Source organism: Aquimarina sp. I32.4, from assembly GCF_002924285.1.
Taxonomy (GTDB): domain Bacteria; phylum Bacteroidota; class Bacteroidia; order Flavobacteriales; family Flavobacteriaceae; genus Aquimarina.
This window is the reverse complement of sequence record NZ_PGUB01000040.1, coordinates 1-41,935: the sequence shown is the minus strand read 5'-3', so window position 1 is coordinate 41,935 and position 41,935 is coordinate 1. Positions and strand designations below refer to the sequence as shown.

At 33.1% G+C, this 41,935-nt stretch carries 38 protein-coding genes, 1 tRNA gene and 1 pseudogene; 21 read left to right on the top strand and 19 right to left on the bottom strand.

The genetic code is table 11. From position 1 onward, the window contains the following. Positions 1 to 72: 72 nt before the first annotated feature. Positions 73 to 507, top strand: a pseudogene (locus CVD18_RS10965) (transposase); the annotation flags it as partial. Between the two features lie 748 nt (positions 508 to 1,255). Here the strand turns inward: CVD18_RS10965 and CVD18_RS10960 are convergent. After that, complete coding sequence (locus CVD18_RS10960; protein WP_255409439.1) at positions 1,256 to 1,525, bottom strand: DNA/RNA non-specific endonuclease; 270 nt, start codon at positions 1,523 to 1,525, stop codon at positions 1,256 to 1,258. Between the two features lie 125 nt (positions 1,526 to 1,650). Beyond that, positions 1,651 to 3,150 (bottom strand): helix-turn-helix domain-containing protein, encoded by a 1,500-nt coding sequence (locus CVD18_RS10955; RefSeq protein ID WP_233194526.1) that lies wholly within the window; start codon positions 3,148 to 3,150, stop codon positions 1,651 to 1,653. 102 nt (positions 3,151 to 3,252) lie between these two features. Between CVD18_RS10955 and aceB the strand changes: the two genes are divergently transcribed. Together aceB and aceA are read left to right on the top strand one after the other, a co-directional pair. Next, positions 3,253 to 4,851, top strand: a complete 1,599-nt coding sequence (gene aceB / locus CVD18_RS10950) for a malate synthase A (RefSeq protein WP_103865485.1) — start codon at positions 3,253 to 3,255, stop codon at positions 4,849 to 4,851. A gap of 87 nt (positions 4,852 to 4,938) precedes the next feature. Beyond that, positions 4,939 to 6,216 carry an isocitrate lyase gene (aceA, locus tag CVD18_RS10945; protein ID WP_103865484.1) on the top strand — a complete coding sequence of 426 codons (1,278 nt, stop codon included), beginning with the start codon at positions 4,939 to 4,941 and terminating at the stop codon, positions 6,214 to 6,216. Positions 6,217 to 6,317: 101 nt separating this feature from the next. Here aceA and CVD18_RS10940 read toward each other — a convergent pair whose 3' ends face one another. Beyond that, positions 6,318 to 7,085: a M15 family metallopeptidase gene (locus tag CVD18_RS10940; protein WP_233194525.1), complete on the bottom strand. Its 768-nt coding sequence runs from the start codon at positions 7,083 to 7,085 to the stop codon at positions 6,318 to 6,320. A 113-nt stretch (positions 7,086 to 7,198) separates the two neighbouring features. After that, the gene (locus tag CVD18_RS10935; RefSeq protein WP_103865483.1) at positions 7,199 to 7,747 is read right to left on the bottom strand and encodes a DUF3347 domain-containing protein; all 549 of its coding nucleotides are present in this window, start codon (positions 7,745 to 7,747) and stop codon (positions 7,199 to 7,201) included. A gap of 189 nt (positions 7,748 to 7,936) precedes the next feature. Here CVD18_RS10935 and CVD18_RS10930 point away from each other — a divergent pair, with 189 nt between their 5' ends. Next, positions 7,937 to 8,392 (top strand): GAF domain-containing protein, encoded by a 456-nt coding sequence (locus tag CVD18_RS10930; protein WP_103865482.1) that lies wholly within the window; start codon positions 7,937 to 7,939, stop codon positions 8,390 to 8,392. 42 nt (positions 8,393 to 8,434) lie between these two features. Further along, a complete protein-coding gene (gene galE, locus CVD18_RS10925; RefSeq protein ID WP_103865481.1) occupies positions 8,435 to 9,454 on the top strand; it encodes a UDP-glucose 4-epimerase GalE in 1,020 nt (339 codons plus the stop codon). Between the two features lie 168 nt (positions 9,455 to 9,622). On the opposite strand, the gene CVD18_RS10920 is transcribed toward galE, so the two are convergent. The 8 genes from CVD18_RS10920 to CVD18_RS10885 form a co-directional block, all read right to left on the bottom strand. Next, complete coding sequence (locus tag CVD18_RS10920) at positions 9,623 to 11,743, bottom strand: peptidylprolyl isomerase (protein ID WP_103865480.1); 2,121 nt, start codon at positions 11,741 to 11,743, stop codon at positions 9,623 to 9,625. Between the two features lie 125 nt (positions 11,744 to 11,868). Next, complete coding sequence (locus CVD18_RS10915; protein ID WP_103865479.1) at positions 11,869 to 12,510, bottom strand: lysoplasmalogenase; 642 nt, start codon at positions 12,508 to 12,510, stop codon at positions 11,869 to 11,871. A 59-nt stretch (positions 12,511 to 12,569) separates the two neighbouring features. Then, positions 12,570 to 13,838, bottom strand: a complete 1,269-nt coding sequence (locus CVD18_RS10910; protein WP_103865478.1) for a hemolysin family protein — start codon at positions 13,836 to 13,838, stop codon at positions 12,570 to 12,572. A 3-nt stretch (positions 13,839 to 13,841) separates the two neighbouring features. Continuing rightward, on the bottom strand, positions 13,842 to 14,036 hold the full coding sequence (locus CVD18_RS10905; protein WP_369858595.1) for a hypothetical protein: 195 nt from the start codon (positions 14,034 to 14,036) through the stop codon (positions 13,842 to 13,844). Positions 14,037 to 14,048: 12 nt separating this feature from the next. Continuing rightward, complete coding sequence (gene lptC / locus CVD18_RS10900) at positions 14,049 to 14,606, bottom strand: LPS export ABC transporter periplasmic protein LptC (protein WP_103865476.1); 558 nt, start codon at positions 14,604 to 14,606, stop codon at positions 14,049 to 14,051. Next, a complete protein-coding gene (locus CVD18_RS10895) occupies positions 14,606 to 15,976 on the bottom strand; it encodes a M48 family metallopeptidase (RefSeq protein ID WP_103865475.1) in 1,371 nt (456 codons plus the stop codon). The genes lptC and CVD18_RS10895 overlap by 1 nt, the downstream gene beginning before the upstream one ends. Before the next feature lie 20 nt (positions 15,977 to 15,996). Then, positions 15,997 to 17,238: a hypothetical protein gene (locus CVD18_RS10890; protein WP_103865474.1), complete on the bottom strand. Its 1,242-nt coding sequence runs from the start codon at positions 17,236 to 17,238 to the stop codon at positions 15,997 to 15,999. After that, on the bottom strand, positions 17,235 to 17,966 hold the full coding sequence (locus tag CVD18_RS10885) for a type III pantothenate kinase (RefSeq protein WP_103865473.1): 732 nt from the start codon (positions 17,964 to 17,966) through the stop codon (positions 17,235 to 17,237). Before CVD18_RS10885 ends, CVD18_RS10890 begins: the two co-directional genes overlap by 4 nt. A 99-nt stretch (positions 17,967 to 18,065) precedes the next feature. Here CVD18_RS10885 and CVD18_RS10880 point away from each other — a divergent pair. Together CVD18_RS10880 and CVD18_RS10875 are read left to right on the top strand one after the other, a co-directional pair. Further along, positions 18,066 to 18,138: transfer RNA gene (locus tag CVD18_RS10880), tRNA-Phe, on the top strand. Positions 18,139 to 18,341: 203 nt separating this feature from the next. After that, entirely contained in the window at positions 18,342 to 19,208 is an 867-nt protein-coding gene (locus CVD18_RS10875) for a phosphatase PAP2 family protein (protein ID WP_103865472.1), read from the top strand. A gap of 14 nt (positions 19,209 to 19,222) precedes the next feature. Here the strand turns inward: CVD18_RS10875 and CVD18_RS10870 are convergent, their stop codons facing one another. Beyond that, positions 19,223 to 20,911: a glycerol-3-phosphate dehydrogenase/oxidase gene (locus CVD18_RS10870; protein ID WP_103865471.1), complete on the bottom strand. Its 1,689-nt coding sequence runs from the start codon at positions 20,909 to 20,911 to the stop codon at positions 19,223 to 19,225. Positions 20,912 to 21,064: 153 nt separating this feature from the next. After that, the gene (locus CVD18_RS10865) at positions 21,065 to 22,075 is read right to left on the bottom strand and encodes a LacI family DNA-binding transcriptional regulator (protein WP_103865470.1); all 1,011 of its coding nucleotides are present in this window, start codon (positions 22,073 to 22,075) and stop codon (positions 21,065 to 21,067) included. A 261-nt stretch (positions 22,076 to 22,336) separates the two neighbouring features. On the opposite strand from CVD18_RS10865, the gene CVD18_RS10860 reads away from it, so the two are divergent. From CVD18_RS10860 to CVD18_RS10805, 12 genes are all read left to right on the top strand, one after another. Further along, entirely contained in the window at positions 22,337 to 22,672 is a 336-nt protein-coding gene (locus CVD18_RS10860; RefSeq protein WP_103865469.1) for an arsenosugar biosynthesis-associated peroxidase-like protein, read from the top strand. 91 nt (positions 22,673 to 22,763) lie between these two features. Next, complete coding sequence (gene arsS, locus CVD18_RS10855; RefSeq protein WP_103865468.1) at positions 22,764 to 23,831, top strand: arsenosugar biosynthesis radical SAM (seleno)protein ArsS; 1,068 nt, start codon at positions 22,764 to 22,766, stop codon at positions 23,829 to 23,831. Positions 23,832 to 23,866: 35 nt separating this feature from the next. Further along, positions 23,867 to 24,358, top strand: coding sequence for a rhodanese-like domain-containing protein (locus tag CVD18_RS10850; RefSeq protein WP_103865467.1), 492 nt, complete (start codon positions 23,867 to 23,869; stop codon positions 24,356 to 24,358). Then, the gene (locus tag CVD18_RS10845; RefSeq protein ID WP_369858596.1) at positions 24,352 to 24,966 is read left to right on the top strand and encodes a TIGR04282 family arsenosugar biosynthesis glycosyltransferase; all 615 of its coding nucleotides are present in this window, start codon (positions 24,352 to 24,354) and stop codon (positions 24,964 to 24,966) included. Before CVD18_RS10850 ends, CVD18_RS10845 begins: the two co-directional genes overlap by 7 nt. Before the next feature lie 6 nt (positions 24,967 to 24,972). Further along, positions 24,973 to 25,785 carry a purine-nucleoside phosphorylase gene (locus tag CVD18_RS10840; RefSeq protein WP_103865465.1) on the top strand — a complete coding sequence of 271 codons (813 nt, stop codon included), beginning with the start codon at positions 24,973 to 24,975 and terminating at the stop codon, positions 25,783 to 25,785. A 93-nt stretch (positions 25,786 to 25,878) separates the two neighbouring features. Continuing rightward, on the top strand, positions 25,879 to 26,847 hold the full coding sequence (gene arsM / locus CVD18_RS10835; protein ID WP_103865464.1) for an arsenosugar biosynthesis arsenite methyltransferase ArsM: 969 nt from the start codon (positions 25,879 to 25,881) through the stop codon (positions 26,845 to 26,847). Between the two features lie 202 nt (positions 26,848 to 27,049). Next, positions 27,050 to 28,165 carry an inorganic phosphate transporter gene (locus CVD18_RS10830; protein ID WP_103865463.1) on the top strand — a complete coding sequence of 372 codons (1,116 nt, stop codon included), beginning with the start codon at positions 27,050 to 27,052 and terminating at the stop codon, positions 28,163 to 28,165. Between the two features lie 304 nt (positions 28,166 to 28,469). After that, positions 28,470 to 29,414 (top strand): AraC family transcriptional regulator, encoded by a 945-nt coding sequence (locus CVD18_RS10825; protein ID WP_103865462.1) that lies wholly within the window; start codon positions 28,470 to 28,472, stop codon positions 29,412 to 29,414. Between the two features lie 146 nt (positions 29,415 to 29,560). Beyond that, positions 29,561 to 30,718 carry a serine hydrolase gene (locus tag CVD18_RS10820; protein WP_158250435.1) on the top strand — a complete coding sequence of 386 codons (1,158 nt, stop codon included), beginning with the start codon at positions 29,561 to 29,563 and terminating at the stop codon, positions 30,716 to 30,718. Positions 30,719 to 30,850: 132 nt separating this feature from the next. Next, positions 30,851 to 31,744 (top strand): DUF547 domain-containing protein, encoded by an 894-nt coding sequence (locus tag CVD18_RS10815; RefSeq protein ID WP_103865460.1) that lies wholly within the window; start codon positions 30,851 to 30,853, stop codon positions 31,742 to 31,744. 305 nt (positions 31,745 to 32,049) lie between these two features. Continuing rightward, positions 32,050 to 32,760, top strand: a complete 711-nt coding sequence (locus tag CVD18_RS10810; protein WP_103865459.1) for a DUF547 domain-containing protein — start codon at positions 32,050 to 32,052, stop codon at positions 32,758 to 32,760. Between the two features lie 34 nt (positions 32,761 to 32,794). Next, a complete protein-coding gene (locus CVD18_RS10805; RefSeq protein WP_103865458.1) occupies positions 32,795 to 33,511 on the top strand; it encodes a TIGR04283 family arsenosugar biosynthesis glycosyltransferase in 717 nt (238 codons plus the stop codon). 201 nt (positions 33,512 to 33,712) lie between these two features. On the opposite strand, the gene CVD18_RS10800 is transcribed toward CVD18_RS10805, so the two are convergent. The 4 genes from CVD18_RS10800 to CVD18_RS10785 form a co-directional block, all read right to left on the bottom strand. Further along, positions 33,713 to 34,972, bottom strand: a complete 1,260-nt coding sequence (locus CVD18_RS10800) for an FtsQ-type POTRA domain-containing protein (RefSeq protein WP_103865457.1) — start codon at positions 34,970 to 34,972, stop codon at positions 33,713 to 33,715. Then, positions 34,969 to 35,970 (bottom strand): glycoside hydrolase, encoded by a 1,002-nt coding sequence (locus CVD18_RS10795; RefSeq protein ID WP_103865456.1) that lies wholly within the window; start codon positions 35,968 to 35,970, stop codon positions 34,969 to 34,971. Before CVD18_RS10795 ends, CVD18_RS10800 begins: the two co-directional genes overlap by 4 nt. Before the next feature lie 32 nt (positions 35,971 to 36,002). Continuing rightward, the gene (locus CVD18_RS10790) at positions 36,003 to 36,875 is read right to left on the bottom strand and encodes a transporter (RefSeq protein ID WP_103865455.1); all 873 of its coding nucleotides are present in this window, start codon (positions 36,873 to 36,875) and stop codon (positions 36,003 to 36,005) included. Between the two features lie 102 nt (positions 36,876 to 36,977). Then, positions 36,978 to 37,688 (bottom strand): DUF547 domain-containing protein, encoded by a 711-nt coding sequence (locus tag CVD18_RS10785; protein WP_103865454.1) that lies wholly within the window; start codon positions 37,686 to 37,688, stop codon positions 36,978 to 36,980. Positions 37,689 to 38,011: 323 nt separating this feature from the next. Between CVD18_RS10785 and CVD18_RS10780 the strand changes: the two genes are divergently transcribed. After that, complete coding sequence (locus CVD18_RS10780) at positions 38,012 to 39,313, top strand: NAD(P)/FAD-dependent oxidoreductase (protein WP_103865453.1); 1,302 nt, start codon at positions 38,012 to 38,014, stop codon at positions 39,311 to 39,313. 64 nt (positions 39,314 to 39,377) lie between these two features. Then, entirely contained in the window at positions 39,378 to 40,976 is a 1,599-nt protein-coding gene (locus tag CVD18_RS10775; RefSeq protein WP_103865452.1) for a 4Fe-4S dicluster domain-containing protein, read from the top strand. Between the two features lie 164 nt (positions 40,977 to 41,140). On the opposite strand, the gene CVD18_RS10770 is transcribed toward CVD18_RS10775, so the two are convergent. Further along, complete coding sequence (locus tag CVD18_RS10770) at positions 41,141 to 41,533, bottom strand: hypothetical protein (RefSeq protein WP_103865451.1); 393 nt, start codon at positions 41,531 to 41,533, stop codon at positions 41,141 to 41,143. Positions 41,534 to 41,935 lie beyond the last annotated feature (402 nt).

Below are 41,935 nucleotides of genomic sequence, written 5' to 3'. Positions count from 1 at the left end.
AACATATCTTTTTAAGACCAAAAGCTACAGAGGGGTCAATATGACCAGAATGGGGGTCAGTATCCATAGAATATCCATCTAGCAGATAGAAAAATACTGGCATGGACATTAAGTGAAGATATGACTACAGAAAACACCATCTACAAAACTTGGATAAAAGCTAAAAATAGAAGGCAAATTACTGAAAATCATATATTTCACTCTGATAGAGGTGTGCAATATGCTTCACGTAAAATGAAGCTGATTTTTAATAAAAATAGTACCATCAAACAAAGTATGAGTAGAAAAGCAAACTGTTGGGATAATGCAGTAGCAGAATCGTTGTTTAAAACCATTAAATACGAATGTACCAATAGATATAAATTCAAAAATTATCTTCAGGCATACTCTAAGATAGAAAACTATATCCAGTGGTACAATACACAAAGATTACATTCTTCTTTAGGATATAAAACTCCTCTAGAAGTAGAAATACAATATTGGAAAAATAATAAAAAAGTGGCTTGAGAAAATAGTCCCAAATTTATTAGGTAGTCCATACTGAAAAAAAACAGCATTTTGGACTTTGCAGTGGTGTGCCTACTTATCCGATCTAATAGCCTCAATATGCGATTCGTGTACCTCAGTACCGAGCTTTGTAGTCTCGCTTCCTTCACTGCATATCTCACGATAAACCAGCTTGCGACTTACTAATGGTTCAAGGCGTAACCCCTGCCCATAAGGGACTTGCACCCTCTAGATTAATTATTTATCTTCGATAAATAATAGATGCCCATGCTGGGCACACACAAGGTATAAAAAACATAGGGCATTCTTGCTAAATCGAAAGGTCTGTGAATATTAACAAAGTCCGCCAAATATAAAATTTGGCGTTTAAAGCAAAAAAATAAAAGCAAAATATTTATATTTGGCTAAGTAATAAACCGAAACGAAAGCACATATCACCTGCCCTACGTTTCTTATACTTAACGTTACATTTTAAAAATGATAAAAGATAAAGAAAAATTGGATCATAATTCCTCAGAAAACTTCAGTATCACAGTACATAATTATGAGCCAGAAACTCAAAAATGGTGCATTGAGAATTTTATCACATAAGATTAATAGAAAATACAAGCATATTTCATTAAAAGATTCTTCTAACCTCTGTATATTTAAGAACCAAGTTTTCACTACTAACGTTTTTTTGTATTAAAATGAAAGCTCAAAAAGCACCTTGAACTTAATTAAAATTGAGAACATTATAAACAGTCAGCTAGAAGACTACATTATCAATATTAGATTCCAACACAGCTTCTATGGAATTTGGAATATTTTCAAAAAGGTCATAGCCCGTTAATGATTCTATTGAATTAACTGTTGTTTTGTATTGAGCCCAGTCTCTACCTACACCTTGATCATTTGGCACGTTAATAGCGATTACCCTAGTAGAAGTTGTAACTCTGCTTATATCATTAGAACCATTTGGTAATATAATCGCAACTTTCCAAAATGAATCTGGAACAGTTATATTGTCATTATCAATTGTTGAGCTAAAACCATTACAAATTAACTATTAAGTAGCGTATCAAAGACGTCGAGACGTCGCTATACAGGAATGAATAAAACACTCATATTTATTGCCCTTCTATTCTACTACACAAAGCAGATTTAAGAATACTGTTGTATTATATTTTTCACCAACATCTCTGTTTTTGTATGTTTTTCTTTTACCAATAATTGCTTAGGAGGTGCTACTCGCACCTCACAATTTGCAAGAGAACACGACTCACAGGTAACTCCTACTCTTTCTTTTGGTATTTTTTTATCATTTACAAAACTAATTTTTCTTTCTAAAGCAGGAGATATCAAAAAACCAATACCTATACTACGATAATATGCTTTTTTAAAAGGATCTTTTGTCGCAGAAGTAAACACCAAATACTGTTGATCTGTATCTACATAATGAGAAGTTTGAATATTGAAAGCATACCCCAAATCTTCATGAGAAGTTCGTTGCAGTATTTTTATCGCCATCCACTGCCTACAGTAATGCTCATTGATCTCATTTGCTCGTGGTTGTTGCTGATGCGTAATATGCAACTCTTTTACTAAATTAAATTTTTCTACACCAGGCTTATGAGTAAACCGAAGAAAGAACACATTTTGCATTCCAAAATCTTTTGGTAATATATTCGTAAGTCTCTGATAAAATGATTCGGGAGATGCGTTATACTGTTTCATTATTTTATGAAACGATTTTTCTGAAAATCGTTTCATTGAGAACAACTCTTTTAAACGCTCCTTCAAATGAGTTCTGGGAATAATTAATGCTCCCGCAAAATACGATGCATAAAAATTGTGTAGTACTTCTTCAAAATTATCATACTTTATCCATGAAAACGTATAGGGTCTTTCTTTAATTTCTAGATACTGATACCCTAATTCTTTAGCATAAATAAATGTTTTTTGTGCTTCATCTACTCGATCAGATAACAATAATGTTTTGGTAGAAGGTACAAATACAGATCTTAAGTTATCTAATTCTTCTTGCTTAGGGATTCCTGCTTCATTAACCGTATACCCATATTCTTCTCTCAAAATTTCTTCTAAGTCAGTTGAAGAAATTTTCCCTGTCAAATTCAACTGGTACGAATTTGCACAACGCAAAGCCTTATCTTCAAGCTCTTTAAAAAAATTATTATGTGCTTCTTGATATGACCTAAGAGAAGCTAGATAAAAGCTTTCTCTACTCATATTGTAATGCTGAGCAATCTCTATTATTGTACTTATAAATGCATTCACCTTAGACGGTGCATTAGCAATAATATCAATCAAATCACTTTGCTGTATCCCAAATAACTCTAAAGGAATTTCATCTAATATCCCAGACTGCAAAATCTCACCTATAGGAGCTAGATTTTTATCCAGTTTTAGAGAAACCAAATCATCATAAGCAACATCAAATGTTTCTGCAAGTTTGATAATTTTATCTGTCTTAGGATATTTTTTACCTTTTTCTATTTCATTTAAATACGATTTAGAAAGCCCACACAACTTAGACAACCCAAAAAGAGACAATCCCATTTCAGTACGTATCTGCTTGATTTTCAGTCCAAAAATAAGGCGTATGTATTCTTCTGCTATTCCCATGGATTCAAAAATAATCATTTTTGCGTAAACAGCTAAAAAATAAAAAGTTCACATTTAGCGAACGTTCGCTTGTTTTGTAAAAAACTTTTTTATACTATTGTTAACTCAAACGATATAGTTATGGAAACAAAGACAAATCTTAGTCAGAAAATTAGCTTCAGAAAAGAGGTTAAAAACTACCATCCAGAAATACTAACAGATGGTGCCTTGGCATTTTTAGAAACCCTACAAGATCGTTTTAACAACAAACGATTAGCTCTTTTAAAAAACCGCAAACACCAACAACAACTGTTTGATCTAGGAACACACCCTTCTTTTCCAGAAAACACCAAAGAGATTCGCAATAGCGAATGGGTCGCCGCAGCAATCCCAGAAGATCTACAAGATCGTAGAGTAGAGATCACAGGTCCTGTGGATAGAAAAATGGTCATCAACGCATTAAACTCTGGAGCCAAAACATTCATGGCTGATTTTGAAGATAGCAATGCACCTCTTTGGGAAAACTGTCTTCACGGTCAAAAAAATCTAAAGGACGCTATCGACAAGACTATTTCTTTTCATAACCCAAAAAGAGATAAGACATACACTCTTAACAAAGAAACAGCCACATTAATAGTACGACCAAGAGGATTGCATCTCAATGAAAAACATCTTCTTATTAAAGATCAAGAAATGAGTGCATCTCTTTTTGACTTTGCATTATATCTTTTTCACAATCATAAACAACTAAAAGAAAATGGCACAGGACCATATTACTACATACCCAAATTAGAGCATTACACAGAAGCTGTTTGGTGGAATGATGTAATTGATTTTTCTGAGGAATACTTAGGCATCAACAATGGTACAGTAAAAGTAACGGTATTAATAGAAACTATCACTGCAAGTTTTCAATTGGATGAAATCATTTATGCATTAAAAAATCATATTGTTGGGCTCAATTGTGGAAGATGGGATTATATATTCAGCTACATAAAAAAACTAAGAAACCATAAAGGGTTTGTAGTACCAAATCGAGCACAAGTAACAATGAGTAGTCCGTTTATGGATGCATACAGCAAACTCGTAATTCAACGATGTCATAAACGAAACATTCTTGCAATAGGTGGTATGGCTGCACAAATTCCTATCAAAGGAGATGATAAAAAGAACGCTATTGCTTTTTCAAAAGTACAAGTAGACAAAGAACGAGAAGTAAAAAATGGACATGATGGCACATGGGTGGCACACCCTGGATTGGTACCACTGGCAATGGAAGTGTTTAATACTCACATGCCAACTCCTAATCAATTAGACATCAAGCTCGAGCATCTGCATATTACAGAAAATGATCTTATAGCCATTCCAGAAGGTACTATAACCGAAAAAGGAATACGAGAGAACATCAATGTAGGGATTCATTATATCGCTACTTGGCTTGGAGGTAATGGGGCTGTAGCATTATACAATCTTATGGAGGATGCAGCTACAGCAGAAATAAGCAGAACTCAAATATGGCAATGGCTAAAAAATGAGGTTCAATTAGATGACAGCAGAACATTTAACAACTCTCTTTTTCAGTCTATTTTTAAAGATGAGCTAAATGTTATTCAGAAACAAACAGGGAAAGTTCTTTTTAAAACTACCCACTATCAAAACGCAATTCAGGTTTTTTATGATTTGGTTACTTCTGAAGAATTTGAAGAGTTTCTCACTACCAAAACCTATACCTATCTATAGAAAAATCATATTAGACAAGAATCTATACTGCATAGTACTGTCTGAAAAATAAAAAAATAAATTAATACATAGTAAAATCAATAAGCCATGAACACAGAACGAAGAATAGAAGAACTGATGATTGACTGGAGTACAAATCCAAGATGGAACAATGTAAAACGTCCTTATACTGCTGCCGAAGTAGTAAAACTACAGGGTTCTTACAGTATTGAACATAGCATTGCAAAACAAGGTTCAGAAAAACTATGGATGAAATTAAAAACTCAAGGGTTTGTAGCAGGATTGGGCGCACTAACAGGTAATCAAGCTGTACAAGAGGTTGAGGCAGGATTAGAAGCCATATACCTAAGTGGATGGCAAGTTGCAGCAGATGCTAACCTTGCGGGTCAGATGTACCCTGATCAGTCCCTTTACCCAGTAAACAGCGTTCCTCAGGTTGTAAAGAGAATAAATAATGCTTTATTACGTGCAGATCAAATTCAGGTTGTTAATGGCGAAAAAAACCAAAAAGATTACCTAGTTCCTATTGTGGCTGATGCCGAAGCAGGGTTTGGCGGGAATCTAAATGCATTTGAGCTCATGAAATCTATGATTGAATCGGGAGCTAGCGGGGTTCATTTTGAAGATCAACTAAGTTCTGCTAAAAAATGTGGGCATCTTGGCGGCAAAGTATTAGTACCTACACAAGAGGCAATAAACAAGCTAGTTGCTGCTCGTCTTGCTGCCGATGTAATGGGAACACCGACGCTTATAATAGCAAGAACTGATGCCGATGCTGCAAACTTATTGACAAGTGATATAGACGAGCGTGATAAAAAATTTATCACTGGAGAACGAACAGATGAAGGTTTTTTTCATGTTAAAAATGGAATAGAGCAAGGAATAGATAGAGGTTTATCATACGCTCCTTATGCAGATTTGATATGGATGGAAACAAGTAATCCTGACCTAGCACAAGCTCGTAAATTCGCTGAGGCTATTCACGCTAAATACCCTAACCAGATGTTAGCCTATAACTGTTCTCCATCATTCAATTGGGCAGCAAAACTTTCTGTAAAAGAAATGGAAACTTTTAGAGAAGAACTGGCTGCTATGGGATATAAATTTCAATTTATCACTCTAGCAGGGTTTCATGCCTTAAACACAAGCATGTTTGAGCTATCAAAAGCATATAAAGAACGAGGAATGGCTGGTTATTCTGAATTACAAGAAAGAGAATTTGCTTTACAACAAGATGGATTCCGCGCAGTGAAACATCAAGGTTTTGTAGGCACTACATATTTTGATGCTGTACAAAACACAGTAACCACAGGAAAGTCTTCTACTGTTGCTATGGAAGGTAGCACAGAAGTAGAGCAGTTCTAGAGACAAGCATGATTTTTTTTCCGATTCTTAGTTATCATGCACAAAAACGACATTTACTATAGTAAATGTCGTTTTTTATTATTTTTCAAAAGCCTTGTTTTCTAATCACATTTCCATGTAAAATCAGACACTGTAAACCTTTTATTTCCTATAAAATTATAATGCCACCACTCTGTTCTTATAGTCTTGAAACCATGTTTCTCCATGGTTTTCTTCAATAGCTTACGATGGTCTAATATTTCTTGCGAAAAAGCGCTATATGAATGATGTGCTTTTTTACCAAAAAAATCAAAATCTGTCCCCATATCTACTGATTCTCCATCTAATTTTACCAATGTAATATCTACAGCCGCTCCTCTATTATGAACCGACCCTCCTTTTGGATTGGCTACATATCCAGGGTTCGGGAAAATTTTCCACATTTTTTTCTGTACACTATGCGGTCTATAACAATCAAAAAATTTGATCTTATACCCTTTCTTGATTAGATCTGCATTGGCGCGAATCAATGCTTGAGCAACCACATCTCTCACATAACATTTTGCACAAGAGTATACCTTTTCTTTCAAAAAATTTGAAGTTGTAGCATATCTCATATCTAAAACAAAATCACTTGAGATATCTTCTATATTTACAAATTCACCATCATCTACATTCCCGCTTCCTGCATGTATTTCTATAGAGTCCTTTTTTTTGAGCAGACGTTGCTCTACTTTATCACCACGCATTTTGAGCGTCTTAGATTTCTCTATAAGCGCTAGAGTTTTCTCTGATGGCTCATATACTACCTCTGCCTCATTACAAGAAGAAAATAGTACTGAAAAAATTAACAAGATTAATTTACACTCTACCATATTTTTTGTTTTCATTCCAATTATAATAACCTCATGTATGTACATCATTAGTATTCGTCTTCCCCAAAACGAAACTAAATCCTACACAAGATTCCTTTTTTAAAGATAATAAATAATTATTATCTATTTTACTTAAAAACTTCTTCTATATCACCACAAACCAACATTTTGTTACCAAAATAAGGGTTTCTTATTTCTTTTGAGTCTGATAACCAATACCCACCTTTTCCATCAAAAGCCATAGGGCAAAATTGTTTATATATCTCTCCTGATATAATTTTGGATTTGCCAATTACCCGCTCCATTTCTTCGGTTAGTGCTACAAAAAAATCTCGTTGTTTATTAATATCTTTGGTTAATGAAACTAATTTTAAAGTGGCTTTAAATTGAGCATCATCTTTACTATCTCCAAGAATTCCTTCTAGATTTTTTGCTTCTGCCTGCACTTCTTCACTCTTTGAATTCACCAAGGCAGCTTTAATAGAAAGATATACATTATATATTTTTTGATCGCGTGTATCCTCAAATGTAACTTCTGATCTAGTATCTGTAGCATTAAGATCTTTGCCTGTCAACCCTTGCACATCAACTGATTTTGACTTTTTATCAGTTTTACAAGACACACAAACAAACCCCGCCAGAAGTAGCATTACAATAAATTTTGCAGTTGTTTTCAAAACGTTATAGTGTTGTTATTATGTTAAAAATGGCAAAAATACTTCATCTATAAAACAATTACCAATCTATCAACTTTTTTAAATGTCTTTTTTAATAATACAACACTATTCTAAATAGCATGTCTTTTTCTAAATATTCTAAATATTTTGAATATTTTGAATATTTTTGATGTTAAAAATTGTACCCGAATGTTATTTGAAAATTTAAAACCCAAAGTAACCCAAATACTTACTAAAGAAGATAAACCTTTAACCGATAGACTGCACTCTGTATGTCAACTCCTCAAAGACTCAATAACGTATTATGATTGGGTTGGTTTTTATTTTAAGAATGGAGACAAAGAAGAGCTAAAATTACGCACATATGTTGGTGAAGCAACAGATCACGAGATCATACCTTTTGGAAAAGGTATCTGTGGTCAGGTAGCTATTTCTAATGAAAACTTTGTTGTTCCAGATGTACAAGCTCAAGACAATTATATCGCTTGTAGTTTTACTGTAAAGTCAGAGATCGTAATTCCATTATTTAAAGCAGGTGAGAATATTGGTCAAATTGATATTGATTCAGAAACACCTAATCCTTTTACAGAAAAAGATGAGAGGTTTCTAGAATTTGTAAATCAAGAAGTTGCTAAAATCCTTTAATTATTGTTCCTTCGTTAGCAATAATATTAAATCATTTTATATATGAAAATCTTAGTCACGGGGGGATTGGGGTTCATCGGTTCTCATACTGTTGTTGAGTTACAAAACAAAGGGTATGAGGTTGTAATTATTGATAATTGCTCAAACTCATCTACCGATGTCCTTAATGGAATTTATGAAATTACAGGAAAAAAACCTGTTTTTGAAAAATTTGACCTCAGAGAAAAAAACATTGTTCAAGACTTTTTTGAACGCCACCAAGACATTGAAGGAGTGATTCATTTTGCTGCATCCAAAGCTGTAGGAGAAAGCGTAGAAGAGCCTTTGCTTTACTACGAAAACAATATATCAACTTTGGTCTACCTATTACAACAGCTCACGCAAAAAGCTTCTTCTAGTTTTATTTTTAGCTCTTCTTGTACTGTATATGGGCAAGCTGATACACTACCTATAACAGAAGATGCCCCTGTAAAAGCAGCGGAATCTCCTTACGGAAATACAAAACAAATTGGAGAAGAGATCATACGAGATACTTGCAAAGTAAACCCTGCTCTCAAAGCTATTGCATTGCGATATTTTAATCCAATAGGAGCACACCCAACTGCTGCTATAGGAGAACTTCCTATCGGAGTGCCTCAAAACCTAATTCCGTTTATTACACAAACTGCTATTGGGCTTCGTGAACAATTGTCTGTATTTGGCGATAATTACCCAACAGATGATGGTACTTGCATAAGAGACTACATACATGTTGTAGATCTGGCGAAAGCTCATGTAATAGCCTTAGAAAGGCTTATTAAGAATAATAATACTACTACTAATTACGAAGTATTTAATGTAGGAACTGGAACAGGTAGTTCTGTATTACAGGTTATACAGTCTTTTGAAAAGGTAGCTGATCAAAAACTAAATTATAAAATTGTAGAAAGACGAGAAGGAGATATTACTGCAGCTTATGCAGATACCACTAAGGCAAATAATGAATTAGGATGGAAAGCAAAAAGCACCCTGGATGACTCTCTTAGCTCTGCCTGGAAATGGGAACAAAAAGTTCGAAGCTAAGAAGGAATTTATCTCCCATCTTAAAAAGCTTTACTAATACCAAAAGCTCATCTAAAACACCCCCGTTATAATAGAAACTAAAAGCTTATACCATTTTTTAAGACAAACGTAAACAAAAAAAACCTGAGGTTGTAACTTCAGGTTTTTTTGTCTTATGTTTCTTACTTTCTAATAGAATTTTGATCTTTTATCTTCAATTTCTGCAGCTCCTTTTAGGGCTTCAAAAACTTTTGTATCTACTGCTCCAGCTTGAGCTTTAGACATTCTCAAAGCATAACTCATGTAGTTATCTAATTTACCGGCAGGTGTTTTCTTTGTTACTTCTACTACATAAACTCCATTGTTTCCTACGATAGGGGCAGATACTTTTCCTATTTCTAAAGCAAAAGCAGCTCCCACTACTTTTGGTTCATTTCCTGCTCCGCTAATTGTTGGCGTTTTCATGTTTAAGGCAGAAGAAACTTTTACTGTTTGCCCTTGCCCTTGCGCAATTGCATCCAATGTACTACCAGAAATCTTATTTTTTAATTGCTCTGCTTTCTTTTCTTTAATCAATATAGGTTTTACTGTTGCACTAGCATCTTCAACACTCATCAATCCTTTGTCTGCTTTTGCGGTCAATTGAACCACAGCATACCCTCCAGGAATATCAAAACGTTTAATATCACCTACTTCTGATTTTTCATTAAATGCCCATTGAACTATTGATCTTTGAGCTCCTACACCGGGAATACTCTCGTCTAATTCTTTTATCTTATTTACTGGCCTTGCTGTCAACCCATTCTCTTTAGAGATTTCATCAAATTTCTTGTCTTTAGCAGCGATCTGAAACTTTGTAGTTTTTGTAAAAATTGCATCTATAGTTTTTTCACTAGGCTCAATTTTCTGAGCTACAGTAGCTATTTTCACAGCTGTTTGCTCATTCTTTTGATCTTCTATACTAATAATATGATACCCAAATTGTGTTTCTACAATTCCTTGATCTCCTATTTTATTTTCGAAACAGTAATCATTAAATGCTGGCACCATTCTACCTGGAGTAAAATACCCTAAATCTCCTCCTTTATCCTTATTAGAACTATCTGCAGAGAATTCTGATGCAAGGGCCGTGAATTTAGTTTTATCTGCTCTAGTTAAACCGATAATACTATCAGCAAGAACTTTTGCTTCTTCTTTAGTTCTTTTTGTATCTCCTGCGGTTCCTAATCCTTCCCAAGAAATCAAAATATGATTTGCTTTTACAGAGTCAGGTATTTGTTTTTGAGCAATTATCCTAGATATCTTAAAATGACCTCCATCTTTATAAGGACCATAAACTCCACCAATTCCAAGGTTATAAAGTGTATCTGCTACAGTTGCTGGTAAGTCTTTCTTAAACTTAAACCCTCCATCAAATGGTATTGCTGAGTGCTGAGCCACAAATTCTTCAACATTTTTTGTATTTCTAAATCCGAAAACAGAATCTGTTGCATTGGTTGATTTATTAAACTCTACTCTATCATCTAATAATACAGCTACTTCTTGTCTTATTTGATTTTCATCTTCTTGGCTTGCTTCTTCATTAAACAACACATATTGTATATCTCTTGACTCTTCTGCTTTATATTGATCTGCATGTGCATCTACATATGACTTAATATCTGCATCAGTCACATCAATTTTACTGTCTTCAATACTAGAAAATGGTACTTGTACATATTTTATATCTACATTATCATTTTCCATCTTATATTCTAATTCACCTTCTCTCAATGTAGACCCTACAGCAGCTTTGATCATTGTAAGGTAAATTTTTTCTCTCGCATTTTTACTTACAGAGTTCTCAAAATCTAACCATTGTGCGTATGCTTTTGGTGAGGTAGCTTTTACATTAGCAACATATTCTTGCATTTTTGCTTTATCAAAAGCTCCTGCTTCATTTTGGAAAGTTGGATTATTTGCCAGTGATTCAGCTAATAATTCATTTACTTCATCTTCTCCTACTCTTATATCTAGTTCATCTAATTGCTCTTCAAAGACAGTTTCTCTCAATTGCTGATTCCATACATAATTTACTGCCTGAATACTAGATGCTCCCCCACCAAAATTTTGTGAAGCCAACTCTACCCTTCTAGCAAACTCAGTTCTATCAATATCTTTTCCGTTTATGGTTGCAATTATATTTTCAGCCTTTTGGGAAATAGCTCCCCCATTACGTATTAAATCTGCTAATACAAAAGAGAAAAGTGCTAGCGCTATAATTACGATTAGAAAAACCGAACGTTGTCTGATTTTATTTAAAACTGCCATGGTATCTTATAATTTATTCAAATATAGTGGGCGAAAATACCATTTTATTGTAATAATACCAATTAAAAAATCTGAAAGTCTTATGAAGTTTTTCTTTAATACTACACGATCTGGTTTTAACGTATTTAATTTACTTGTTTTACTTGACCTAAAACTCCTTTTACTATTAAAAATTGGGCAATTGTATATGTAACCATAATCCATATGTCTTGCATAAACAAAGGATTATAAAATTTAGTATATGCCAACACACTATCTGAAAGCATAAAAAACAAGGCTCCGTAAAGAACTTGATTATAACTCACTTGTGAAACTTTGTTTTTTCTGAGATAGGAAGCATTAGACATTAACAAAATCACTATCATATATACTACTACAGGTATTAACAACTCCCCCAAGCCTCTATACAAAAGAAAAAACAAGACTACCCCATATAGCATAGTAAACATAAAAAAGCTTATGTTTTTTCGCTGTTTATTTCGTTTTTTAAGAAATATTAAGGTATACATTATATGGGCAATCAAAAATGCAAAAAGCCCTATCATAAAAAAAAGTTGCGATTTTACGACAAACAACAACAGAATATCCCCTATCAAAGAAAACAACAACCCCAAAAACAATAACCTAACCACTATAGCACTTAGGTTATTTTTGTTTCTCCAAAAAAATAGGATGAGAGAGACTAGGATTAAAGGTTTTGTAAAGTACCTAAGGTGACTCAATAGCTCTATACTACTACAAAGCAAATCACATAATACAACCCCCATATATATGAGAATAAACAGTATGCTCTTTGGCTTTTTTTATACGTCGCCTCACTGTGTAATTAATCTTCTGTCACTACTTGTAGTTCTATGATCTCAATCTTGGTATTTGATGTTTCTATAATCTTCATCTTGAAGATATCTATTTTTACCTCATCTCCTTGTTGCGGAATTTCTTCGGTATGATTAACAATCATCCCTCCAAGTGTTTCATAGTTTTCATCTTCGGGTAAGTTCAACTTATAAACTTCATTTATATGATCTACTTCTACTCTAGCAGAGAATCGATACTGATTTTCTGACAATTGCTCTTCTATAAGAGCAACAGAATCATGCTCATCTTGAATTTCCCCAAAAAGTTCTTCAACAATATCCTCTACTGTAATTATACCACTGGTCCCCCCATATTCATCAATCACCACAGCTATACTTTTTCTTTTTTTGGTCAAGAGATTAAGTACGTCTTTTACAAACATTGTTTCTGGCACAAAAACAACAGGGAGAAGAATTGCCCTTAATGATTTTGGTTTCTTAAACAACTCAAAAGAGTGCACATACCCTATAATATCATCAACTGTATTATTATAAACTATAACTTTTGACAAACCTGTATCTATAAATAGCTTACTTACTTCTTCTATAGATTGTAATTTTTCTACTCCCACAATTTCTGTTCTGGGAATCATAACTTCTCGAGATTTTACATCTGAAAAATCTAATGCATTCTGAAAAATTTGAATTTCACTATCAACTTCATCATGTTCCTCTATAGTCTCCATTTGTTCATTTATATAATCCCCTAACTCTGTCTTACTAAATGCTAACTGAACTTCATCTCCGTCTGTTTTTAAAAATGTTTTTAAAACAAAATCAGAAACCCAAATCACAAATGATGAAATAGGAGAAAATACTATATAAAAAATATATGCAGGAAATGAAAATACTTTGAGCAAGGTATTTGAATATATCTGAAAAAATACTTTGGGCAAGAATTCTGCCGTAATCAATATTACCAAAGTAGAAATAGTTGTTTGTAATAACAGATTAATACTTTCTGCTATATAAGGAAAATATCCCTCTATAACCCTCATCAACAACTCTCCCATATAAAAACCATACACAACCAATGCTATATTATTACCCACTAGCATAGTGGCTATAAATTTGGAAGGTTTTTGAGTTAATCGAGCAAGAATATTAGCAATGAAACCTCCTTGCTTTTTCTCTATTTCTATATGAATTTTATTTGAGGACACATACGCAATCTCCATTCCCGAAAAAAAGGCTGAAAGAATAAGGGAAAGAATAATAACTGTGATATGCAACTCCATGAATTAACCTTTCTTATTGGCTTCAAATCGTTTTCTGAAATTTCTTTTAAAGAAAAACATAAAAATCGCTGCTATCGCAAAAAAAAGATAGAGCATACTTTTTCCTCCTTCACGGCCCCACTCTATATATGCTTCGTAAATAAAAAAACACATTATAGCCAAATAGGCATATTCAAAAAATCTAAATACTTTCATCATAGCACTGATTATTTACTCCTCGATAAACATCACTCCGTCATTAATTCTTGAATTCAAGATAGTAAAATCTTGATTAGCGTCAAAACCATCTGCTTCATTAATTGTTCCGTCAGGTAGATAACTTTTATAGGGTTGATCTGTAAAAACCCAATTAATATTTTGATCCCAATACAGTTGTTCTGCCTGCAAATGGGTACTATCGGCAGTTCGTATATCTACATTACCTCGCATATCAATCAAACCTGTTTCTTTATATGATATTGCATAATCTGAGGTAACAACACTTACTTTCCCTTCTTTATCTATCACATCCAAAATAATTCCTTCTGGAAACTCATAGTATGCAAATGATTTATTGGAAAAGTCCAATATCTTAGGAGTCTTAAGTATTGCAGCCAACCTTCCTGAATCTGTATATTTAAGATTAACTTCATATACTTCTGCTATAGGAGCGTCTTCAGAAGATAAATATTCTTGCCCTTCTTTTTTTACTGATTGGCATGAAAAAAACATTGTCACAGCAAATGCTGTGACAATGTTTTTTATGATATACTGTTTTTTATTTTGCATTATAGTTTTGGCACTCTTACGGTTTCACCAATCCAACAACCAATCTTAACAGATGTTACTCCTGGGTTATTAAAGATATCTGTTTTTGATGGAGCTCTACCGTGATAACTTGCTGCTGTTTTTGTTGAAGTTGATCTTAAACTAGGATCAATTTTCCCTGCTCTTCTTGCATAGTTTTCTGCTAACCAATATACAGCTCTTTTGCTAAACACATCTGCTCCACAATTATTTGCACTACCAGCTATCATACTTGCTATTCTAAGGTAACAAACTCCCATCGAAGGTTTTTGCTTAAGTGCTTTTCTATAGTAAGATCTTGCTTTTCCTTTGCTTCCTTGTCTTTTCATTATTTCACCAATCTTAAAGTATACCTTTGCCTTATCACTAGCTTTAGTCTCTAATTCTGCTGATTGATTAAAATATTTCAATGCGGTTGTAGTTTTCTTATCTTTTAATGCTAAGATCCCTAAATAGTATGCTGATTTTGAAGAAGGTTCTGCTGTATGCAGTGCTTCTACCAATCTAAAGAACAACGGATCATCTGTACATTCTTTTGATGACATTCTTCCTGCTGCACTTTTTAACCAGCTTACATCCGTCTTTTTAGCTTCAAACTGACCATTATATAATGGAATTAAGTTCTTACAATCTGCTAATTCTCCTAGCTTCTGATTTATCCCTGCTTTTACTTTACTAAAAGCTGTAAGGTTAATTCCTGAATTCTTAAGCTTTCTTTTTTCTTTAGAGCTCAATGCAGTTCCCGCTTCTTCTTTTTCTGTAAGCTCTGCAATTATTTTTGCCAATCTACTTTCTTCATTCTCTATCTTTTCTGTAACATCATCATATAAATTAAAGACTCCTTGAAGTTCTTTTTTACCTTCTCCATGAAGATCTACAAAAAGAGAAAAATATGTATATAATTTCTTTGGTCTTTTAAAGCTTGCTTTATCTTCAGTATATGCCTTATCGAATTCTGCAAACTGAGTATCTTTTGCACCCATTTTATTATCATACATCAACTGACCTATATCAGAATGCATATCTCCTACCTTAGTTTTTGCAGGAAAATACTTGAATCTTTCCTTCCATAACTCAATCTGTTCTTTTGCAACAGCTATTTTTGCATCGCCTGTAGCTTTCTTATACTTGGCTTTTAATAATTTTTGACCAAACTGATACGTTGCTACACTATAAGTTGGACATTCTTTTCTTACTTTCCATAGAGGCGCTTCTGCCGCTTCATAATTCTTCACTTTAGCATGCTCATAAGCTATAGAAGCCGTATTTGCACAGTCTGTTGCCTGAGCATTTACACTTGTAGTGCTCAACGCTAATCCTGTTGCTAGTATAAATAAAACTTTAGTATTCATAGCTGTAGTAATTATTGTATTTAATTAAATTTTAATTTCTTAAACCATCTATCATTTAATGATAAACTTAAAGAGACGTTAAAGAATTCTTCTTTAACCAATCCAAAATTCGTTGTTCCTCGCTGACCATACTCAAAACTTAGATTAGTATTCGAGAATAACCTTCCAACTGGTAGTCCTACTCCAAAAGATATGCCAAACTCATCAACTGATCCATTGTTTATATTCAATCCTGTCTCTTCATAACGGAATCCTGCTCGATATGTAACCCTATTAAAATATCCTGTTAAAGAATTATATCTAGGAATATAATATCCTCCTGCCTTAAATTTTGAAGCATTCTCATAGACAACATTACTCTGATTAGACACCAAATTCGTAAACTTACCAGAATCTACATACACATATTCTGCTCCTATAAACCATTTTCTAGGCTCTCCTATACCTCCACCAATCTTATATTCTGCAGGTAAATCCACCTCTTGATCTTCAATCGTTATTTCTCTTCTATCGATTACTCCTTCTTGACCATTATTTCCTATGATCACTGTTGCCAATTCTCTACTTCCATTAGATGTCAAATCAAAAGAAGGCCTTGATACAGCAGAGGCAACAAGTTCTAGCCTATCTGTTATCATTGTCTTATATGTCAATCCAAAAGATAAGCTAAAAGATGATAAATCTGAATTTGTAATTTCTCTTGTATCATATTGAACCCCTGATCTTCTTAAGATTGTTTTGTTTTCAATATTTCCAAAGTTATAATTTAAATCTACACCTACACTTAAGTGTTTATTAAGTTTTACACCAGCAGCTAGGAAAACTTTATTCAATCCTCCTGTTCCAGAATATCTAAGCTCTCTAGTACCGCTTACATTATTAAGCTCATATCCTACTGAGGTAAGCGGCACAATACCAAAACCAAAACCAAATTTACCTGCAGGAATACCAATTGCCAAATAATCTAAAGAAGCATTTTCTCCTGTAGATGACTCCGTAGTATTGCTAATGTCAAATTTACTATATGATGTACCTACCGTATACGTGGTAAGTCCTAGCTCTCCAAAAGAAGCTGGGTTTTGAAGGTTAAGATGTATACTATCTGTATGTATGCTCAATCCCCCCATCGATCTGTTTTCTACTGTTCCTTTGAACTTTGGAATACCAATTCCATAAAAAGAATATGGTGATGAAGTCCCTTCCTGAGCGTGAGATATTATGGCAACATGTACCAATATGACTACTAAAATCTTTTTTATCATTTATTATTATTAAAGGCTAAAATGTAGTTTAATCCTTCCAACAAAAAATTAGAAGTGGCAAATATGCTATTTTTTAATCTTTTAGACAAAAAATGTGCATCCCCACCGGTTAAAATAACTGTTAAATCAGGATAAATGTTGCAATATTCTGTAATTACCCCATTAATTTCATGTAATATTCCGAAAACAACTCCTGAATGAATTGCTTCTTCTGTGCTTTTTCCTATTTGGTTTTTTGGAGATACCAACTCTAATAATGGCAATTTTGCCGTATAATTATGTAAGCTACCATATCGCAATCGTATTCCTGGTGCTATTGCCCCTCCAAGGTATTCTTCTTTTTTATTTTTAAAATCATATGTTATGCAAGTTCCAGCATCTATAATCAATACATTTTTACCAGATAACTGATCAACTGCTGCTGCCACCAAAGCCATTCTATCAATTCCTAATGTAGTAGGTGTATCGTATAAATTCTTGAACGGCATCGATACCAAATGATCTAACACAAGTGTATTATATACATTTTTGATATATTGAATACAATCTTCGTTTATATTAGAAACCGAAGAGATAATGGCATTTTTAATCAAAGAGTAGGTTTCTTTGATGTTCTGCACCTCTTTTTTTAAAGCATTATGTTCAATTATATTTTTATAAATAATTTTTGATGCATCAAAAACACCTATTTTAGTGTATGTATTCCCTACATCAATAACCAGATTCATATTTTGTTTTTATAAGTTGCAAAAGTACGAAACGATTTTTTTACATTTTTCTCTTGTGTATTAAAAAAAGGGTGTTATATTTGCATCCGCTTACAGCAAGGTGCCTTAGCTCAGTTGGTAGAGCAAAGGACTGAAAATCCTTGTGTCCCTGGTTCGATTCCTGGAGGCACCACCTTAAAAGCCCAAACAATTGTTTGGGCTTTTTTTATGCTTAAACATTCATTTACAATTGCGTAAAGATCAAAAATTGTGTTTACACAAATCTGAATAAGAAGAATTCTATACTTCTGACTTATACGCTAAAAGCTTTTATTCTTATAAGGAAATCTATTTTTTAATGATTAAGTTACTATTTTTGTAGCGCAAATTATAATCATGACTTATACAAAGCCCTTATTTCTATCTATAATATTCTCGCTTATTACTCTTGTTATTCATTCGCAAGACATTCAAAAAACTAGTGATTCGCTTGAGACTTCAGAAAAAATGTCTACTTGGCAAATGATGAAATATGATGGATTATCTATATATGGTGGTGTAAAAAATACCTATACACGCCCCCTTAAATGGAAAGGAAAAGATTGGGCTACTTTTGGAGGGATAATGGCTGGGACAGCTATTTTATTAGCGGTTGATGAACCTGCAAATGAATATTTCGCAGAACAATCAGAAGATATTCCTACTGGTGTCAAAGAAGTAGGTTTTCGTTTCGGAAAACCTTTACTCAATTATGGATTAACGACTAGTGTATATGCTTTAGGGCTTATTACTAAAAATGAAAAAATAAGAAAAACGGGGGTTCTTCTTATTGCTTCTGCAACCGCAGGAGGGCTACTACAAACGGTTAGTAAAACACTAGTAGGTAGGGCTAGACCTCTTACAGGAGAGGGCAACCTCAGCTTCAGATTTTACTCTCATGAAGCAGGGTATCATTCTTTTCCTTCAGGACATACTATTCTTTCATTCACCACGGCACATGCAATAGCCAAACAGTTTAAAAGCCCTTATATAAAAGGAGGTATCTATGCAATAGGTCTATTATCTCCTGTATCTCGTTTATGGGAGGGAGCACACTGGCTTACAGATGTTGTACTTGGAATGGCGATTAGTGTTGTTATTGTAGACGGAATAGACAATTATCTCAAAAGAACAGAACGCTATGCGTATAATCACAAGAAAAATAAAATAAAATGGAACCTCAAACTAGGAGCGGGACAAATTGGGATTGTCGGCAGTTTCTAACAAGGTTTTTTTATTTAAAATTCTGTTTCGTAATAGGTAATTGCATCTTCCAGCAAGAGATCTAGATAATTATTTTCTTGAGTGATACGAAGTTTATTCCAGTTTAAATAACCAACTAAGTCATGTAATACTAATAACCTATAGTGATACACACTATCAATATCAAAATAAAGTCTTCCTGTTCTTCTTACAAAAAAATCAGCCAACCCATTGGTCATTTCATAATACACACTATACCATAGCTCAGCACGAATTAAACGCTCTATCATCATCTCATTGGTAAAACTATCTGTCTTATTCAAAATCACATCTGTTTGTTTGCCATAAGTAGAAACCAAATACGAGCTATAGTACAGATCATCTATCTGCATTTTTTTGAGTTCCCGAGCTACTTGGTCGCTATATTCTCCTACCTCTTGGGTATTCTTAAGCGGATCACTTGTTAAAAGAATAGTATCTGTATGTGAGTTAGAGAACTTACTTTTTCTCTCATCACTCATCGTATCAAGCACCTCATCAATAGCTCGTTGTGCCATTTTACGATATCCTGTAAGTTTCCCCCCTGCAATAGATATCAATCCTGTTTTAGATACAAAAACCTCATCTCTTCTAGAAAGTTCTGAAGGATCTTTACCATCTTCATGAATCAATGGTCGTAATCCTGCCCAATTAGACTCAATATCTTTTTGAGTAAGTTCTAAATCAGGAAACATATACTGAACAGCTTTTAATAAATAGGTTGCATCTTGTTGAGTGGCAACTACTCGATTTAAGTTCCCCTTGTAACTTGTATCTGTGGTCCCTACATACGTAACCCGTCCTCTTGGAATTGCAAAAATCATCCTGCCATCAGGTACATCAAAATAAATAGATTGATGAAGAGGAAACCGTTTACGAGAAAAAACAAGATGTACTCCTTTTGTAAGATGTAAATACTTATCATTCATGGATTCATCCTTCTCTCTCAATAAATCTACCCATGGCCCTGTAGCCGAAACAAAATTTTCTGACCGAATAACAATTTCCTGTTGCGTGTTATGATCTATACAGTTTAGACTCATTATTTTACCATTTTCATTATAATTAAAAGAGAGCATCTCACAATAATTAATGCAATTTGCACCAAATGAACTTGCTTTCTTTATCAGTTCTATGGTAAGTCTTGCATCGTCTGTTCTGTATTCTGCATAATATCCCCCACCAATAACTCCTTCTTTATTTAATAAGGGTTCTGTATTCAGTGTTTCTTGTATACTAAGCATTTTTCTCTTATCCTCACCTTCTACATTTGCTAGAAAATCATAAATTTTTAATCCTATAGAGGCCATTAATTTACCATAGGTTCCTCCTTCCACAAGAGGAAGTAGCATTTTTTCAGGAATCACCAGATGTGGAGCTAGTTTATGTACAATAGCTCGCTCACTTCCTGATTCTCTTACCAGACCGATCTCCATCTGTTTGAGATACCTAAGGCCACCATGAATAAGTTTTGTAGATTTATTACTGGTTCCTGATGCAAAGTCGTTTTTTTCTATTAAACAAACTTTTAAACCTCTAGAAACCGCATCCAACGCAATTCCTGCTCCTGTAGCACCTCCCCCTATAACAATAAGATCATACGTTTTATTTTTTGCATTGTCTAATTGAATATCTCTATCCAAAATTGAAAATCTAGAACTATCTTCTTCTTTTATTGCAAACATATCTTAGGGCTCTTGTAGTTTTCATATTTCATAAACATATACTATTATGAAACATCTGTTTTCTTCTGTATAAATAGAAATATATCAGTAAAAACGGCTACAACTATATAAAATTATTATACACTATCGTATCCTATAAATATAGTATATAATCTAGTATGTAGAATCTCTAACAATCAAAGATGTTTTAACAATTTCGGTTTTGTTCTGGTAATTTTCTTCATAATTATCCAATTGATCCACCAAATTTCTGGCAGCTTTTATTCCCAAATCTTCTGCATGTTGAGAAACTGTAGTAAGTTTTGGATAAGAATATTTAGCCAATAAGCCATCTGTAAATCCTATTACAGAAATATCCTCAGGGATTTTATAGCCTAATTTGTGTGACATATTTATAGAGACAGCCGCTGCTGTTTCATCCAAACCAAGAACCGCATCTATTGTATTATCTTTAAGAAATTGCTCTATAAGTGCTTCTGAACTATCTGTGTTTTTAATAGATAACTCTACCAGTGATATCTCGTCATTGGCCTGTATGCCTACTTTTGCTCCTTCTAATCGTAATTTGGCTACACTCAGATCCCCTATTGTTGTAATAACAGCAATCTTTTTACACCCTGTTTCTATAAGGTAGTTTACTGCTGTTTCTGATCCTTTTTTATCATCTACAATTACCTTATCACACTCTATCTCTTCTGTCACCCTATCAAACATCACGATAGGCACATTATCTCTTTTAAGTTCTTTGAAATGCTCTAACTTATTTAGGATTTGAGTTTCTTGACTCAAAGATATAATGAAACCATCAACACTACTGTAATTAAGCATCTCTACATATCCCACTTCTTTATCATAAGATTCATTGGTAATACAGGTAACTATTTTATACCCTCTTTCTGAGGCTTCTTGCTCTATACCGTGTAACGCCTTTGCAAAAAAATGATTCAGAATTTCTGGTAGTATTACTCCAATAGTCTTGGTTTTGTTACTTTTTAAACTTACTGCAAGAGCATTGGGTTTGTAATTATAAAAATCTGCTAATTCATGAACTCTGATAATTGTTTTTTGACTAATCTCAGCATCATTTTTTAATGATTTTGAAACTGTAGAAATAGAAAGATTCAATTCTCTTGCAAGCTGTTTAAGTGTAACTTTTTTCCTCATAAACTTCGTTTTATATTTTCCCTTTATTACTTTTTATTTAGAATTAATCACTTATACAGAACAGTTATTTACATGTTTTGATTCTTAAAATCTTTATCTTTTTCCACAAAAATCGTTTATTTATTATGCGATCTTTGTATTTTAACTATATTTCTACTGTACTTATTATTTTTTGAAAATAATAAATTACATTTTAATGTAAGTACAATTTAATACCAACGACGTAATAACACGTATCTACAACCTAAAAAATAATACTATATGTCTAAAACATATTATGACCCTGCTGATTTAAGAAAATTTGGAAAAATCACAGAGTGGAGTGAAGAACTAGGTACCAAATTCTTTGATTACTATGGTAAAGTTTTTGAAGAAGGGGCGCTAAGTGCCCGAGAAAAATCATTAATTGCTTTAGCAGTTTCTCATGTAGTAAAATGCCCTTATTGTATCGATTCTTATACCAAAGATGGATTACAACGAGGTATTACTAAAGAAGAAATGATGGAAGCAGTACATGCTGGAGCGGCAATAGAAAGTGGAGCCACATTGGTTCACGGGGTACAAATGATGAAGAAATACGAAAAGCTTTCGATGTAAGTAGGATTTTAGTTTTGCTGAAGTAATAACTTCATCCTAATTAAAAGCCTACTTTCTCGAATTAAAATCTATACTAATTCAGGAACAGAAGATGTCAGAAGTTAAGAGAAAACAATCCTTACAAAAACGCAATGACCAATTGGCTAATGCCAATAGGCAATTAGAAATTCTAAATAATGGAATATTTGCTAATGGAGATTTACCCAAATTTGCAGATAAAATCGCAGAGATTGGTCATTTCCCTTTACGCCCCAATAAGTTAGAAATTCTACAAATCAATGTTGGTTATATGTGTAATCAAATATGCGAACATTGTCATGTGGATGCAGGTCCTGATCGCAAAGAGATTATGACCAAAGAAACTATGCAACAATGTTTGGAGGTTATCAAAAAAACGGGAGCTCACACCTTGGACTTGACTGGTGGAGCTCCTGAAATGAATCCTAACTTTAGATGGTTTGTAGAAGAAGCAAGTAAGGCAGGAATCAAAGATTTTATCGTGCGTAGTAACCTTACTATTATTAGAGCGAACAAAAAATTCTATGATCTTCCTGATTTTTTTAAAAAACACAATGTACATGTCATCTCATCTATGCCTCACTGGACCAAAGGAAAGACAGATAAGCAACGAGGCAACGGGGTTTTTGACAAATCTATAAAAGCACTTCAAGAGCTTAATGACAGAGGATATGGCATGCCTGATAGTGACCTCAGACTTGATTTGGTATATAACCCTTCGGGAGCATTTTTACCAGGAGATCAAGCTTCTATGGAGAAAGATTTTAAAAAAGCACTCTTAGAAGACTTTTCTATTCAATTTCACAATCTTTTTGCCATTACCAATTTACCTATCAGTAGATTTTTGGACTATCTCATAGCTTCAGAAAACTACGAAGATTATATGTATGCATTAGTAGAAGCCTATAATCCAATGGCGGTAGCCAATGTTATGTGTACCAATACTATTTCTATCAGTTGGGATGGGTGGCTCTATGATTGTGATTTTAACCAAATGCTCGATCTTAAGGTCGCTAGCAAAGTCAAACATATTAGTGAGTATAATGAAGAATTGCTTCAGAATAGAAATATTATAATTTCTCAACACTGCTATGGCTGTACCGCTGGAGCAGGAAGTAGTTGCCAAGGAACTGTAGCATAAAAACTACCTGTACAAGCTATTTTTTTTAACCCTAAATGAATATTAGAATAATTTATATACTGCTGCTTATAGGTCATTTTGGCAATGCTCAAAGCTCATTGGATACATTATTGAATACTCACAATAATAACAGTATCCCTTATATCTCTGTAAATGAATTAAAAGCTATTCAAGATACCGTAATACTATTTGATGCCAGAGAGAAAAAAGAATACCAAATAAGTCATCTAGAAAATGCTATCCATGTAGGGTATAATCATTTTTCTATAGCACATATAATCCAACAAAACATACCCAAAAACGCTCATATAGTAGTATATTGTAGTTTAGGAATTCGATCAGAAAATATTTCTGAACATCTAAAAAAAGCAGGATACACCAACGTTCACAATTTGTACGGAGGCATTTTTGCTTGGAAAAATAACGATTATCCTGTATTAAATAACAAGAACCAAGTAACAGACAAAGTTCATACTTATTCTAAAGAGTGGAGTAAGTGGTTGTATAAAGGAAAAAAAGTATACTAAAATTGAAAGAAAAAAATCTACTTCTCATTTTTACCCGAAACCCTGAGCTAGGCAAATGCAAAACAAGACTAGCCGCTACTATTGGCGATTCTGCAGCATTAGAAATTTATCAATTCTTATTGCAACATACCGTTACAATTACCAAAAACTTAAATGTTCAAAAAGAAGTTCATTATTCTGTAAAGATACGTGAGGATGACTTATGGAATTCAGAAATTTATTCAAAACAGCAACAAGCAGGTAATGATTTGGGGCAACGTATGGAACATGCTTTTGATGCAGGTTTTGAAAATGGATATCAAAACATCATTATTATTGGGAGTGATATGTATGACCTCAGCCAGAAAGATATTGAAAATGCATTTCTAGAGTTAGAATCACATGAATATGTAGTAGGACCTGCAAAAGATGGAGGATATTATTTATTTGGAATGAAATCCTTAAATTCACAAGTCTTTAAAAATAAAGTCTGGGGTACAGATACTGTTCTTAGAGATACGCTAAAAAATATTCAAAAAGAAGATGTGAAATTATTAGAAGAACGCAATGATATTGATTATTATGAAGATATTAAAGACATTGCTATTTTTCAAAAATTTATAAGCTAACAAAACATGACCAAATACATCAAAGAAACTACAGAATTCCTTGAAGAAAAAGGATTCATAAACCCTGAAATCGGTATTATATTAGGAACTGGATTAGGGCAATTGATTAATGAAATAGAAATTATAAAAGAAGTAAGCTATAATCATATTCCTAACTTTCCAACTGCCACAGTAGAATTTCATAAGGGAAAATTAATTTATGGAAAATTAGAAGGCAAAAATGTCATAGTTATGCAAGGACGTTTTCATCTATATGAAGGATACTCACTTCAAGATGTAACCTATCCTGTACGTATTATGCATCAATTAGGTATTAAAACATTATTAGTTTCTAATGCATCTGGGGCTGTTAATCTCAATTTTAAAAAAGGAGAATTAATGCTTATAGATGATCATATCAATTTACAAGGTGGTTCTCCTCTTGCTTTTAAAGGAGTTGAACAATTAGGGAGTCGTTTTACAGATATGAGCGCACCTTATGATGCCAATATCAATTCAAAAATTGAAGCTATTGCCAAAGAAAAAAACATCAATTTACATAAAGGAGTATACGCTTCTGTAGTAGGACCTCAACTCGAAACTCGTGCAGAATATCGATATCTAAAAATTATTGGAGCTGATGCTGTAGGAATGAGTACTGTACCAGAGGTAATTGTTGCTAATCATTTGGATCTTCCTGTAGCGGCAGTATCTGTACTTACTGATGAGTGTGATCCTGAAAATCTTAAACCCATCAATATTGATGAGATTATTGCTATGGCTGGCAAAGCAGAACCAGAAATGATTGTATTATTCAAAGAACTCATACAATCCTTATAATTGCATAAAAGGTTCTCCTTTCACTTTCAACCCAATTAATTGCAACCCAAAATAACCGTTTCTTGTATTTACAGGAAAAACAAAAAATAACTTATGAGCTATTTAGACGCGACCCATAACCTATATAAAGAAGCTGCATTGACTCCCGATGTTGGTTTATGTTGCACGACTAATCCTATTTGGGAATTACCAGGTCTTAAAATTCCAAAAATAATGCAGGAAATGAATTATGGTTGTGGAAGTACAGTAAATGCACGTGACCTTACCAATACTCCAAAGGTTTTATATGTTGGCGTAGGGGGAGGTATGGAATTATTACAATTCTCTTACTTTTCTCGTCAGAAAGGCGGAGTTATTGGAGTTGATGTGGTAAACGAAATGTTGGAAGCTTCTCGTAAAAACTTTGTTGAAGCTGAAGCACAAAATGACTGGTTCAAAAGTGATTTTGTAGATCTTAGATATGGAGATGCTCTTCATCTTCCTGTAGAAGATAATAGTATTGATGTAGCAGCACAAAACTGCTTATTCAATATTTTTAAAGCAGAGGATTTAAAAAAAGCAATCAAAGAAATGTATCGAGTACTTAAACCACATGGTAGATTAGTAATGAGTGACCCTACCTGTGAGCAACCTATGAATGATACTCTGCGTAATGATGAACGCTTAAGGGCTTTATGCCTGAGTGGTAGTTTGCCTATTGCTGAATATGTAAAAGCATTGACCGATGTAGGCTTTGGTACTATAGAAATCAGAGCTAGAAAACCATATAGAATACTTGATCCCAAGCATTATGAAACAGATGAGCTTATTTATATAGAATCTATTGAAGTAGCCGCAATCAAAGATCCAATGCCAGAAGATGGCCCTTGTATATTCACAGGAAAAGCTGCTATATATTATGGTGATGAGGATTATTTTGATGACAAAAAAGGACATATCCTACTTCAAAATCAACCTATAGCTATTTGTGATAAAACAGCACAAGCTTTAGCAGATTTAAATAGAGATGATATATTCATCAGCAAATCAACATATCACTATGATGGAGGTGGGTGTTGCTAAAAATAACGACTAACTAACTATTTTTTTTGAGAAGTCGAAAGCCCATACCTGTTTTTGACTTCTCTTTTTATCACCCCAAAACTTACCCCTACAAAAATGCACACTACATTTTTGTTTTTCAATTCATGAAAATCATATACGAAGTAATCATCATCTGTCAACATAAACGACTATACATTAGAACTCTTAAAAAACCGTAAATATGACTTTGATTCTTCTTTTTATCGCCGCTTGCTTTCTAGCATATAGCAATGGTGCAAATGATAATTTTAAAGGAGTTGCAACCCTTTTTGGTAGCGGCACTACCAATTATAAAAAAGCTATAAACTGGGCTACAATAACAACTTTTACTGGTTCTGTAGCAGCTATCTTTTTAGCCGAAGAGCTCGTCAAGAATTTTTCAGGAAAAGGATTGGTGCCTGATGAATTGATCCAAATGCCCGTTTTTGCAATCTCTATTGCTCTAGGAGCTGCTTTTACTGTACTTATTGCTACAAAAATTGGAATGCCTATATCTACTACTCACAGTTTGGTAGGAGCACTGTTTGGGGCAGGGATAATGGCTATTGGTTCTGAATTTAACTTTATCAAATTAGGAAAAACATTCCTGATTCCTCTTATTGTAAGCCCCTTGATGGCTGCAATATTAAGCTTATTGACCTACATACTTTTTAGGTACATTAGAAAAAAATTAAACATCACAAAAAATAGTGGAATCTATGTTGACGAAAAACAAGATACAGAAACATTGGCTATAGCTTCACACCAAATGAGTGCAATACCCAAAAGTAAGGTTACAACAACAATTCACCATACTAAAACTGAAACGTATAACGGAAAACTATTAGGTATCAGTGCTCAAAAAGTATTGGATAGCTTGCATTATCTAAGTGCAGGGATCGTTAGTTTTGCTAGAGGCCTCAATGATACTCCAAAAATCGTTGGATTACTACTTATTATTAACACTCTAGATATAAAATGGGGAATGATTGCTGTAGCTACAACCATGGCTTTAGGGGGATTGATCAATGCTAAAAAAGTAGGAGTTATCATGAGTAAAAAAATCACTCCTATGAATTCGGGGCAAGGGTTTACGGCTAATATGATCACAGGATTATTAGTTACTACTGCTAGTATTCATGGTCTACCAGTATCAACCACTCATGTATCTGTTGGATCTATTTTTGGGATTGGCACAGTAACCAAAAAGGCAAATTATAAAATGGTTAGTAAAATACTCCTATCGTGGGTGCTTACGCTTCCTATAGCAGCTTTCATTAGTGGATTATTATTCAGAGCACTACAAAACATCCTATAGAGACATCTCTTTCATGTAGTGATTGATCTGGTTTTGATAAAAACAAAATCAGATCAATCACTATTACTAAGAGAAAAATAACTAGATTAGAAAAACGAAACAGTCAAATAACATAAACTTGTTACATAACTTTTCTCTTTTCGATTTACTTATTACCCTTGGTATTATACAAGGTATTATAACCAGTATTTTGTTATTTCGATCAAAAAGAAACGCTTACAGTAATCAATTTTTAGCTCTTGCAGTACTCTCTTTCTGTTTTTTATGCATAAAAACTCTTATACACACTCTTAATCTTTGGGAGATGTCTAGTTTTAGATATTTACCTATAGGAGTAGAGTTATTAATTGGCCCTTTGATATACTTGTATGTACGATCTCTTATAAATCCTACATTTCATTTTAGCAAAAAAAGCTGGTTGCATTTTGTCCCTTTTTTAATATCTCAAGCCTATGCTTTTATTGTCTATTACTTAACTTTGAGAGTTCCTAATTCACTTCAAAAGGATACCATTGCCTATTCTCTACATTTCGATACCGTAAAAACTTTTGAAGAATATCTGATTTTAATTTCTGTAATAATTTATCTAGCTATAAGTTATAAAGAACTGAATACTTATAAAAAGTGGCTACATAATTCGATCTCAGATAATACATACCCTAGTTTCAATTGGTTAAATAATATTTTTAGACTATCACTTCTTTTGGGTTTATTCTTACTCACTAATAATTTGCTAGATGTTTTTTTTAAATTACGAGAAACTCATATGTTTCATTGGGATGCCTTAATGGTTTATGTAGCTTTTTTAATTTATTACCTAGGGTTATCTGGATATTTACAGCCCGATTATACGTTTATAGGAAACCGTAAAAGAAGCAAAAAAAAGAATCAAGAAATCTCAGAAGTGAAAAAAAGAACTATTTCTAAAGAATTAAAACAGGCCATGGAAATTGATAAGGTTTTTCTTAATCCTACTCTTACTATTGACAAACTAGCTTCTATTGTAAATACTTCTTCCAAAAATTTATCCAGGGTTATCAATCAAGAATACAAAAAGAGCTTCAGAGATTTTATCAATGAATATCGTATCAATGAAGTTAAACATAAATTAAAAAGTAAAGACTACAAGTCTAAATCTATTTTGGGTATCGCTCTAGAATGCGGTTTTAATTCTGAAGCAAGTTTTTATAGGGTTTTTAAAAAGGTTACTCAAAAATCACCCAAAGATTTTATACAAGAGAACAAATAACTCTTTTTTTACTCTCAAAAAGCGTGTTTTAAGAGTTCTTTTATCTTCGCACTCTCTTATTATCACAAAGATTTACAGACCTTTACTACAAACCAACAGTAATCTTTTTATTTATAATTGGTATTACATCTAATTCTATGAAAAAAATGAGAATCTTTTTTATATCTACTTTCTTGATAATATCATACACTCTTTATTGGATTACCGAACCTTTTTGTATAAATCTCTTTACCCAAAATCCAGTTTCTATTATAGAAAATAAAACTGATTTTAAATGTAATGCATACAACACATTGATTAATCAAGGAGGTCATATTTTAGATTCAGTAATAAAATCAAAAGAGTTTTTAGGAGTCTCTGTTGGTGTATCTATTGATAGTTGCCAACCTTGGCTTGCTACTGCTGGTATTATAAATAAAAAAAGTAAGCAAAAACCAACTACACAAAGTTTGTTTAGAATTGCTTCTATCAGTAAGCCTATGACAGCTGTTGCCATATTACAGCTTTATGAAAAAGGAAAACTAAAATTAGATGTCCCTATTCAAACTTACTTACCAGAATTCCCTAAAAAAGAAAAAGGTGATATTACTATAAGGCAGCTACTACAACACACATCAGGAATTCCTCATTATAAATCAAAGATGGGAATATTTCATTTTAAAAACTATAACAATTGTACAGATGCTTTAAAAAGATTCAGCAACAAAAAACTAGTATTCAAACCAGGGACTTCTTTCTTATACTCTTCCTACGGATATACTATTTTAGGAGCTGTTATAGAGCAAGTATCTGGGTATTCTTATCAGGAGTATATGAAAAAGCATATTTGGATTCCTTCTGGAATGATAAATACCGATATTGAACAGACAAATATTACTTACAATAACAAGGCTGGCTTATATATTAAAACTGGAATAGGTTTTATAAGAAGTCCTAAAAACGATCTTAGTTATACATATTCTGGAGGAGGCATTATATCAACAGCCGAAGACATGCTCAAATTTGGAGAGGCAATCCTAGAGAATAAATTAATAAACTCTACGACCACTCAACTTATGATAGCTTTATCAAATAAAGAAATAACAAAGAAAGAATATACATTAGGATGGGATGTCTGGGCAAGCTCAAAACATCAAAAAGTTATTGAACATAGCGGTACACAAGTGGGGTCAAGTAGTTTTTTTAGAATTTACTTTGATAAAAGAGTGGTCGTGGTCTCGTTGGCAAACAATCTAAATTCTAGTGAACAAGTAAGAAATCTTACTATAAGATTAGCCAACCTAGTTATAGAAAACAAGTCATGACTATCATAAATGAATTAAATCCACAACACATTTATTATACTGAAATAATGCAAACTAGTTCAAAAAAATCTCTACATGCATAAAGGGTCATGCCTATTATTTCTATTTTAGTATTTTCCAGATAATTACCTTATGAGAAATCTACTTATTATCGTATTGATTTGTTTCTGCTCTGCTTGTGGTGGAAGCAAAAAAACTATTCAAAATACATCTCCCGAAAATGATATATCTCAGAAAAAAGAAATTCCGCCTCAGGTAACTACTCAGATTAAGGAAGAAGAAAAACCAGAAATTAGTATTGAAAAGACAGATTCTATTGAAGGTTCCCCAAAAATTATTAATTCTATTGTTTTAAACGAAACATCAAAAAACAATAGCGAAGCTTTTGATCATCATCTATGGAATGAGTTATTATCAAGGCATATATCTGAAAACGGTCTAGTGTATTACAAAGGTTTTAGACAGGAATATCAAATATTAAAAAAATATCTTGACGCATTAAGCAATCACACACCAACAGATCAATGGTCTGAAACAGATACATTAGCTTATTGGATGAATGTATATAATGCATTCACTATAAAACTGATTCTAGATAACTACCCTCTAAAAAGTATAAAAGACATTAAAAACCCTTGGGATTTGAGATTTTTTAAATTAGGAAATAAGTGGTACACTCTTAATGATATAGAACATGGAATTTTGAGAAAAATGGGAGATCCTAGAATTCATTTTGGAATCAATTGTGCCTCTTTCTCCTGTCCACCTCTTCTAGATAAAGCATTTACTTCTCAAAACGTGGATCAGGAACTTGAGCGATTAACAATTGCCTTTATCAATGATTCTAAACATAATATGATAGCCCCCAACAGTATTCAAATCTCAAAAATATTCACTTGGTTTTCCAAAGATTTTACCAAAAAAGGTTCTTTAATTCAGTTTCTGAATACATATTCTAAAACTCCCATTAACCCAAAAGCAAAAAAAAGCTTTAAAAAATATAATTGGAACTTAAATGAAAGTTAAAACAAGCGTTAAATTCATTTATCGAATACGTTAAAGTTAACTTAAAAAACATGGCAATATTTCCGACACCTCATAGCAACGCCAGAATCAACAAAACTCATAAATCATTAAAAACTACCACCTTAACTTCAAAAAAAGTTTCCCAAAAGTTTCCCATATAAGGCTTTTTTTCCTTCTCACAACTTTTCTTTATAAGATTAAAAAATAAACTTTTACTGTAAGTTCATTCTTTAATTTTCTACTAAAAACCTAAATCCTGAATTAACAATTTTATAATAAAAAAACAAAATCAAAAATTTAAACAGATGAAAACCCCACTATATATAATAACACTAATTACATTACTGTATACTCAAGTACATTCTCAAACTAATTTTGATCATAGCACATGGGATCAAGCCTTATTACTCAATGTTTCTGAAGAAGGAAAAGTAGACTATAATGGTTTTATGAGAGATAGTTCACAACTCTATAAGTATTTTAAGCAACTTTCTCAAAATCCACCTCAAGAAAATTGGTCTCGTGAGGAAAAACTAGCATATTGGATCAATGCATACAATGCATATACAATCAAGCTTGTTATTGATAGTTACCCCCTAAAAAGCATTAAAGATCTAGAGGATCCATGGGGGAAAAAATTCTTTAAAATTAAAAACGAATGGCACAGTTTGGGAGACTTAGAACATAAGATTCTAAGAAAGTTTGGAGACCCCAGAATTCACTTTGCTATTAATTGTGCTTCCTTCTCTTGTCCAGTAGTATGGAATAGAGCGTATACAGGAAGTAATGTTAATGAAGCTTTGGATACACAAGCTGAAAAATTTATCAATGACCCTACCAGAAATACAATTACCAACGAAGTAGTAAAAATTTCAAAAATATTCACTTGGTATAAAAAGGATTTCAAAGTAAATGGAGGTGACGTTAAAGACTTCATTAACAGATATGCCTCAGTAAAAATTGAGAAGCAATCAAAAAAAGGATATAAAGAATATGATTGGAGCTTAAATGAGTAAATTTACCATATAACCGAACCTTTATTTACTAGCATTGAAAATATCTATTATCATTCCTATTCTTAATGAATCAGAAATTATTGGTAAACTTATCTCTATTCTAATACAATCTTCTTTTTCTAGAAAGAATATTCAAGAAATTCTAATTGTAGATGGAGGTAGTACAGATAGATCTAAAGATATTATAGATACACTTGCTAGTCAAGAAACAACAACAATCAAATTTATACCATCACAAAAAGGGCGAGCCAAACAATTAAATACTGGAGCGCGTATGGCACAAGGAGACATCCTGTATTTTCTACATGCAGATTCTTATCCCCCAGAAGGGTATGATAATGATATCATACAAGAAGTCAAAAAAGGGAATAATGCAGGATGTTTCAGAATGAAATTTGACTCCAATCATTGGTGGTTACGTTTTCTTGGGTGGTTGACTCAATTTCATAGCAAACGATGTCGAGGTGGGGATCAAAGCCAATTTATAACCACCTCTTTGTTTAAACAAATTGATGGCTATGATGAGTCATTTATTGTTTATGAAGATAATGATCTTGTTGAACGTCTTTTTGCCATACAACAGTTTGTGATAATTCCTAAAAACGTAATCACTTCTGCCAGACGTTATAAAGAAATAGGCATATGGCGTTTACAGTATTATTTTTTAAATATCCATATGCGTAAATGGATGGGAGCTTCTCCTGAAAAGTTATATCGATATTATAAGAAAAAAGTAGGGTCTATAAATTAAAGGATCACAAATACCGTATATTATTACTCCTAACTTAAAAACACTAGATACATATTCTCAAGGTTTAAAAAATAAACACGGTATAATGTTTCATCAAATTTTAGGACAGCACCATTACAGTTAATTTGAAAAACACAAGATTGGGACTATATTTTGTTGCCGTTTTGAATTGTTATAAGTTCTCTATATGTACAAAGTAGATTAAAAATACTGCCCAATTCCAAATACAAATCCATTAGTAGAATTATCTGTAACCCCGTATCCATAATCAATCCTGAAAATAGCGTTAAAAATTCGTTTATGCATAAATCGAAGTCCTACCCCTGGATATAATCTAAAGTTTTGAGTATCTCCAAAATCTCCAAAGTCTCCTCCTGGATTACGCCAGCTTCCACCATCGATAAAAACATTACTTTGCAATACAAACCAATCTTTCTCATACAACGTTTGCCTATATTCTGTATTAAGAACAATAACTCCCGTTCCTCTGTCGATCGTATTACCTACACCTCTTATATTTAAATTATTATCTACTGCAAAAGGAGCAAAAGGAGAATTATCATTGGTTGCCAACCCTAAACGTAATCGCGAAGCCCAGTTTCCTTTCTTACCAATCCTATGATAATACAAGAAATCATTCCACCCAATAATAAAATCAGGCAACACATTCTCGGTACTAATCACGTACTGCATATTCAAGGTACTTTTGAACCCTGATACGTATTGATAATCATAATCTAGATTATCATATTCATAAATCAATTTATACAGTAATTTGTTTACATCAAAATCTTGCGGAATTCCTTCTGCTGTTGCGCCAAATTTATATTCATAATCTTCATTAAAATAATTTACTCCTAACTCAATCCGATTTTGAAAATTAAATTGATATAATCCCAAAATCTCATAGGATGTATTATTATACTTATAATCTGCTGTACCGTTTTCTAAAAATACTGGCTCCTGAGTAGTAAGATTACTATAATTAAAAGCAACTCCTAATTTCTTATTAAACAAAAATGGAGCTCTTAGGTTTGCTCCATAAGAACTATAAACATCATGTTGGTAAATTCCTCCAAGTGTAATGTTACGTCCCAATAAATTAAATTCATACAATCCTAGTCTAAATGCAAATTCATCATCATTGGTTGTATAAATATTTGCAGAGGGAATGATCGTAAAATTCTCTTCTACACCATAAACTACTTCATATCCCTCTTCTTTTTCATGCACTTGATAATATGCATGCGCAATAGAAGGTAATCTCTTTAGTCTCTTTATATCTTCCTCTATCTGTAAAGAATCCAAAGTCTTACCTTTCTCGATATTGGTGAGTTTGGTAATTGCAGAAGTTCTAGTTTTATGGTTTCCTTGAATGCGAATTTCTGATATTATTTTACTTTGCCCAAAACTCAAACAAGTAGCAAAAAAAACTAAAGTAACAAAAGGATAAAAATTCATTGGTTTATGGAGTAAAACTCTTTTATGAGTTGTTCTGATGGTTTGTTTTGTATTGTAAATCTGTTATTATCTGCTCCTCCTACTTCACTGTGGTTGTGATACCATTTCCAAAGGAATCCTCCTGCAAACCAGGGTTCATTCCAGAATTCTTGATATATGGCTGTCAAAGCATTCTCTTGCCCCTGCAAGTCAATATTACCTTCTAATCGATTAGAGTCCCATGGTTCTTTGGCTGTATAATACACACTGCGATATCCGTACTCAGTAAACAGTACTTGTTTTTTGATCTTTGTATGCAATGCAACAATAGCATTTTTATGCTTTTGCCAACCTTTTTGAAGCTCTTCTACATTGGGTGTTTTACTTTGTGATAAGGGAAAATAAGCATCAATCCCTATATAGTCCAATTGATCCCAAAAAGGAACCTTTGTATATTGGTCCCAATTCTCTGCATACGTTAATTTACCCTTGTATATTGTTTTTATTTTTGGAATGAGCTGATTCCAAAAATCAGTTCTTTTCTGAACAAATGTATGTAGCTCGGTACCAATACAGAATATAGGAGTATTCATTTCTTCTGCTAGTTCTGCATAGAATATGATAAATTCTTCATATGATTTTTCTAGTGTTTTCCAATCCTCTTCAGAGGTCATATTAATATCACCAGTAAACTTACCATGCCACACCCAAATATGAGGTTTTAGCATTACATTAATCTCTCTGTTCTGTAGTAATTCAATTGTTTTTTTTGCTCCATCTCTTCGCTCTCCCCACCATTGTCGATCCATATTAAATACTATTTTGGGAGTATCTAAGCTTTTAATAAACCCAAAAGGCATAACCGCTGCCCAATTGGCATTTACATTTACTATGGGGTCAATTGTTGCTGCTGTAATCTCATTAGGTGCGCCTACAAAACTTACTCCATTGATCTTTGGATGTTGTCCTGAGCAGGCACAAACAATAAAAGACAACAGCAGTAAAAAAAGATGTTTCATTCTATTTTTTTACTGCTGAAAATACGATTTTATTAGAATACTGCTCTTAATCCTATATTAAAAGTTTCTCCTAAACCAGTATTACGACCATCTACAAAGTTGGTATATAATGCTTCTATATTTAATTGCTTTGTCAGTTGATACTTGGCTCCTCCTCCTAGAGCTGTAAAATTCTGATCAAAATCGTTGCCTAGATCTATTAACTCAGAATGTTGAGCCAAGGCTAGGATCGTAAATTTTGAACTAGGAAAATAACTAAAGAACACTCCAGGAGTGAGCCTAAGACTATTATTTGCAAAACTATCCTCTTCTTTTCCAAAGTTTAATTCAGAATTCAACTCTCCAAAAACTTGAAATTTATTTCCAGGAAATGTATAATCATAAAAGAATCTGTTCTGCCAGATAAATCCATTTTGATCTAGAAAAACTCCATTTTCAGACTCATTATCTACCAATGGAATAAAGAAAGAACTCTGTACAGAGAAATTATTTATTTTTTCAAAAGGAACAAACTTCACAGAAGGTGCTATAGAAGTCAATCCTGATCTTGCAGTAGTACTTTCTCCATCAAACTTAAAAACATCTAGAGCATCTCTATCTCCTACTACATTTGATCTAAACTCAAGAATAGCTCCTACATTCCATCGTTTATTATTTCCTATTCCTGTATATCCTTCTAAGGTTGAAGTAAAGAATGTTTGTCTAGGCTCGTCTCCCTCACTAAAAGTACTTTCTGTCTGCGTATATAAGTTATTAAACCATTTGATATCAAACTGGCCTTTTCCTATAAGTTTTGAGGGAGTTAATGTTTGAATCACCGATCCTTGATCCTCTTCATCCTGCGCAAATCCTATAGCTAGAACAAAAAGACTTATTGTTGCTAGTATTACTTTTTTTGTATTCATTCTTTCAATTTTTAGTTATAAACATTCCCTCAAGATTTCTTTTTCTAAAAAACCTTGATAAGAAACCTTTATTTGGCATTAATTCTTTTTAAAAAATAAGGGTTATTTAATTCGATTTAAACTCCAGTCATACGTATAATATGACACCTTTGCTTTGGTAGAAATCTTCTCTTTTCTAAATTTATTTATATAGTCTACCTCTGATCCTTCTCTGGTAAAATCTACTTTGTACCATTCAAAAATCTGTGATAATTGCACTTTATTACCTTTTACTCTAATAAAGTTTGGGTTATTAAGAGCTTTAACTGTTTGGCGTTGCAATTGACTGTCTAAAGTTCCAGGTTTATACGCCGCTCCTATAATCGGGGGGCATCCCAACCCTGCGCATACCAATACAAAATGAAAACGCGCTTCATTAGGAAATTTTTTACGCAGTAATTTATTCTCCAAATCATTGAGCGTTGTCTTCTTACCTGCCAGCGTATAGGTTGTTTTATCAAAAAACCCTTTGATATCCAAAGGAGATTTGACTGGGTACTTATCTACAATCCCTTTTATTACTGCTAGGTTATACGCATTAATATAAAACGCTTGATAGGTCTTGGGGGAACCTGTCGTTACTTTTGCACTTGCTGCCATAGTAAGCAACTCATCTAATAAAGATGGGTCGCTTTTTATACTTTTATAATCTATTCTACCATTAGACACATAGGTTTTAAAAAAGTGATCTGCTTTAGTAAAAAAAGTAGTATTACTTTGCGAAAACCCAAACTGAATCAAAATAAGAAATGTTATAACTGTTATATTTTTCATAAAATACTGTATCAATTTTAATATCGAAGGAGTATACACTATTGAAGACTCCTTCGATATATTTTAAGTTTTATCATATCATTATCATAATGATGGTCATTCAGTCGAATTCAAAATCACCTTCTTACAAACAACTTTAGAATTTATTCTTTATCCATGAATAGAAAAACTGGTACGATAAAAAACCCCACTCCTTACAGAACCCCTTGTTTTTAGACTGATTCTAAATTATTTCAGCTCATTAAGTTCTTATATTTATATACGACATACTTACCAAGAAGACTCACTTCTTTATAACTATTGACAACCAACAGATACCTTTTATGGAACATATTATAATTATTGGAAATGGAATTTCAGGGGTTACCGCAGCCAGACATATTCGTAAAATGTCTGATAAACGTATTACCATTATTTCTGCAGAGACTGATTATTTCTTTTCTCGTACAGCATTGATGTACATTTATATGGGACATATGAAGTTTGAACACACACAACCTTATGAAAACTGGTTTTGGAAAAAGAATAGAATTGAACTCAAAAGTGGTTTTGTATCTACTATAAATCATCAATCAAATGAACTTGTTTTAGCTGATGGAGAAGTCATGTCTTATGACAAACTCATCCTTGCAGTAGGTTCTAAACCCAATAAGTTTGGTTGGCCAGGACAAGATTTAGATGGTGTAATAGGGATGTATCATAAACAAGATTTAGAAAAACTTGAAGAATACGCACCGAATAATAAAACATGTAAGCGCGCAGTAATTGTAGGAGGAGGATTAATAGGTATAGAATTGGCCGAAATGTTACATTCTCGTAATATACCTGTTACATTTCTTGTACGAGAAAAAAGCTTTTGGGATGGCGTATTACCCGCAGGAGAGAGTGCAATGATCAACAGGCATATTCAAAACCATCATATTGATCTAAGGTTAGGAGTAAATCTAAAAGAAATAGTTGCTGATAGTACTAGCAAAGTTAAATCGGTAATCATACAAGAAACAGGAGAAGTTATTGACTGTGATGTTGTTGGACTAACGGCTGGTGTATCTCCAAATATAAATTTCCTAAAAGATGCTGGAATAGAACTAGGTCGTGGTATAAAAGTAAATCGTTTTTTGGAAACTAATATTCCTACTATTTATGCAATTGGTGATTGTGCAGAACAACATGAGGCTATTGGTAACCGACGACCTATTGAAGCTGTATGGTATACTGGTAGAATGATGGGAGAAACATTGGCTCAAACTATTTGTGGCAATAGAACAGCATATAAACCTGGACATTGGTTTAATAGTGCCAAGTTTTTGGATATAGAATATCAAACCTATGGATGGGTATTTGCCAATCCTAAGGAATTTGAACAACAGTTCCATTGGATACATACCGATGACACCAAATGTATTACCATATCATACCACAAAGAAACTAGTGAATTTTTAGGAATCAATACTTTCGGAATCAGAATGCGCCATGAAGTTTTTGATCGTTGGCTTACCGAAAAAAGAGATGTAAATTATGTAATGCAACATCTTGCTGATGCTAATTTTGACCCAGAATTGTACGCCACTCATGAACCTGCTATTCTTACATCTTATAAAAAATCACAACTTCAATCTGCTTAAAAAATAAAATTATAGACTTCAATTTCTCACAAGGAAACAAAGAGGTCTCATCAAAAAAAATGTTATGAGTAATAAATTAAATCATAGTATGTCTCTTGCAAGTCCTGATACCCCAGGGATTCCAATTCAACAAAAAATTGCTTTGGCTACAGGCTTGATCGGATTTTTTATCCTTATTCTAGCCATGTTTAACACCGACTTCCCTAATCAAGGTTTGTTTCTAACACTGTCTTTGGTATTAATCACTGCTGGAATTGTACTATATGCGAATAACGCATACTTAAAAAAATTAAAAGGAATCAAAAATGATGGTGTCTGGTTTAAGTCTATCTCTTCCAGAGGTGTTATAGGCTGGCTTACTGGTGTAGGGCTAACCGCTTTTTATATTGTCTTATATTTTAAGGCTGAGCTTCTTGGATTAGGATCCAATGGACAGGCTAATACGGGATTAGTTGCTCTATTTGATCCTTTGAGCAGAGCATTAAGTGGCAACCCTGCAAGCCAATGGTTTGTCTACGGAACTCTATATACTATTGCAATAATCGCTTTTGGATATAAGTTTATATTAAAATACAGACATAATCGCTATCAACAGATACGTACAGTTTCTGTCATATTTTTCCAGCTGGGTTTTGCTTTTCTCATTCCTGAATTTATGGCACGATTAAACTCTGACTCATTCAAATTGCCATATTATGATTTAAAAAATGTTTGGCCGCTTAATTATTATAATTTTGAACAGTATAGAATTGATGAATTCATTAATGCAGGTAATATAGGTTTGGCATTATTAATCTTTGGTGTTGCTTCTATCTTTATTATCACGCCAATTCTTACTTACAAGTTCGGAAAAAGATGGTATTGCTCTTGGGTATGCGGATGTGGTGGCCTCGCAGAAACTGCTGGGGATTCTTTTAGACAATTATCAAGTAAAAAACTAAGTGCATGGAAAATAGAGCGCTGGTTGATTCATACAGTTTTGGTATTCTCTGTAATCATGACTACCGCAGTAGTATACACCTATTTAGGATATGATCCCAATAAATATTGGTTGACCAAAGAGGTTTTTCTTTTTAGTGTAGCTGGTTTTCTAACATTTATTTTTGCTGGAGTTATGATCTTTAAAAGAAAAGAACTTGGCAAAGATGCTCAATACGGGGCTATAGGATATTTTGTTACTATTATTCTACTAATTGGTATTCATATTTTTGGTGATGGAGGAAAAATATTCTTTATCAAAGCAGAAACACTACGATCTACTTACGGATTTGCAATAGGCTCAATATTTTCTGGTGTGATCGGTACCGGTTTCTACCCTATTCTTGGTAATCGCGCATGGTGTAGATTTGGTTGCCCTATGGCTGCAATTTTAGGGTTTCAACAACGATTGTTTTCTAAATTCAGAATTACTACCAATGGTGGGCAATGCATCTCTTGTGGTAACTGCTCTACCTATTGTGAAATGGGGATCGATGTGCGATCTTATGCCCAAAAAGGTGAAAACATTGTACGATCTAGCTGTGTTGGCTGTGGTGTTTGTTCTGCCGTTTGTCCTCGTGGGGTTTTAAAATTAGAAAATGACGGATTAGAAGGTAGAATTAATTCTAACGAAATCTTATTAGGGAATGATGTTGATTTAATGGATTTTGTAAATAAAAAGTAATAGTACCACTCAGAGACCACAACCTTTTATATAGTAATACATTGATTCTATAAATCATTTATTTCTAATAATAGATAAAAATAATTTTAAAAATAAAAAATGCTCCAGAACATAAAATCTGGAGCATTTTGCAACTTCTACTTATTATACAGTTAAAGCACTATTTAATGTCTTCTAATAATCCATGCATTATTAAGTCTAGAGGAACAACTAAAATTTGTAGTTTGTCCAACAATCACATAACCACTTGGAAGTGGAGAAGACTTACATATGGTCTCTCTGCTCCCAGGTTTTTTTATAGTCCATGCATTGTCAAGCCTAGAGGAACAACTAAAATTTGTAGTTTGCCCTGTAATTACATAACCATCTGGAAAGGGTGAGGATTTACATATGGTCTCTCTATTTTCAGGTTTTTTTATAGTCCATGCATTGTCAAGCCTAGAGGAACAACTAAAATTTGTAGTTTGTCCTGTAATTACATAACCATCTGGAAAGGGTGAGGATTTACATATGGTCTCTCTATTTTCAGGCCTTTTAATTCTCCAGGCATTATTCAAACTAGACGAACAACTGAAATTTGTGGTTTGCCCAACGATTACATACCCACTTGGAAGTGGTGAAGATTTACATATTGTAATAATAGAAGATTTCTCCTGATTTAAATTTTCTTTTAATTCTTTACTTAGTACTTCTTTATTTCCTTCTAATTCTTTTAGATCATTTAGGCTATCATCCTGAGCACAAGATAAAAAAAGAAGTAATACTGAATAAAAAGGCTATATTCTACTATATGACTGATTCAGTTGTTGTTTTCCAAATTTGCCATGCATTTTGTCCAGCAAGGGCATAGTAGGCAAAGGATTTGAGACGTTGGTTATTCTCTTTTATGCGTTCCAAGACCATAAACCAGTTCATATAATTCTGTAGATATTTAGTTGCCACTCCATTAAATGGTTTCA

What these genes read in the sequence shown, in the direction of transcription:
- aceB (WP_103865485.1), top strand. Translation starts at nt 3,253, where the DNA reads ATGGAAACAAAGACAAATCTTAGTCAGAAAATTAGCTTCAGAAAAGAG.
- CVD18_RS10850 (WP_103865467.1), top strand. Translation starts at nt 23,867, where the DNA reads ATGAATATTAGAATAATTTATATACTGCTGCTTATAGGTCATTTTGGC.
- galE (WP_103865481.1), top strand. Translation starts at nt 8,435, where the DNA reads ATGAAAATCTTAGTCACGGGGGGATTGGGGTTCATCGGTTCTCATACT.
- CVD18_RS10885 (WP_103865473.1), bottom strand. Translation starts at nt 17,966, where the DNA reads ATGAATCTGGTTATTGATGTAGGGAATACATACACTAAAATAGGTGTT.
- CVD18_RS10865 (WP_103865470.1), bottom strand. Translation starts at nt 22,075, where the DNA reads ATGAGGAAAAAAGTTACACTTAAACAGCTTGCAAGAGAATTGAATCTT.
- CVD18_RS10860 (WP_103865469.1), top strand. Translation starts at nt 22,337, where the DNA reads ATGTCTAAAACATATTATGACCCTGCTGATTTAAGAAAATTTGGAAAA.
- CVD18_RS10775 (WP_103865452.1), top strand. Translation starts at nt 39,378, where the DNA reads ATGAGTAATAAATTAAATCATAGTATGTCTCTTGCAAGTCCTGATACC.
- CVD18_RS10920 (WP_103865480.1), bottom strand. Translation starts at nt 11,743, where the DNA reads ATGGCAGTTTTAAATAAAATCAGACAACGTTCGGTTTTTCTAATCGTA.
- CVD18_RS10830 (WP_103865463.1), top strand. Translation starts at nt 27,050, where the DNA reads ATGACTTTGATTCTTCTTTTTATCGCCGCTTGCTTTCTAGCATATAGC.
- arsM (WP_103865464.1), top strand. Translation starts at nt 25,879, where the DNA reads ATGAGCTATTTAGACGCGACCCATAACCTATATAAAGAAGCTGCATTG.
- CVD18_RS10915 (WP_103865479.1), bottom strand. Translation starts at nt 12,510, where the DNA reads ATGGGGGTTGTATTATGTGATTTGCTTTGTAGTAGTATAGAGCTATTG.
- arsS (WP_103865468.1), top strand. Translation starts at nt 22,764, where the DNA reads ATGTCAGAAGTTAAGAGAAAACAATCCTTACAAAAACGCAATGACCAA.
- CVD18_RS10940 (WP_233194525.1), bottom strand. Translation starts at nt 7,085, where the DNA reads ATGAAAACAAAAAATATGGTAGAGTGTAAATTAATCTTGTTAATTTTT.
- CVD18_RS10815 (WP_103865460.1), top strand. Translation starts at nt 30,851, where the DNA reads ATGAGAAATCTACTTATTATCGTATTGATTTGTTTCTGCTCTGCTTGT.
- CVD18_RS10875 (WP_103865472.1), top strand. Translation starts at nt 18,342, where the DNA reads ATGACTTATACAAAGCCCTTATTTCTATCTATAATATTCTCGCTTATT.
- CVD18_RS10930 (WP_103865482.1), top strand. Translation starts at nt 7,937, where the DNA reads ATGTTATTTGAAAATTTAAAACCCAAAGTAACCCAAATACTTACTAAA.
- CVD18_RS10820 (WP_158250435.1), top strand. Translation starts at nt 29,561, where the DNA reads ATGAGAATCTTTTTTATATCTACTTTCTTGATAATATCATACACTCTT.
- CVD18_RS10785 (WP_103865454.1), bottom strand. Translation starts at nt 37,688, where the DNA reads ATGAAAAATATAACAGTTATAACATTTCTTATTTTGATTCAGTTTGGG.
- CVD18_RS10810 (WP_103865459.1), top strand. Translation starts at nt 32,050, where the DNA reads ATGAAAACCCCACTATATATAATAACACTAATTACATTACTGTATACT.
- CVD18_RS10780 (WP_103865453.1), top strand. Translation starts at nt 38,012, where the DNA reads ATGGAACATATTATAATTATTGGAAATGGAATTTCAGGGGTTACCGCA.
- CVD18_RS10825 (WP_103865462.1), top strand. Translation starts at nt 28,470, where the DNA reads ATGTCTAGTTTTAGATATTTACCTATAGGAGTAGAGTTATTAATTGGC.
- lptC (WP_103865476.1), bottom strand. Translation starts at nt 14,606, where the DNA reads ATGCAAAATAAAAAACAGTATATCATAAAAAACATTGTCACAGCATTT.
- CVD18_RS10795 (WP_103865456.1), bottom strand. Translation starts at nt 35,970, where the DNA reads ATGAAACATCTTTTTTTACTGCTGTTGTCTTTTATTGTTTGTGCCTGC.
- CVD18_RS10895 (WP_103865475.1), bottom strand. Translation starts at nt 15,976, where the DNA reads ATGAATACTAAAGTTTTATTTATACTAGCAACAGGATTAGCGTTGAGC.
- CVD18_RS10870 (WP_103865471.1), bottom strand. Translation starts at nt 20,911, where the DNA reads ATGTTTGCAATAAAAGAAGAAGATAGTTCTAGATTTTCAATTTTGGAT.
- aceA (WP_103865484.1), top strand. Translation starts at nt 4,939, where the DNA reads ATGAACACAGAACGAAGAATAGAAGAACTGATGATTGACTGGAGTACA.
- CVD18_RS10905 (WP_369858595.1), bottom strand. Translation starts at nt 14,036, where the DNA reads ATGATGAAAGTATTTAGATTTTTTGAATATGCCTATTTGGCTATAATG.
- CVD18_RS10955 (WP_233194526.1), bottom strand. Translation starts at nt 3,150, where the DNA reads ATGATTATTTTTGAATCCATGGGAATAGCAGAAGAATACATACGCCTT.
- CVD18_RS10890 (WP_103865474.1), bottom strand. Translation starts at nt 17,238, where the DNA reads ATGATAAAAAAGATTTTAGTAGTCATATTGGTACATGTTGCCATAATA.
- CVD18_RS10790 (WP_103865455.1), bottom strand. Translation starts at nt 36,875, where the DNA reads ATGAATACAAAAAAAGTAATACTAGCAACAATAAGTCTTTTTGTTCTA.
- CVD18_RS10840 (WP_103865465.1), top strand. Translation starts at nt 24,973, where the DNA reads ATGACCAAATACATCAAAGAAACTACAGAATTCCTTGAAGAAAAAGGA.
- CVD18_RS10800 (WP_103865457.1), bottom strand. Translation starts at nt 34,972, where the DNA reads ATGAATTTTTATCCTTTTGTTACTTTAGTTTTTTTTGCTACTTGTTTG.
- CVD18_RS10910 (WP_103865478.1), bottom strand. Translation starts at nt 13,838, where the DNA reads ATGGAGTTGCATATCACAGTTATTATTCTTTCCCTTATTCTTTCAGCC.